Origin of the sequence: Allobosea sp. AAP35, from assembly GCF_001295925.1 — a bacterium.
Classification (GTDB): Bacteria; Pseudomonadota; Alphaproteobacteria; order Rhizobiales; family Beijerinckiaceae; genus Allobosea.
Window position 1 is genome coordinate 1 of the sequence record NZ_LJHQ01000017.1, and the last position, 57,671, is coordinate 57,671.

The 57,671-nt window shown below is 64.9% G+C and carries 44 protein-coding genes and 2 pseudogenes (1 of these 46 running past the window's edge); 17 read left to right on the forward strand and 29 right to left on the reverse strand.

Annotated features, from left to right (window positions below):
- Positions 1-144: 144 nt before the first annotated feature.
- From IP69_RS06375 to IP69_RS21340, 8 genes and pseudogenes are all read left to right on the forward strand, one after another.
- Positions 145-1,275, forward strand: a complete 1,131-nt coding sequence (locus IP69_RS06375; protein ID WP_156323322.1) for a hypothetical protein — start codon at positions 145-147, stop codon at positions 1,273-1,275.
- A gap of 158 nt (positions 1,276-1,433) precedes the next feature.
- A complete protein-coding gene (locus tag IP69_RS06380; protein WP_054141986.1) occupies positions 1,434-2,744 on the forward strand; it encodes an HlyD family type I secretion periplasmic adaptor subunit in 1,311 nt (436 codons plus the stop codon).
- Positions 2,745-2,784: 40 nt separating this feature from the next.
- Entirely contained in the window at positions 2,785-3,399 is a 615-nt protein-coding gene (locus IP69_RS06385) for a FecR family protein (RefSeq protein WP_054141987.1), read from the forward strand.
- A 17-nt stretch (positions 3,400-3,416) separates the two neighbouring features.
- Positions 3,417-4,100 (forward strand): Crp/Fnr family transcriptional regulator, encoded by a 684-nt coding sequence (locus IP69_RS06390; protein WP_248306735.1) that lies wholly within the window; start codon positions 3,417-3,419, stop codon positions 4,098-4,100.
- The gene (locus IP69_RS06395; RefSeq protein ID WP_054141989.1) at positions 4,093-6,063 is read left to right on the forward strand and encodes an adenylate/guanylate cyclase domain-containing protein; all 1,971 of its coding nucleotides are present in this window, start codon (positions 4,093-4,095) and stop codon (positions 6,061-6,063) included. Before IP69_RS06390 ends, IP69_RS06395 begins: the two co-directional genes overlap by 8 nt.
- 141 nt (positions 6,064-6,204) lie before the next feature.
- Positions 6,205-6,893, forward strand: a pseudogene (locus IP69_RS21750) (transposase); the annotation flags it as partial.
- Positions 6,851-7,315 (forward strand): annotated as a pseudogene (locus IP69_RS06405) (transposase); the annotation flags it as partial. The pseudogenes IP69_RS21750 and IP69_RS06405, both read left to right, overlap by 43 nt.
- A 471-nt stretch (positions 7,316-7,786) precedes the next feature.
- Positions 7,787-8,110, forward strand: coding sequence for a DUF1858 domain-containing protein (locus tag IP69_RS21340; RefSeq protein WP_248306736.1), 324 nt, complete (start codon positions 7,787-7,789; stop codon positions 8,108-8,110).
- A gap of 3 nt (positions 8,111-8,113) precedes the next feature.
- Here IP69_RS21340 and IP69_RS06415 read toward each other — a convergent pair whose 3' ends face one another.
- From IP69_RS06415 to IP69_RS22095, 5 genes are all read right to left on the reverse strand, one after another.
- On the reverse strand, positions 8,114-8,812 hold the full coding sequence (locus IP69_RS06415) for a Crp/Fnr family transcriptional regulator (RefSeq protein ID WP_054142065.1): 699 nt from the start codon (positions 8,810-8,812) through the stop codon (positions 8,114-8,116).
- Between the two features lie 238 nt (positions 8,813-9,050).
- Entirely contained in the window at positions 9,051-9,776 is a 726-nt protein-coding gene (locus tag IP69_RS06420) for an ABC transporter ATP-binding protein (protein ID WP_054142066.1), read from the reverse strand.
- A gap of 4 nt (positions 9,777-9,780) precedes the next feature.
- Positions 9,781-10,917 carry an ABC transporter permease gene (locus tag IP69_RS06425; RefSeq protein WP_054141991.1) on the reverse strand — a complete coding sequence of 379 codons (1,137 nt, stop codon included), beginning with the start codon at positions 10,915-10,917 and terminating at the stop codon, positions 9,781-9,783.
- Positions 10,914-12,086 carry an HlyD family efflux transporter periplasmic adaptor subunit gene (locus tag IP69_RS06430; protein ID WP_054141992.1) on the reverse strand — a complete coding sequence of 391 codons (1,173 nt, stop codon included), beginning with the start codon at positions 12,084-12,086 and terminating at the stop codon, positions 10,914-10,916. The genes IP69_RS06425 and IP69_RS06430 overlap by 4 nt, the downstream gene beginning before the upstream one ends.
- 228 nt (positions 12,087-12,314) lie before the next feature.
- Entirely contained in the window at positions 12,315-12,551 is a 237-nt protein-coding gene (locus IP69_RS22095; RefSeq protein WP_054141993.1) for a hypothetical protein, read from the reverse strand.
- Here IP69_RS22095 and IP69_RS06440 point away from each other — a divergent pair.
- Positions 12,507-14,876: a heavy metal translocating P-type ATPase gene (locus IP69_RS06440; protein ID WP_082359034.1), complete on the forward strand. Its 2,370-nt coding sequence runs from the start codon at positions 12,507-12,509 to the stop codon at positions 14,874-14,876. The genes IP69_RS22095 and IP69_RS06440 overlap by 45 nt on opposite strands.
- Before the next feature lie 22 nt (positions 14,877-14,898).
- Here the strand turns inward: IP69_RS06440 and IP69_RS06445 are convergent, their stop codons facing one another.
- The 14 genes from IP69_RS06445 to IP69_RS06510 form a co-directional block, all read right to left on the reverse strand.
- Positions 14,899-19,584, reverse strand: coding sequence for a chemotaxis protein CheB (locus IP69_RS06445; RefSeq protein WP_349236288.1), 4,686 nt, complete (start codon positions 19,582-19,584; stop codon positions 14,899-14,901).
- On the reverse strand, positions 19,559-19,927 hold the full coding sequence (locus tag IP69_RS06450; RefSeq protein ID WP_248306737.1) for a cytochrome c family protein: 369 nt from the start codon (positions 19,925-19,927) through the stop codon (positions 19,559-19,561). Before IP69_RS06450 ends, IP69_RS06445 begins: the two co-directional genes overlap by 26 nt.
- Positions 19,928-20,137: 210 nt before the next feature.
- Positions 20,138-21,010: an FAD:protein FMN transferase gene (locus tag IP69_RS06455; protein ID WP_248306738.1), complete on the reverse strand. Its 873-nt coding sequence runs from the start codon at positions 21,008-21,010 to the stop codon at positions 20,138-20,140.
- 137 nt (positions 21,011-21,147) lie between these two features.
- Positions 21,148-21,747, reverse strand: coding sequence for a nitrous oxide reductase accessory protein NosL (locus IP69_RS06460; RefSeq protein ID WP_054141997.1), 600 nt, complete (start codon positions 21,745-21,747; stop codon positions 21,148-21,150).
- Between the two features lie 11 nt (positions 21,748-21,758).
- Positions 21,759-22,586, reverse strand: a complete 828-nt coding sequence (locus IP69_RS06465; protein ID WP_054141998.1) for an ABC transporter permease subunit — start codon at positions 22,584-22,586, stop codon at positions 21,759-21,761.
- Entirely contained in the window at positions 22,586-23,503 is a 918-nt protein-coding gene (locus IP69_RS06470; protein WP_054141999.1) for an ABC transporter ATP-binding protein, read from the reverse strand. Before IP69_RS06470 ends, IP69_RS06465 begins: the two co-directional genes overlap by 1 nt.
- Positions 23,500-24,870 carry a nitrous oxide reductase family maturation protein NosD gene (locus tag IP69_RS06475; protein ID WP_054142000.1) on the reverse strand — a complete coding sequence of 457 codons (1,371 nt, stop codon included), beginning with the start codon at positions 24,868-24,870 and terminating at the stop codon, positions 23,500-23,502. Before IP69_RS06475 ends, IP69_RS06470 begins: the two co-directional genes overlap by 4 nt.
- Positions 24,871-24,894: 24 nt before the next feature.
- On the reverse strand, positions 24,895-26,838 hold the full coding sequence (nosZ, locus tag IP69_RS06480; RefSeq protein ID WP_054142001.1) for a TAT-dependent nitrous-oxide reductase: 1,944 nt from the start codon (positions 26,836-26,838) through the stop codon (positions 24,895-24,897).
- Between the two features lie 16 nt (positions 26,839-26,854).
- Positions 26,855-29,140, reverse strand: a complete 2,286-nt coding sequence (locus IP69_RS06485) for a NosR/NirI family protein (RefSeq protein ID WP_054142002.1) — start codon at positions 29,138-29,140, stop codon at positions 26,855-26,857.
- A 457-nt stretch (positions 29,141-29,597) separates the two neighbouring features.
- Positions 29,598-30,221, reverse strand: a complete 624-nt coding sequence (locus IP69_RS21755; RefSeq protein WP_156323323.1) for a hypothetical protein — start codon at positions 30,219-30,221, stop codon at positions 29,598-29,600.
- 105 nt (positions 30,222-30,326) lie between these two features.
- Positions 30,327-31,088: a helix-turn-helix domain-containing protein gene (locus IP69_RS06495; RefSeq protein WP_248306739.1), complete on the reverse strand. Its 762-nt coding sequence runs from the start codon at positions 31,086-31,088 to the stop codon at positions 30,327-30,329.
- A gap of 13 nt (positions 31,089-31,101) precedes the next feature.
- Positions 31,102-32,247: a hypothetical protein gene (locus IP69_RS06500; protein WP_248306740.1), complete on the reverse strand. Its 1,146-nt coding sequence runs from the start codon at positions 32,245-32,247 to the stop codon at positions 31,102-31,104.
- A 112-nt stretch (positions 32,248-32,359) separates the two neighbouring features.
- Complete coding sequence (locus IP69_RS06505; protein ID WP_054142005.1) at positions 32,360-32,608, reverse strand: hypothetical protein; 249 nt, start codon at positions 32,606-32,608, stop codon at positions 32,360-32,362.
- Positions 32,609-32,791: 183 nt separating this feature from the next.
- Positions 32,792-33,973 (reverse strand): NnrS family protein, encoded by a 1,182-nt coding sequence (locus IP69_RS06510; protein ID WP_054142006.1) that lies wholly within the window; start codon positions 33,971-33,973, stop codon positions 32,792-32,794.
- A 353-nt stretch (positions 33,974-34,326) separates the two neighbouring features.
- On the opposite strand from IP69_RS06510, the gene nirK reads away from it, so the two are divergent.
- Both nirK and IP69_RS06520 read left to right on the forward strand, forming a co-directional pair.
- Positions 34,327-35,466, forward strand: a complete 1,140-nt coding sequence (nirK, locus tag IP69_RS06515) for a copper-containing nitrite reductase (protein ID WP_054142007.1) — start codon at positions 34,327-34,329, stop codon at positions 35,464-35,466.
- A gap of 12 nt (positions 35,467-35,478) precedes the next feature.
- Positions 35,479-35,847: a hypothetical protein gene (locus IP69_RS06520; RefSeq protein ID WP_082359036.1), complete on the forward strand. Its 369-nt coding sequence runs from the start codon at positions 35,479-35,481 to the stop codon at positions 35,845-35,847.
- Between the two features lie 170 nt (positions 35,848-36,017).
- Here IP69_RS06520 and IP69_RS06525 read toward each other — a convergent pair whose 3' ends face one another.
- On the reverse strand, positions 36,018-36,905 hold the full coding sequence (locus tag IP69_RS06525) for a universal stress protein (RefSeq protein ID WP_054142009.1): 888 nt from the start codon (positions 36,903-36,905) through the stop codon (positions 36,018-36,020).
- Between the two features lie 326 nt (positions 36,906-37,231).
- On the opposite strand from IP69_RS06525, the gene pstB reads away from it, so the two are divergent.
- The 3 genes from pstB to IP69_RS06540 all read left to right on the forward strand — a co-directional run bounded on the left by pstB (position 37,232) and on the right by IP69_RS06540 (position 41,688).
- Complete coding sequence (pstB, locus tag IP69_RS06530) at positions 37,232-38,110, forward strand: phosphate ABC transporter ATP-binding protein PstB (protein ID WP_082359038.1); 879 nt, start codon at positions 37,232-37,234, stop codon at positions 38,108-38,110.
- An 88-nt stretch (positions 38,111-38,198) separates the two neighbouring features.
- Positions 38,199-40,094: a DUF47 family protein gene (locus tag IP69_RS06535; RefSeq protein WP_054142010.1), complete on the forward strand. Its 1,896-nt coding sequence runs from the start codon at positions 38,199-38,201 to the stop codon at positions 40,092-40,094.
- Positions 40,087-41,688 (forward strand): PEP/pyruvate-binding domain-containing protein, encoded by a 1,602-nt coding sequence (locus tag IP69_RS06540; protein ID WP_054142011.1) that lies wholly within the window; start codon positions 40,087-40,089, stop codon positions 41,686-41,688. Before IP69_RS06535 ends, IP69_RS06540 begins: the two co-directional genes overlap by 8 nt.
- Before the next feature lie 36 nt (positions 41,689-41,724).
- Here IP69_RS06540 and IP69_RS06545 read toward each other — a convergent pair whose 3' ends face one another.
- From IP69_RS06545 to IP69_RS06565, 5 genes are all read right to left on the reverse strand, one after another.
- Entirely contained in the window at positions 41,725-42,717 is a 993-nt protein-coding gene (locus IP69_RS06545) for a dihydroorotate dehydrogenase-like protein (protein ID WP_054142012.1), read from the reverse strand.
- Positions 42,717-46,388, reverse strand: coding sequence for a pyruvate:ferredoxin (flavodoxin) oxidoreductase (gene nifJ, locus IP69_RS06550; protein ID WP_248306741.1), 3,672 nt, complete (start codon positions 46,386-46,388; stop codon positions 42,717-42,719). The genes IP69_RS06545 and nifJ overlap by 1 nt, the downstream gene beginning before the upstream one ends.
- Entirely contained in the window at positions 46,385-48,028 is a 1,644-nt protein-coding gene (locus IP69_RS06555) for an NAD(P)-binding protein (RefSeq protein WP_054142013.1), read from the reverse strand. The genes nifJ and IP69_RS06555 overlap by 4 nt, the downstream gene beginning before the upstream one ends.
- Positions 48,025-48,702, reverse strand: coding sequence for an MFS transporter (locus tag IP69_RS22305; protein ID WP_248306742.1), 678 nt, complete (start codon positions 48,700-48,702; stop codon positions 48,025-48,027). Before IP69_RS22305 ends, IP69_RS06555 begins: the two co-directional genes overlap by 4 nt.
- 817 nt (positions 48,703-49,519) lie before the next feature.
- On the reverse strand, positions 49,520-50,497 hold the full coding sequence (locus IP69_RS06565) for a nitroreductase family protein (RefSeq protein WP_248306743.1): 978 nt from the start codon (positions 50,495-50,497) through the stop codon (positions 49,520-49,522).
- Positions 50,498-50,946: 449 nt separating this feature from the next.
- Here IP69_RS06565 and IP69_RS06570 point away from each other — a divergent pair, with 449 nt between their 5' ends.
- On the forward strand, positions 50,947-51,984 hold the full coding sequence (locus tag IP69_RS06570) for a zinc-dependent alcohol dehydrogenase (RefSeq protein ID WP_054142014.1): 1,038 nt from the start codon (positions 50,947-50,949) through the stop codon (positions 51,982-51,984).
- A 147-nt stretch (positions 51,985-52,131) separates the two neighbouring features.
- On the opposite strand, the gene IP69_RS06575 is transcribed toward IP69_RS06570, so the two are convergent.
- The 4 genes from IP69_RS06575 to IP69_RS06590 all read right to left on the reverse strand — a co-directional run bounded on the left by IP69_RS06575 (position 52,132) and on the right by IP69_RS06590 (position 56,007).
- Positions 52,132-52,854, reverse strand: a complete 723-nt coding sequence (locus IP69_RS06575; RefSeq protein ID WP_054142015.1) for an ABC transporter ATP-binding protein — start codon at positions 52,852-52,854, stop codon at positions 52,132-52,134.
- Entirely contained in the window at positions 52,847-54,076 is a 1,230-nt protein-coding gene (locus tag IP69_RS06580) for an FtsX-like permease family protein (RefSeq protein ID WP_054142016.1), read from the reverse strand. The genes IP69_RS06575 and IP69_RS06580 overlap by 8 nt, the downstream gene beginning before the upstream one ends.
- Positions 54,073-55,296 carry an efflux RND transporter periplasmic adaptor subunit gene (locus tag IP69_RS06585; protein WP_054142017.1) on the reverse strand — a complete coding sequence of 408 codons (1,224 nt, stop codon included), beginning with the start codon at positions 55,294-55,296 and terminating at the stop codon, positions 54,073-54,075. The genes IP69_RS06580 and IP69_RS06585 overlap by 4 nt, the downstream gene beginning before the upstream one ends.
- A gap of 174 nt (positions 55,297-55,470) precedes the next feature.
- Positions 55,471-56,007, reverse strand: coding sequence for a DUF992 domain-containing protein (locus IP69_RS06590; protein ID WP_054142018.1), 537 nt, complete (start codon positions 56,005-56,007; stop codon positions 55,471-55,473).
- A 367-nt stretch (positions 56,008-56,374) separates the two neighbouring features.
- Here IP69_RS06590 and IP69_RS21760 point away from each other — a divergent pair, with 367 nt between their 5' ends.
- Together IP69_RS21760 and IP69_RS06600 are read left to right on the forward strand one after the other, a co-directional pair.
- Positions 56,375-56,722 (forward strand): hypothetical protein, encoded by a 348-nt coding sequence (locus tag IP69_RS21760; protein ID WP_156323325.1) that lies wholly within the window; start codon positions 56,375-56,377, stop codon positions 56,720-56,722.
- Positions 56,723-56,811: 89 nt separating this feature from the next.
- Positions 56,812-57,671: the 5' portion of a cation-translocating P-type ATPase gene (locus IP69_RS06600; RefSeq protein WP_054142072.1), read on the forward strand. It continues 1,993 nt past the right edge of the window; only the first 860 of its 2,853 coding nucleotides appear in the window; it begins with the start codon at positions 56,812-56,814; its stop codon lies off the right edge, out of view.

A 57,671-nucleotide genomic window follows, 5' to 3' on the forward strand; every position in this document is an offset into this window, starting at 1 on the left:
GAGACCGCTGGCGATGTCGCCGAGGCTGGCCGCGACTTCTTGGGCGACCGTGCCAAGGACGCCGCCAGGCTCGCCGGAACTGTCGTCGAGACGGTCGAGGCAAGCGTCGAGACTGGCAAGGGCATCGTTGATGGCGCCGGTCGCATGATCGGCACCATCGGCGAGAAGGCCAGCGAAGTGGTCGAGGCGAGCACCGACTTCGTCGGCGATCGCGCCAAGGACGGCACGGAGTTTGTGAGCGACCGTGCCAAGGATGTGGCTGATGCGATCGACTACGCCGATGATCTTCGCGGCAGGATCGCCGACGAAGGCGCCGAAGTTGTCGAGGCTGTCGTCGATACCGGCAAGGGGATCGTCGAGGGCATCGGAGACACCGCCCAGAACGTCGCGGACCTCGTCGGCGACCGTGCCAAGGACGTCAGCGAAGGTACTGCAAGCGCCATCTCGGCAATCGGCGATGCCTTTAAGGAAGGCTATGAAGAGGCTCGCGGAGACGATGAACCCGTCAACTCGGCCAACGATGCGGTGTCAGGCTTGGCCGAAGCGATCGCTGCTGCGGCAGGAGCGGTGGCTGGGTCGAGCGGCAGTTCCTCGGAAACGCGAACGAACTCGTCGAACAGCAGCGGCACCAGCATCTTCGACAGCATAAACGACGCTGTCGAACAGTCTGCCGCCGCGGTCAAAGACGCGGCCGAACAGGCTTCGTCCGCCGCAAAGGACGCCGTCGACTTCGTCTCGCAGAACAGCACCTCTTCGAACTTCTTCGACGAGGCGCAGGCTGCGGTTGCCATCAAGCTCGCCAAGGAAGAAGATTTGAGCAAGGGGCTCAAGCTGTCGGATGAGAGCCAGGCGCGTGTGGATGCCATGGTCGGTTCGAGCAAGCCCAAAAAGCCCGAATTCGAGCCCGAAGAAAAGTTCGATCTCGACTTCTCGCTTCAGGGCGGCATCGCTCCCAAGCCAAAGGGCGCAGCCAAGGACGACTTCCCCCTCGAAATCGACGGCGTCAGGAGCGGCACAGCCGCCAGGAAGCCCAAGGGCGAGCAGGACTTCAACCTGGATTTCGGCGATATCTCGGCCTTTGTGAAGGACGACGGCAAGGGCGGGAGCTTCGGCAAGAACCAGCGCGCGGGGCTGGACGACGACTTCGCACCCAGGCCTGCCATCAAGGGCGGCAAGGGGTCCTCGTTCCAGGACATCGCGGTGCAGAAGCCCGATCTCGGCGTCGATTTCGACAACGACCTGCCCTCGGGGTCCAACCAGAACCTCTTCGGCTGAACCACCCCATCCGGCAATCGGAACCGCCGCGCTCACGCGCGGCGGTTCCAGTTTTGCGATCCGGCTGTCCCCGGCGTGACAGCGAAGCGTCTCACGATGCGGCAAGAACGCAACAGCCCCGGCGACGACCCTCGTCTTCCAGTCACGGACCTGATTGCATGACAACCATATCCACACCGGCCGAAGCCAGCAGCGACCACAGCCTGTTCACGCGTCTGGGCTTCGGCGCAATCATCCTCGTCTTCGGCGGATTCGGCGTCTGGTCGGCGCTCGCGCCGCTCGACAGCGCCGCCGTCGCCCCCGGCCGTGTGGCCGTGGAAGGCGAGCGCAAGCCGGTCCAGCATCTCGAAGGCGGCATCGTGCGCGAAATCCTCGTCAAGGACGCACAGCAGGTCTCGGAAGGCGACGTGCTGTTCCGGCTCGATTCCACGGCACCGCGCGCCAATTCCGACCTTCTCGGCAAGCAGATGGACGCCGCGCTGGCGCTGGAGGCGCGGCTGATGTCAGAGCGTGAGGGTCACGCTACAGTGGTATTCCCGCCGGCACTGCTGGCGCGGGCGGGGACCCCGGAACTGGCGACGATCATGGCGGAACAACAGCGTTTCCTGGCCGAGCGGCGACGCTCGCTGGACAATCAGATCGAGATCTTCCAGACTCGCATCGAGCAGAACGGCAACGACGCCGATGGCCGCAGCCGCCGTCTGGGCTCGCTGAAGACCCAACTGCAGAGCTTCGTCGCCGAAATGGACTCGGTCAGCCCGCTCGTCGAAAAGGGATATTTCGCGCGCAACAAATTTCGCGCCCTCGAGCGCGAACGCGCCAGGCTGGAGGGAGAAATCGGTGCCCTCGAGGGCGACATCGCCCGCCTCAGCCAGGTCGCGGAAGAGGCGCGCGTGCAGATGCGCCAACTCCGTCAGCGCGCACAGGAGGAGCAGACGCAGGCGCTGACAGAGGTGCGCGCACGCCTTTCGGATCTGCGCGAGAAGCGCGCCGTCGCCGAAGACGTGCTGCAGCGCCTGCAGGTGCGCGCGCCGCGCTCGGGCGTTGTCCTCAATGTCAAAGTGACGTCTCTGGGGGCGGTGATCGCGCCAGGCGCGACGCTCGCGGAGGTCGTGCCACCGATGCAAGGGCTGATCCTGATCGCTCGCGTCTCGCCGCTGAACGTCCAGAACATTACGCCGGGCCAGAAGGCGGAGATCCGCCTGACCTCCTTCTCCAGCAAGACGGACCCGATCTTCGGCATCGTCGAGACCGTCTCGGCTGATGCCGTGGTCGACGAGCGCACCCGCGAGACCTTTTATCAGACCCGCATCGTCGTGGACCCGGCCAATCTGCCGCAAGAGATCGCGGGGAAGGTTGTGCCTGGCATGCCGGCCGATATCCTGATTATCACCGGCGAACGCACGCTGCTGACTTATCTTCTTGCGCCCTTGCGCAACAGTGTCGCCAAAGCGATGCGTGATCATTGAGAGGGCCCGCGATCTCGGCCCGTTCGAAGAGGTGAGGACGATGGCAATCGAATGGGATATCGGCAGACGGGAGTTCCTCGCGATCGCGACAACGATGGGCGTTGCCTTGGCCCCCGATCATGCCATGGCCGAAGCGCAGGCCGGTCAGGTGACGGCACTCAGCGGCGAGGCCGTCGCACAGCTCAACGAGGCCAGACGCGCGCTGGCGATGAAAGCGCCCGTTTTCGTCGGTGACCGTGTTGCCACCGGTATCGGCGCACGCGCAAATCTGCTCCTGGGTGAGGCGACGCAGCTCCTCCTCGGCGAAAGGGCACGCCTGACCATCGACCGCTTCATCATGGCGGCCGGCGGGACCGTGACGCTCGGCTCGGGAGCGCTGGTACTCGACAAAACACCAGGTGCCGGTGGCGCCCTGCGCGTGCGCTCGCCCTATGGCCTGATCGCCGTTCGCGGCACGCGCTTCTTCGCGGGACCCAGCAACGGCGTTTTCGGTGTCTTCGTCGTGCGCGGCAGCGTCGCCGTCAGCGCGGCCGGTCGGCGGGTGCTGCTCGGCACAGGCGAAGGCACCGACATCGCGCGCCCCGGCGCAGCGCCGTCTCTAGCGCGGATATGGTCCGATGAACGGGTGCGTGCCGCACTCGCACAGGTCGCATGATGAGCGATCCTGCGGCTTTGGCCGCGCTGCTTGGCCAGACGACCTTCTTCGGGCAGCTCGCGCCGGCTGACCTGTTGACTTGCGCCGAGCAGTTTCGCGAACAGCGCTTCGAGCAGGGGCAAATGCTGTTTGCGCGTGGCGATGTGGGTGACCGGCTTCTGATTGTCGCGAAGGGGCGCATCCGGCTCGCCGTCATGGCGGAGGATGGCCGCGAACTGAGCGTCCGCCATGCCGTGCGCGGCGAATTGCTGGGAGAAATTGCGCTACTGGATGGCGGCGCCCGCTCGGCAGACGCCGTCGCGCTGACGCCTTGCGTCGTCCATGGCCTGCTGCGCGCGCCATTCGATCGTCTGCTGATGCGGTTCCCCAGCATCGCGCCCGGCGTTATCGGACTGTTGTGCCAGCGCCTGCGTCAGACGACGGAGCAACTCGAAGGCATCGCGCTGCACTCCATCGAAGTGCGGCTTGCGCGCTTCCTGCTCGTCCAGCTGGCAGGCCGGAAGGCAGAGCCAGGCAAACGCGTGCCGCTCGACATCACCTTCTCCCAGAGTGAACTCGCGCAGCTGATCGGCGCGAGCCGTCCAAAGGTCAATGCAGCGCTCGGAGCGCTGGAAACGATGGGCGCGCTGCGCCGCACCTCGGATCGACTGTTCTGTGATCCGGAGATTCTAGCAGATTTCGCAGGCGTGCCCCATGGCTGACGCACGCGACTGGCGGCGCTGGCCCGCTCCGCGCTCCCTTGCGCCGGCGGTGATCGCCGGACTGTGTGCGGGCGCCTTCGTCATCGCTGCATTCTGGGCCGCACCGGATGCCTGGCGCGAGCCGCTGCGCGAACGCGTTTTCGACCTGATGCTGGAAGGAGCTGTTCAGGCGCGCCCCGCGCGATCCATGCTCAATCTCGCCATCGTTGATATCGACACGACGAGCCTCGAGACGATCGGTCCCTGGCCCTGGCGCCGCGAGACGATCGCCCGGCTGATCCAGGCCACGACCGCGTCCCGACCCGCTGCCGTCGCCGTCGATATTCTGCTGGCAGGAAACGACACGCGCTCACCGGCGGCAATCGCGCGGCAGCTCGCGGCAGAGACCAGCCGCAGCGACCTTGCCGATCTCGCATCGACCCTGGTGGATGGAGATGGCGTTTTGCGTGAGGCCATGGCGTCGGGACCCGTCGTTCTGGGATGGGTGCTCGATCCGCGCGGCGATTTCGAGACTGACGGCATCCCGATCCTGACGCGCAACGGCGCGCGGTTTCACCGACTCTGGTCGCAGGAGGGCGCGACCGGCCCGCCGCCCGCTCTTGCAGGCGATGCGGCCGGGGCCGGCGCGCTTTCGCTGCCGGGCGACACCGACGGGGTGGTGCGCCGCGTGCCGCTCTTTGTCTCGATCGCCGGTGCGGCCCGGCCCGGCCTGATGCTGGAGGCGCTGCGCGTCTCCGCCGGCGCGTCGGGGTATCTGCTGGCAGGCGACCCGCCAGATCTGTCCGTGGGTGAACTGAGCCGCAGGGTCTCCGACGATGGCCTGCTGCGTCTGGTTCCCGGCCATGACCCCGTGAGGACGCTGCGGGCGTCGGCCGTCCTCGAGGGCAGCGCGGATCTTACAGGCCTCGAAGGCGCGCTCGTCTTCATCGGCGGTTCGGCTGCGGAGCTGGGCGGCCTTCGAACGGGCCTCGATGGCCCGCTGACGCCGTCCACGCTTTTGCACGCCCAGGCGGCGCGACAATTTGCAGCCGGCATCGTGCCGATAAGGCCCGCCTACGCCACATCTTATGAGTCGGCAGCAGCCCTGGTGCTCGTGCTGGCAGGAATCATCGCGGCGCAGAGGCTGCGCCCGCTGCCATCGGTTTTTCTCATGGCGTCGGGGGTTGGAATCTTCACACTCGCAGCGCTGTGGCTGGCACGCAGCGACCGGCTGCTCGACCCGTTGATGCCGCTCGCAGCCGGCCTCGCGGCTTTCCTGACGACCTCCGTCGCAGCCTTCTCCGAATCGCGGTTGCGGGAGCTGCGTCTGCGGCGGCGTTTCGAGCAGCATCTGGCACCCGATGTCGTGGCCCGAATCGTCGCCAACCCATCCAGCATCCGACTGTCGGGCGAGCGTCGCGAGATCACGGCGCTGTTCACGGATATCGAAGGATTCACGCTGACCACGCGCGAGGCCGGACCCGAGCAGTTGGTGGCGGTGCTGGACGGCTATTTCGATGGCGTCACCCGGATCGTGGGCGCGCATGGCGGCATGGTCGACAAGCTGGTGGGCGACGCCGTCCATGCCATCTTCAACGCGCCGCTTGATTTGCCGAACCACCCGTCGCGCGCCATCGCGTGTGCCGGCGCGATTCTGGCGTGGACGGAAGCCTATCGTCGGACGGGGCTGGCCGCCCAGATCGGCCTGGGTCGGACGCGTCAGGGCATCGAAACGGGCCTTGCCATCGTCGGCGATGTCGGTGTCGGCGCCAAGCTCGATTACACCGCCCATGGCGACGCGGTGAACACGGCAGCCCGCCTGGAAGCGCTTAATAAGGAGTTGGGATCGTCGATCTGCATCGGCCCGGTTGCAGCAGCGCGCTGTAAAGAACGCCGGCTGCGCCCTTTCGCCGCGGTCGCCTTACGTGGACTCGGCACCCTCGAGATCTTCACGCTGGATGAGGGGCCGATTTCAGTTCCTTGAGCCGCCGCTAAACCAATCGACCACTAACCGTCACAAGTCGCCGTGGGGGACGAGCTCGCTTTTGAAAACTGGATGGTTGACGTTGCCCCTCTGTGATAATCCAGTTTGAAATTCGTTCTGGCCAATTGAGAGGACCAGGACATGAGGCGCAGCCGCTTCACGGAAGAGCAGATCATCGGGATCCTGAAGGAGCACGAGGCCGGAATCTCGGTCTCGGACCTGTGCCGCAAGCACGGGGTGAGCGACGCTGGCATCTACAGGTGGAAGGCCCGCTTCGGCGGGATGGACGTATCTGAGGCCAAGCGGCTGAAGGCGCTCGAGGACGAGAATGCCAAGCTGAAGCGCATGTTGGCCGACGCGATGCTGGACAACGTCGCGCTGAAGGATCTCTTGGGAAAGAAGTGGTGACGCCCGCTGCCGAGCGGAGAGCTGTCGCCCACCTCATGGGCACCAATGGGATGAGCGAACGGCGGGCGTGTAAAGCCACGGGCTTTTGCCGCATGACTATGAGATACAAAACCACACGCGAGGATGACGCCTCGCTGCGCGACCGCATGAAGGCCATCGCCCGGGAACGGCGACGGTTTGGTTACCTCGCACTGGTAGCGGACACGTTGCTGTCGGGTGTGAGGGTTGCGCGCGAACTCGACAGGCTGCTGGCAGAGCGCGGCAGGCCCAAGATGATCGTGAGCGACAGTGGCAGCGAGCTGACCTCCAACGCCATCCTGGCCTGGGCTGACGCGGCAAGGATCGAGTGGCACTACATCGCGCCCGGCAAGCCGATGCAGAATGGCTTCATCGAAAGCTTCAACGGCCGCCTGCGGGACGAGCGGGACTGTCAGGATTTCCGTGTGCTGGCGGCCCTAAAGGCATCTATCGCGCCATCGATGCCGCCGCCGGCGAAGCTGCGCTCAGTGCCTTCGAGGAGGGGCATTGGGGCCGGCAATATCCGGCGATTGCCCCGAGCTGGCGGCGTGCCTGGAGCGAGGTCGTGCCGTTCTACGCCTTCCCGGCCGACGTCCGCCGCATCCTCTACACCACCAACGCGATCGAGGCGCTGAACGCCAAGCTGCGCCGGGCTGTGCGCGCCAGAGGCCACTTCCCGACCGACGAGACTGCGATGAAGCTCCTCTTCCTCGTCTTGAACCGCTTGGAAAAGGAGTGGAAGATGGCGCCTCGTGAATGGGCGATGGCCAAGGCTCAGTTCGCCGTTATCTTCGGCGAGCGCTTCACCAGGGCCATGGCGGCCTGATGTTCAACCCGCCGCCCGCACACGGAAATCCTAACAGTCCCTCTTAGCGTCGGGCGGCCTTGCGAACCGGCTTGGCTACCCGGGCGAGGCCACCCACACTTCCACCGTTGGATTTAATGCGTGATCATGCTACCAGATTCATCCGATGGGGATTAGCACTTCCCTTTGACACCCACCCCTCGCGGACACCAAAAAACCGTTTAATATCAATGCTTAACAGCCTATTGTGGAGGTTCGAGCCCTCTCCTGGGCACCACTCTTTTTCCTCAGCAGGACAAAGAGATCCGCATTGACAATGGGTTGGATGGTATCCGCTGATACTGCGGTTAGACATCATCACCCCTGCAATGCCTCGACCCTACGCTACCAAGCAGGGTTCCTACGACGTGAACAGGAAGGCGCCGGTGGCCCTTCGACGGCTCGCCAAATGGCCGGCGGGTGATGGTGCCCGTGGCGGGCGAGGGTTATGCCGTGGTCGACAGCACCAAGGTCGTGCTGTCGCTGCGGACCAGGGAGGCGAAGGTCGCCAAGGAGCGCTTTCCCCTCGCGCTGAACGCCCTCGATGCTTTCTTCGAGACGCTTGGCCCAAAACCGCCCCAGTCGCTGAGCCGGGTGGAGCTTTGGTGGCCCGAGACGATCCGGGTGTTCCTGGATCACCAATTTCTCTGCGTCGGATGCCCGATCGGCTGTTTTCATTCCATCAGCGAAGCCTGCCGCGCCCACCAGTTCGAACTGGAGCCGTTCCTGCGCTCGCTCAGGACAGTCGGCGCCGGGGTACCTGTCGGGCCCGGCTGACCGTCACTCCTTGGTGCCTTCCGCGAGTTTGAAGAGGCCGTGAGCGTCGCGCACGACGATTTTCTTCCGTCCGCCTTCGACAAGCCCCCGCGCCTCCCAGCCGCTCAGGGTTCGGCTCACGGTGTGAAGCGTCGTCCCGGTCATCTGCGCGACGTCCTCGCGCGTGATCGGGAACGAGATCTGAATGCCGTCCTCGACCTTGCGACCGGCCTGCTTGATGAGGCGCAAGAGCGCATGGGCGATCCGGCGCTCGACTTCTTCCGTCGACATTTCGACCACGCGCACATGGGCGTCGTCCAGCCGCGCGCCGACGATGCGCAGCGCGCTGTCGGCCAAGGCAGGGCAGCGTGAGAGAATCGACGGCCAACTCGAGGACGGCCAGACGAGGGCGACGCTGTCCATGACGGCGATGGCCGTGGCCGGATAGTGCGGCCGCCCCATCTGGACGGCAATGCCGAACAGTTCGCCCGGCACGACATAGCGGATGACGACCTGCTGGCCCGCAGGCGTGAGCTTCACGACCTGAAGGTTCCCGTCGAGCAGCACGAAGAAGCTGTCTGCCTGCCCCCCCTGCTCGAAGACGGCGTCACCCTTCGGGTAACGCACCGACCTGGCGTAGGCGAGGACGGCGTCCATCTCTTCGCCGGTCAAACGCGCGAAGGCGGGCGCGGCGGCTAGCAGGGATCGATCAAGGGAGCTCATCGGCTGCTTCATCTCATACAGGACGGGCCATAGCGGGGCCATTCCAACCATCGCGCGGCACAGTCATGCCACCTGTACAGGGTCTCCATGCCCTGTCGCAGCGATTTAGCGGGTTGGCAGCCGATCAGCGTCGGCAGAGAGGCCAAAAGCCGACGGTGCTGCCGACAGGGCCGAGGATTTCGGCGACGCGACGCGACGGACTCCGAGGAGGTCACCTTGCCTCACGCCTATCGGCTGGTCATAAACTCGCATTCACCACCTCGACGATCCGCCCATCGCGGAGATGGACCATACGGTCGAGGCGCGAGAAGATTTTCTCGTCATGGGTCACGACGATGACCGCAGCGTCACGCTCGATCGCGACCTGCTTCATCAGATCGATGACGATGGCGGCTCGTTCCGAATCGAGCGCAGCGGTCGGCTCGTCTGCGAGGATGATGCGGGGCTCGTTGGCGAGCGCGCGCGCGATTGCGACGCGCTGGGCTTCGCCGCCAGAGAGCTTGGAGGGCAGCGCATCGGCGCGGTGATCGACCTGCAGATAGCCGAGCAGTTCCATGGCGCGTGCCTTCGCCCGTCCGGGGCTCTCGCCCATCAGCGTGCGAACGATCGCCACGTTCTCCCAGGCTGAGAGGAACGGCAGCAGGTTGTGGAACTGGAAGATGAACCCGATCGTCTCGAGCCTCAGCCGCCTGAGATCGCCGATCAGCCATTTGCCGTCGAAGATCGCGCGACCATCGAGACGGATGGCGCCGGAATCGGGCTCCGTGATGCAGCCGATGCAGTTGAGCAGCGTGCTCTTGCCCGAGCCGGAGGGGCCTATCAGGCCGACCACCTCACCGGTCCCGACCGTCAGATCGATGTCGATCAGGGCGGGCACCCGCGTTGCGCCGGCGCCGAAGGTCTTCGACAGGCGGGCGATCTCGACGACGGGTCTTGGCGCGGCGATGGGTCCGGATGCAGCCATCATATCAGCCTCCGAGCGCCGAGGCCGGATCGATCTTCAGCGCCGAGCGCACGCCGAAGATGCTGGCGATGAGGCAGACCAGGATGATGATGCCGAGCAGGATCGCCGTGTCGGAGGTCTCCAGCACCACGCGCCGCGGGAAGTAATCCTGAGCCAGGCGGATCAAGGCCGCCCCGATGGCGAAGCCCACCAGGCCCATCGCCAGCGCCTGCTGCAGGATCAGCGAGACGATGACGCGGTCGGGCGCGCCGATGAGCTTGAGCGTCGCGATCGCCTTCTTCTTGTCCATGGTCATCGTGTAGACGATCAGGCCGATCACCACCGTCGAGACGACCAGCAGGATCACCGCGAACAGGCCCAGTTGCCGACGGGCGCGCTCGATCACCGAGCGCGTCAGGATCTCCTCCTGCTGCGCCGCCGTCATAGCGGTCAGATGTTTCCAGCGCGCGATCGAGCCGATGACGCCCTCGGGCGACGCATCGGGTCGCATCCGCACGATGATGGCGCTGACCAGGTCGCTCGACCCGCCCGCCGGCGTGTCGCGGGCCGCCTCCCGCCTCACCGCCGAGGGATCGAATTGCCACTGGACGATCTGGGCGTCGCGCAAGGTCATCATCAGCACCGGATCGCCTCCCGAGCTGGTGGCGTTCGCGGTCAGGCCGACGACGGTGAAGTCGTCGCGACCGATGCGGATGCGCTCGCCCAGCACCAGCCCCGTCTTGCGATCGGCCACCACTTCGGAGCGGGACTTCACGATGGCACGGCCCTCAACGATCGCGACCTCGCTGCCGGGCCGCCCGATCTGAGCCCCGACGATGAAGACGCGCAGGTTGGTGCCGCGATAGGGGATCTCGACGGTCTGGTAGACGACCGCGCCAGCAGCCGCCACGCCGGCATGCACGGCGACGGCGTCGCGCGTGTCGCGCGGCAGGCGGGAGCTCTCGGCGAAAGGGCCCCGCTTGCCCGCTTCGACCGCCCAGGCATCGGCCCCGGCACTCCGGACCAGCCCGAGCGCCTCGTGGACCAGCCCGCGATAGATGCCGACCATGCCCATCACGACGCCCAGCAACAGGCTGAGACCGACGCAGGTCAGGATGAACCGTCCGAGTCCGTGCTGGACATCGCGCCAGGCGAGGTTCATCGGGAGCCGCTCGCGGCGACCACCGCTTTGCGCCCGATCGTGAAGCCGTCATCGGGCACGGAGACAACCGCGCGCGCATTGGCGGGCAGACCTCCGACGATCAGCACGCGACCGTCGAGCAGCCGGTCTCCGAGCGCGACGAGACGCCGATCGAGCTTGCCGTCCTCGACCGTCCAGATCATGCCCGCACGACCATCGAAGCCGCTCACCGCACGCAGCGGCACGAACAGGCCATCCGGGACGACCCGCTTGATGATCTCGATTTCGGCCTGCTCGCCGAGATAGCGTCCCTGATGTTCTGGCTCACAGGTCAAGCAGCGCACATAGACCCTGCGCTCCTCGGTGACGCGGTCATTCTCCTGATCAATCCTAACGATCTGCGCCTCGACGACGGTGTTCATCTCGGAGCGCAGCCGCACCAGCGCCTTTTGCCCGATCGCGAGTCCGCCGGATACGGCCTCGTCGATGAAGGCGCGCACCCAGACCGAATTGGGTTCGATGATCGTGAAGACGACCTCCCCGACACCGGCGACAGCGCCGGCCTCCTTCAGACGCGACAGGATGCGGGCGCGATAAGGCGCAATGAGCCGGTGCTGGTCGAGCAGCACCTGTTCGATCGTCAGCGCGGCGGCGACGTCGTCGCGGGCCGCTTCGGCCACCCGGACATCAGCCTTGGCGACGGCGAGATCGGCCTGGGCGAGCGTCTCGTTGGTCTGAGCTTCATCGGCCTGCTCGCGCGAGACGCTGCCGCGATCGACGAGCGACTGGCGACGCTGGTTCACCAGCGCCCGTTGCAGGAGGTTGGCCTCCGATCGCTGCAACAGCGCCTGTGCCTTGGCGAGAGCCGCCTGGGCCTGCAGCGTCGCCACCTGCGCCTTGGCGACGCGGGCGCGCTGCGAACTGTCCTCGAGCGTGGCCAGCACCGTGCCCGCCGGGACGATCTCGCCCTGATCGGCCGAGAGCTGCACGATCCGGCCCGCGACCTGGAAGCCGATCCGCGACAGCACCTGCGCCTCGACGCTGCCCAGCCCGAAAACGCGGATCGCGACGTCCCGCTCTACCTCGGCGGCTTCGACCGTGACGGGCCTCAGCTTGCGGACATAGGTGAAACCAGCCGCCGCCAGCGCGACGAGGATCAGAAGGGCAGCCAGAGCGGTGCGCTTGGACATGAGCGGTCGTGATCCCAGAACGGCGAATTAGCCGAAGGCCTCTACGGTCAGGCTCCACCATTGCGGCCTCACCTGCATTGCGCAGCGACAAATGCCAGACAGACAGACGCGCCTTGCGTCGAGATTGTCAGTGGCGCGTCGAGATCGCCAGAGGTGCTGAGCGGTGGGGGGATTGCCCTCTCCCAAGTGGCCGACGTCGAGGCTGTCGAAGACGGCACTCGAGGCATGTCAGCGACGAGTGAAGGAGGAGCGTTCTGACGCCTCGATGAAGGGCGGGAGCGCGCCGTAGTGACTGGATATCTGTCGCTGGCGGACCTTTTGGACGGCCGGCGCGTATTCTAGATGCCACTTCTGGAGAAGAGCCGGGTCGATCGGCCCGGCACTCTCAGGCCGCTCGCTGAACGAGCAGAAAGCTGGCCGATGACCCATCACGAGCAACATCCCCATCATGGCGGGCACGAACATGGCCCTGTCCCTCCATCGATTTCCTCGGGTGTGAAGGACCCGGTCTGCGGAATGACCGTCGACCCAGCGAGTGCCGAGCACAGCGCGGTCCATCAAGGCCAGACGTACTACTTCTGCTCGCAGCGCTGCGAGATCAAATTCAAGGCCAATCCCGCGACCTATATGTTGAAGGCAGACGCCACCAACACTGCCGCCAAGGCCGAGCCGGCTGGCACGATCTACACCTGCCCGATGCACCCGCAGATCAGGCGGCCCGCGCCGGGAAACTGTCCGCTCTGCGGGATGGCGCTGGAGCCTGAGATCGCGACGGGCGAGGCCGGCCCAAGCGCCGAACTGCGCGACATGACGCGACGCTTCTGGATCGGCCTCGTGCTGGCTGTGCCCGTCTTCGTCCTGGAGATGGGCGGTCATCTTATCGATCTGCACAGGTGGCTTGATCCGCAGAGCTCGAACTGGATCCAGCTCGTTCTGGCGACGCCCGTCGTGCTCTGGGCCGGCTTTCCCTTCTTCGAGCGCGGCTGGCAGTCTCTGGTCAACCGCAGCCTCAATATGTTCACACTGATCGCGATGGGCATCGGCGTGGCCTGGATCTACAGCCTCGTGGGGACCGTGGCCCCGGGGGTCTTTCCGACCACGTTCCGGTCCCCAGAGGGATCGGTGGCGGTCTATTTCGAGGCGGCAGCGGTGATCACCGTGCTGGTCCTGCTCGGCCAGGTTCTCGAACTGAGGGCGCGCGAGCAGACGAGCGGCGCGATCCGGGCCTTGCTCGACCTCGTGCCCAAGACGGCACGGCGCGTACGTGAGGACGGCAGCGACGAAGACATCGGTCTCGATGCGGTCGTCGTCGGCGAGCGCCTGCGAGTTCGCCCCGGCGAGACCGTGCCGGTTGATGGCGAACTGATCGAGGGCCGAAGCTCGATCGACGAATCCATGGTGACGGGTGAATCCATGCCGGTCACGAAGGAGGTCGGTTCGCCCCTGATCGGCGGCACGCTCAACCGCAGCGGCGGCTTCATCATGCGCGCCGGCAAGATCGGTAGCGACACCATGCTCTCGCGCATCGTGGCCATGGTCGCGCAGGCGCAACGCTCGCGCGCGCCGATCCAACGCCTCGCCGACCAGGTCTCAGGCTGGTTCGTGCCGATCGTCATCGGGGTCGCGGTGATGGCCTTTGGGGCCTGGATGCTGTTTGGCCCCGAGCCGCGTTTCGCGCATGGGCTCGTTGCCGCCGTCGCCGTGCTGATCATCGCCTGTCCCTGCGCGCTTGGGCTCGCCACGCCGATGTCGATCATGGTCGGCGTCGGCCGGGGCGCGAGCCTTGGCGTCCTGATCAAGAACGCCGAGGCTCTGGAGCTTTTCGAGAAGATCGACACGCTGGTCGTCGACAAGACCGGAACGCTGACCGAGGGCAGACCGAAACTGACCACCCTCAAAGCCCAAAGGGGCTTTGACGAGAACGACGTGCTTCGCCTCGCCGCGACGCTGGAACGCGCCAGCGAGCATCCGCTTGCCGAGGCCATCGTCGAGGCTGCGAAGCAGCGCGGGCTCGCACTGGGCGAGGCGCAGGATTTCGACAGCCCCGTGGGCAAAGGAGTCACCGGAACCGTAGAAGGGCATTCACTCGTCATCGGCAGCCATCGCATCATGGACGAGGCCGGCATCGACATCGCGGCTTTGGCGACTGAGGCGGAGGCACTTCGCGGCGATGGCGCGACCGTCATCGTGGTTGCGATAGACGGCCGCGCGGCCGGTCTGCTGGCGATAGCCGACCCCGTCAAGGAAACCACGCCGGCCGCGATCAAGGCGCTTAAATCGGCCGGGATCCGGATCGTCATGTTAACCGGCGACAACCGGACGACGGCTGAAGCCGTGGCGCACCGGCTGGGCATCGACGACGTCGAGGCGGAGGTGCTGCCGGAGGAGAAAAGCAGCGTCGTCGCCAGGCTGCGCTCGCAGGGTCGCGTCGTGGCGATGGCTGGCGATGGCGTCAACGATGCGCCAGCGCTCGCGGCTGCGGATATCGGCATCGCAATGGGGACTGGCACCGATGTCGCGATCGAGAGTGCCGGTGTCACCCTGCTCAAGGGCGACCTGCAGGGCATCGTCACGGCGCTCCAGCTCAGCCGCGCAACGATGGGCAACATCCGGCAGAACCTGTTCTTTGCCTTCATCTACAATGCCGCAGGCGTGCCGGTAGCCGCAGGGTTGCTCTATCCGTTCTTCGGTCTCCTGCTATCCCCGATCATTGCGGCTGCCGCGATGGCGCTTTCGTCGGTTAGTGTCATCGGAAACGCACTGAGGCTGCGCAGCGTCTCTTTGCGCTGAACGGTATTATCTTAAAGGCCGGTCATTGCTCGCCCGCGGGCAGCTCGGGATCAGCCCTAGTGGCGGCCAGCGCCAGTCGTGCCAGCGCTGGCAACGACTTCGTACCGGTTCGCCTCATGATGGCGGCGCGGTGGTTTTCCACGGTCCTTTGGCTGATGCCGAGATCGGCTGCGATGTTCTTGCTGGGGTGGCCAGCCAGGACCATGTCCATGATCTGGTGCTGCCGAGATGTCAGGCCCGCGACGCTCCGGGCCGCATCGGCTTTCCAGGCAAGGCGTGCGCTGGCGTCGCGCGACAGATCGACAGCCCTTCCGACGCTGGCAAGGAGTTCGTCCACGCCGACCGGCTTCTCGATGAAATCGAAGGCGCCCGCCTTCATCGCTTCGACGGCCATCGGCACGTCGCTGTGGCCGGTGATCATGATGGCCGGCAGGTGCGGATCGGCCTCGCGCATATACCGGAGCAGTTCCATGCCTGACATGCCCGGCAGATAGGCGTCGACAAGAAGGCATGTGCCATCTCCCGCATGGTAGGCCGAAAGGAAGCTCTCGCAGCTCCCATAGGACGCGACCCGGTAGCCGCCGTTCTCCAGAACCTGATGGAGCTCGCCACGAACATGCTCGTCGTCATCGATGATGAAGAGGCTTGAATGATCCAAGCCAGGCCCGGCTGCGATCACGGCCGGGGCAGGATTGATCTGCGCGGGAGCCGGTATCGCAAGCAGCCTCTGGATCGCCCGCGTCACCTCCGCAACCTTGACCGGCTTGCTGAGGTGGAGGCAGTTCCGAGCCTTGATCACCCGCAGCGTCTCCGTCGAGATGTCACCGGTAAGGATGATCACCGGTGTCTCCCGATGACCCTGCGCGCGGATCGCCGCGGCCGCCTGAAGCCCGTCCATGCCGCTGGGGAGATTGTAATCCGACAGGATGACGTCGGGCCGGGGGCCGTCTCCCGCGATCAACGCCAGAGCGCCGGGCCCATCGGCTGCGGCGATCGTCCTGTGGCCTTCGCCCTTGAGCAGGATGTCCAGAAGTTCGCGAAGCTCGGGATCGTCCTCGATGATCAGGATCGTCCCGATGCGGTGGCCCCCGACCTTCTGTCGTTTCTCGCTCGTCGCTTCCAGGCCCGACGGTTGCGCGCCGCCCGCCTCGGTTTCCAGTGCTCCCAGTTCGATCGTGAAGACCGATCCCTTTCCAGGGGTCGAGCGAACCTGCACGCCGTGCCCGAGCAGATGGCCGAGGCGCTGCACGATCGAGAGCCCCAGACCGAGGCCGAGGCTGCGCTGGCGCGCGGCGTTGTCGATCTGGTGGTATTCGTCGAAGATCGCCTGCAGTTCGTGGCCCGGAATCCCGACACCCGTATCCCAGACCTCGACCGTGAGTTTGCCGGCGCGGCGCCTGCACCCGATCAGGACCCGGCCGGTCTTGGTATATTTGAGGGCATTTGCGATCAGATTGCGGAGCATCTGCTGGAGCAGTTGCGGATCACTCCGGACGATCGCGCTGCATCCCACGATGACGAGAGCGAGCCCCTGCGCCTGTGCCTGAAACGCAAACGAATCCCGCATGCTGGCCAGCAGATCGCCGATCGGAAAAACGACGACGTCCGGCTGCACCGTGCCGGCCTCGATCTGGTTGATGTCGAGGAGGGTGTTCAGCATCCCCGACATCGCATCGATGGTATGGCCAAGCCGCGCCACAAGCGTCTGAGCCTTCTCGCCTTCGACGACCTTGCCGAGCAGCCCCTGGATCAAGGCGAGGCCCTGGAGGGGCTGGCGAAGGTCATGGCTGGCTGCGGCGAGGAAGCGCGATTTGGCGATATTGGCCTGTTCGGACTGGCTCGTCGCGTCGCTCAGCGTCCGAGCCGTCCGCCTTTGCTCCGTGATGTCGGAGAAGGTGATGACGACGCCCTCCACCCGGTTGTCATGGGCACGGTAGGGCATGATCCGGCGCAGGAACCAGACGCCGTTTTCGGCCTCGATGCGACGTTCCAGCGGTGTCAGCGTCTGCAGGACGGTCCGCGCCTCGAAGGGAAGAGAGCCGTCGGCCGCCAGTGAGGCAAGGTCGGCCAGGGGGCGCCCGACATCGCCGGGGATGACGTTGAAGAGCGCCTTGGTGGCGGGCGTGAAGAAGCGGATCTTGAGGTCGCGATCGAGAAAGATCGTGGCGACGTCCGTGCTGTAGAGCACGTTTTGCAAATCGTCGGAGGTCGTGCGTTGGCGCTCCAGCGTCTCCTGAAGCTGGCCATTGAGGGCGGTCAACTCCTCGTTGAGAGATTGAAGCTCCTCCTTGGAGGTCAGGAGTTCCTCGTTGGTCGACTGGAATTCCTCGTTGACCGAAAGCGCCTCCTCGTTGATGGCACGCTGTTCCTCACCCGACATTTCGAGATTGCGGACGGCATCGCGCAACTCGGCCCTCGTCGCATCGAGTTCCTTTTCGAGCTCTCCGATCCGGGCGGTGTCCGCGCTGGAACTTCCACCAGCCGAGCGCTTGTCGGGCAGGGACTTGCCGGGGATGGGCTCATCGATGAAGGCCACGACGAACAAGCGTTCCCCGTCCTGCATGACCGGTTGGACGGCAACGCTGAACGGGCGCTCTTGACCGCTGTGCCGGCTGCGCCCGGCCTCGATCCGAACGCTGGTCTGGCCCTCCTTGGCCTGAAGGATCGCGGCCCGAAGTCGGGTCCGCAGCCCCTCGGGCGCCATGGCCAGAATGTCGTGGGTGGAATAGCCAGGGGCGATCTGGAGATAGCGACTGGTCGGGCCGAGGCTGTAGAGGCATTCATGCGCGGCGTTGATCATCACGGCGGCGGGCGCATAGGCCTCGATCACGACCCGCTTGCACAACTCGCCCAACGCGCTCTGGCGCGACGCGGCCTGGCCCTGTCCAGGCCGTGGCGGAACCCGAACGGCATCGCCTGGCGCACCTGAGAAGCCGATCTCGCCGGGGCGGCTGCGACCGATATGGCGGTAGATGCGCTCCGCCTTGGCGACGACCTCGAAGCGCCCCTCTGAATGGCTGACCGTCTCGGAGCTGCCGAGCAGCAGAATACCGCCTTCGCGCAGGGCGAAATGAAACAGCGACAGAATCCGAGCCTGAGCTTCCGGCTGGAGATAGATCAAGAGATTGCGGCAGGAGACCATGTCCAGGCGCGAGAAGGGCGGGTCGGCCAGCACGTCCTGGATCGTGAAGACGACGAGACCACGCAGTTCGGGCAGCACACGATAGTTTTGGCCCTCCCTGGAGAAGAAACGGGCCAGGCGGGCTGGCGATACTTCAGCTTCGATCGTGTCGGGATAGACCCCGTCGCGCGCGCTCGCGACCGCTTCCGCGTCCACATCCGAGGCGAAGAGCTGAAGCGAGATGGTGCTGTTGACGGCCGTGATCTGCTCGCGGAACAGCATGGCGAGCGAATAGGTCTCTTCGCCGGTGCTGCAGCCCGCGACCCAGATCCTCAAGGACCGGCCTGGCGGGTGCCGGGCGACCATGTCGGGGATGATCGTCTCGGCCAGCAGCGCGAAGGTTTTTGGGTCACGGAAGAAGCTGGTGACGTTGATCAGGAGGTCCGTCGCGAGCTGTTGGAGTTCGGCCTCGTCGTTGCGCAGCACCGCGAGGTAGGCGGCCATGTCGCCGGTCGCGGTCGCGGCCATGCCCCGTCGGCGCTCGATCCGCCGCTGCAGCGTGCCGGGCTTGTAGAGCGTGAAATCATGAGACGTGCGCTCGCGCAGAAGGGTGATGATGTCGGCCAGCCAGACCTCCTCGCCGTCATGGCCGGGGGGATCGGCGCGGCTGGCGCTGCGGCCTGCCGCTGTCGCCAACGCCGCCGGGATCGATGCGACTGGAAGCACCTGAGCCACCGCACCGGTCGCGATCGCACTGCGCGGCATGCCGTCAAAGCCCGCTTCAGCGGGGTCCTGGGCGATGACGAAACCGCCTCGCTCTTTCACCGACAGGATGCCGAGGCTGCCATCGGCACCGGTGCCCGACAGGACGACCGCCATGGCGCGGGGGCCGCAGTCTTGCGCCAGGGAATGCAGCAGAAAATCGAATGGCAGGCGAGCGCCGTGGCGCGCATCGGGCGCCGACAGGCGGATATGACCGTTGGCCACCGAAAGATAGCTTCCCGGGGGAATGGCATACAGATGATCGCCCTGGAGTTGCATGCCATCCACGGCTTGCAGAACGCTCATCGACGTGTGGCCGGCGAGCAGATCGACCATCATGCTCTTATGCGTCGGGTCGAGGTGCTGGACCAGAATGAAGGCCATGCCGTGCCCCGGCGGCAAGGCGTTCAGCAAGTTGCGGCTGGCCTCGAGCCCGCCAGCCGAAGCGCCAACCGCGACGACGGTCAGGTCGGTAGACGAAACCGCGGCGCGGCGCGCATGGGGTCCTCGGTGGACTGGGGAGGCTGCTCCCCCGGAAGCCTGCGAAGAATTCCCTGGCATGCGGGCTTCGCTTTCTGGCATCGGCGGCAGGATGATTCCCTGCCGCTCACTTATCACGGCCGCAGATGATTTCGGCCGTAATTGTGCAAAGGGTCCGCGCCAGCAGCGCGTCCTCCGCCTGCACGGTTCCTTATCCGAACGTGCCCCATGCGAAGCGGTTCCCCAAGCGCGGCGTTTGCTCCTTGGGTTGCATGGCGATGATCGAGATCGATAGCCTACCGGAGGTGCGGCATCGGCCCTACAGCTTCTTGCCGTCCTTGTCATACTGCTTGATGAACGCCGTCAGATCCTTGATCTCCTGCTCATTCTTGATGCCGGCAAAGATCATTTTCGTGCCCGGAACTTTCGCTCTCGGGTCCTTGATGTACTCCGCGAAGACGGCCTCGTCCCAGGTGATGCCGGAGGCCTTGTTGGCCGCCGAATAGGTGTAGCCCTCGACCTTTCCGGCTTCGCGACCGAAAAGGCCGTTGAGGACGGGTCCGACGGTGTTCTTGGCGGTCTCCCCGACCTGGTGACAGGCACGGCACTTGTTGAACGATCGGGCGCCGGCCGTCAGGTCCTGGGCAGAGAGTGGGGTGGATGCAGCCGCACACAAGGCGAGGATCATCAAAACGCGCTTCATAAGGGTTTCACTTTCGTTGGGATCAAGGGCCGATCTAGGGCAACGCGGTGCACCAGTGCCCGAGGAGGCGGACGCGACCGTTTCATCGACACATGCTACGAGGCGGGAATTCGGCCGGGATAGGCTCGGAAACTACTCATCGCGTCGTGGTCCGCTCCTCGGCGGCGCTGCGCGACCTTGAGCACATTGGCGGCTCTATCCCGAGCCGATGACCGACGACCGGCCTTCCGCCAGGATGAGATGGGCCCGGCCCGCACCTTCGGATCGAAGTGCCATCCCGATGGCCTCTTCCGACATGAGCGAAAAAGCCGTCGACAGAGCATCCGCAGCCGTTGCCGTCTCCATCACCGTGGTGACGCTCAGATAGCGCTTCGGGCTTTGCCCCGTGACGGGATCGAAGAGATGGTTGAAGGCGCCGGCGGCGTCGAAGCGGAAGCCATAGCCCCCTGATGTCGCGGCCGCCTGATTGATCATTTCGAGCTGATCGGCAACGCGTGAGGGTTGGCGGGGATCGACGATACCCACGCGCCAGGCCGACCCGTCGGGCTTTGGACCAATCGCCCGGCTCTCGCCCATGTCGACGATGCTTCGGTCGATCCCTTCCGACCGCAGAAGGTCGACGATCCGGTCGGTCACGTAGCCCTGTGCGATCCCGTTCAGGGTCAGCGACATGCCTCGTGGGAATGCGATGCGATCCCGGCCGATTGAGACGCGGTCGAACCCGATCTTTCCTCGTGCCTCACCGAGGGCGCGCTGTGATGGCCCTTCGGCTGCGGCATCGGCCTGGGAGAAATGACGTCGGTGGAGTGTCCAGAGCGCCTGTACCGTCGGATCGAAGGCCCCCCCGGTCAGATCGAAGTGACGACGACATTCGCCGAGAAGATCGACCAGATCCTGGGGCGGCGCGACGAGGACGCCATGACGGTTCAGCGAGACGAGGGCGGAATCTTCCCGGTAGAGGCTGAAGACCCGCTCGAGCCGTTGGGTTTCCGCGACGGCGCGCTCAATGAGGCGTCTGGCGACGCTGCGATCGTGGTGGTGGATCTGGAGGCTGGCGACGGCGCCCATGGCCTGGCCTCGCCAGCTCACCACGCCTGAATCCGCGCGCGCGATCCCGCCGAACGGGACGAGGGCCAGCCCCGTCGCGGCTGCGCTGATGCCAACGAAGCGCCGGCGTGAGAGCATCGGTTCCATCGAAGGTCTCCTCAGTGCATGTGGCCCTTCTGGGCCGCCGGGTGCGGAGCCGGGGTCGCGTTCGTTTGAGTGGCTCCTTGCTCGTTCTTGATGATGCCCGAGGCTTCCGCGCCGGTGCCGAGCACATAGTCCTTGGGTACCTCGGCGAAGGATACAACGCGTCCGCCGTTCTCTTTCGCGAACGTCTCGGCAGAGGCCTTTTGCAGGAACGGTACCGCCTCGTCGGCTCCCATTCCGCCCTTCATCCGGCTGCCCAGAACGTAGGATGCCGCTTTCGCATCGATCCAGTTCGTGCGTCCCGGCTTGTCCCAACTAGGAGCCTTGCCCATGTCGGACACGTAGATGGCCCTAATGTCCTTGGGCTCTTCGGGCAGCATCGTGAACGAAAACGCGTCCCTGGCCGAAGAGAACCAGACAGGATCCTTGCGACTGGCCAGAATGATCTGCGCCTTCGGTCCGGAATGCTCGAGAACGTTCATGCCGCAGTAATGGCCGATCGCCGCGTTCGTCAGTTCGACCGCAGGTGGTGCAGCCGTTGCGGTCTGCTTCTCATTGCAGCCGGCGGCAGCGAGTGCGCCGGCGAAGGCTGCGATCAATGCAATCCGTCTCATGGTGTGACTCCTCAGAGTTCTTTTTTGGCAAAGGCGAGCGCGGCCAGCGCGAGCGGAACCAGGGTCCAGGCGGCCAGCGCGGCAAGCAGGGCGGACGGGCTCAGATTGGCTGTCTGCGAGACGCCGCCCATCCCCGACAGCGCGCTGACGTTGCCGCCGGTCAGGTTCAGGAGGCGGTAGGCGTCGGTCGGGTTGAGCAGGAGAAGGGCGTCCAGCAGCCCTCCTGAAACGGTCTGGCCCTGATCGACGACCAGCAAGGCCAGAAGGGCCATGTCGTAGATCAAGACGAGCACGAGCCAGACGGCGATGGCGATGCCGGCGGCGGTGCCGCGCTCGCGGACCGAGGCGCTGATCAGGTAGCCAAGGGCGATGAAGCCGGCACCGAGCAGCACCGACGAGCCCACCATCTTCGCAAAGGCGGTGAGGCTCTCCGCGTCGATCGCCGACCCGGTCGCGGCCAGCGCGACGGCGGCAGCCCCGTACCCCAGCAGGGTCGCGAAGGCGAGGATCGAGACGTGCCCGACGAACTTGCCCAGCAGCACCTGCCACCGCGCGATGGGGTAGCTCAGGAGCAGGACCATCGTGCCGCGCTCGGCTTCGCCGACGATGGCGTCATGCGAGATCAGCAGCGCGATCAGCGGCAGAAGGAAGACGGTGAGACTGGAGAGGCTGACGATGACGACGTCCAGGGCGCGGGCGCCGACATTGCCTGTCGGTGCGCTCCCGAGGAAGGTCAACGTCAAGGCGAGCGCGGCCAGCAGGAGCGTCGTGGTCAGGACCCAGCGATTGCGCAGCCCCTCCTGGATCTCCTTGCGCGCGATGATCAGGATGTTTTGCATCACGCCGCATCCTGCGATCGGAGGAAATGGGCGTAGAGGTCGTCGAGCGTCGGCGGCACGACGTCGATATCGGCGATCGGCGCCCCCTCTTCGGACGCGCGGCGCAGCAATTCGATCTTCTGATCGGGCGCGGCATCGATCTCGATCATGTGGCCGTTGACGCGCCGCCACGTCGCAAGCGGGCCAAACCAGGTCCGCGCGCGCTCCGCGTCGCCAGGAGCGCTTGTGATGCGAATGCGCGTGGGCAGGAGCGCGATGCGACGCAATTCCGTCAACGTCCCATCCGCGACCTTGACGCCCCGGTTCATGATGATGACGCGCCCGGCGCGATCCTCAAGTTCGGTCAGCGCATGCGACGAGAGCAGGACCGTGGCGCCGCGGTCGCTCAGTTCCTGCACGATCTCGTAGAAGCTCTGGCGCAAGGCGGGGTCGAGTCCAGTGGTCGGCTCGTCGAGGAGGAGGACAAGGGGTTCACCCAGCAGGGCCTGGGCAAGCCCGAGACGCTGGCGCATGCCCTTGGAATAGGTTCCGATCCGCCGATCCGCCGCATCGGCGAGGCCGACGCGCTCGAGCAGGGGTTCGATCGTGCTGAGGTCCTCCCGTTTCAAACGGGCATAGAATGACATGATCTCGCGCCCGCTCAGCGCTGCATTGAACGAGACGTTTTCGGGCAGGTAGCCAACGCTCCGGCGGGCTGCGAAATCGCCTGCAGCAGGATCGTCGCCGAGCATCTCGATGGTTCCCAGACTGGCCTGGATCAGCCCCAGCATGAGCTTCATCAAGGTCGTCTTGCCGGCGCCATTATGGCCGACCAGCGCCACGACTTCGCCTGCATGGAGCCTGAAGGAGACCTCGCGCACGGCCTCGATCCTGCCGAAGCGTTTGGTGACGGACTGCAGATCAATGGTTTTGGTCATGGCTGCGCGGCCCAGCCGGATTGCGGGCGCGAAGGCGCGCTCATCAGGGGGCTCTTGTCGATCACACCGCCTGGGAGGAGCGCGGGAAACTGGGCCTGCGCCCAGCGGATGACCTGCACAGCGGGACTGTTCACGAGCACCTTGGCCTGGGGAACCGTCCAGAGGACGGTGTCCATCAGGTCGTTGGGCCGGTAGGCGTTGTCGCCGATGCCATCCCCGTCGAGATCGAAGGCGGGATTGTCGCTCCAGTAATTGCCGCGCCCGCCCTTCGACCAGTCGAGATACCGGGTCCCGACATATTTGACCTGGTTCTGGTTGCGTACGAAGGCGTTGCCGACGATCTCGTTACCCTCGGATCCGGCCGTGAAGTGGATGCCGATTTCGCAGCCCTCGAACCAGTTGTCGCGGAACTTGTTCTGGTTGGCGTTGTAGATGAACACGCATTTGCCTGGCGCGCTTCGCGCCCCTGCATTCAGGCTCGGCGGCTTTTCGTCAGGCGCAGGAAGCCCATGCGCGCGTTCCTCGCCTGCCAGCATGCCCGATGTGGTCCAGCGCTCGGCAGGCTGGAGACGGCCCAACACGCTGTTGCCGGTGATCTGCGAGCCATTGGCATAGTTGAACAGGAAGCCGTGGTCGCGGTCCCCGTCGGAGACGTTGCCCCGGACGACGAGCCGGTGCGAGTACATGATCGCGAAGCCGACGGTGTTGCCGATCGAGACGTTGTCGCTGATCTCGCTGTCGTTGGTGTACATGTAGTGGACCGCGAAGCGGACATCGCGGAAGCGGTTTCCGATAAACTGGTTCTGCTTGCTGGCGATGGTGAAGATGCCGTCCCGGCCGTAGCGGATATCGTTGTCGAGGACCTTGGCTCCGGGCGCGTTCCAGACCGACACGCCGTTGCCGGCCTCGTTCGTGCGGCCTTCCTGGATGCCGATGATCACATTGGCGCGCGCGACCGCGTTCACGGCACCGTGCAGATAGATACCGTAAAGGTTGCCTTCGATCCGGTTGTTCTCGACGACCGCCCCCGTTGCGGTGCGCTCCACGAAAACGCCGGCGTTCATCTGGTCTAGGTCTAGCCCCGATCCCCGGATGGTCAGCCCGCGCACCTTGGCTCCTGGAGCCGCGACTGTGACCACGTTTCCAGTCCCCGAACCGATGAGGATCGCGCCGGGCTCACCCTCGAGAACGAGTTTTCGCGATAGCCGCAGGGGCGCGCGGTGCTCCCCGGCCGAGAGCGCGATGACGTCGCCGTCCTTCGCGCCGTCTAGGATGGTCTGAAGATTGGCCTCGCCCGGGCGAACGAGAACGCGTTCGGCCCAGGCGGGGGTGATCAGGCAGGCGCCGGCCAGGGCCGACGCCAACATCAGAATGCGGTATGGACGCACAGGTCAGGCGTTCTTCGGCTCGACCAGCATCCGGCCCTTCATCTCCATGTGCATCGCATGGCAGAACCAGGTGCAATAGTACCAGTAGAGGCCGGCCTTCTCGGCCTTGAACGTCACCGACGCCGTCGCCTGAGGTGCGACCTCCATGCTGATGCCGTAGTTCACGATGGCGAAGCCATGCGTCAGGTCGTCGATCTCGTCGACATTGGTCACGTAGACCGTGACGTCGTCACCCTGCTTGATATCAAAGTGATCGAGGCCGAAGGCCGGCGCCGAGGAGGTCATGTAGACCCGCACCGTGGTGCCATCGCGGATCACTTTGGAGTCCGACATCAGATCGACACCGTCGGCCTTTGCCTGACGCACGGCATCGGCGAAGAAGACGTCGTCACGCTTCCAACTGTTGATGGGGTTGATCTTGGACCGGTGGACGATGGTCGCGTCGTGGGGTTCGGCGAAGCTCGGCCCATCGTGGACGATGACCATGCGGTCTCCCGAGATATCGACCAGCTGGTCGTTTTCGGGCTTCAGCGGGCCGACGTTGAGGAACCTGTCCTTGGAGAACTTATTGAGCGAGATCAGCCATTTGCCGTCGGCTTCCTTGGTCTGGCCCATCGATGTGTGATTGTGGCCAGGCTGGTAGTGGACGTCGAGCTTCTGGATGACGGGGTTCACCTTCTCGCCCTTGTAGGCGCGCTTGGCGACGTCGATGTTCCACTTCACCACCTGGCTGTCGAGGAACAGCGTGGTGTAGGCGTTGCCCCTGCCGTCATAGGCGGTGTGGAGCGGGCCCAGGCCGATCTCGGGCTCGGCCACGACGGTATCGCGCGGCTTGATCTTGTCGGCGAACAGATCGTCGAACTTGCGGACGTCGAACACCGTCGCGGTCGGCGACAGCTTGCCGGCGACGACGACGTGGATGCCATCGGGCGCGGTGTTGATGCCATGAGGGCTGTTGGCGACGGGGACGTAGCGCGTGAACGCCGACCCGGCCCGGCCATTGAGGACCGGCACGCCGCCGATCGTCTCGAACTGCCCCTTCTTGACCGCCTCTTCGATGCGCTTGAGGTCGAAGATGACGATCCAGTCCTGCTCCTTGGCCATCATCTCGGCCAGCGTCACACCTTCTTCGGAGTTGTAGCTGGTCGCGAAGGCGTATTTGCCCTGATAGTCGGCATCGACGTTGTCCAGGTTGCCATCGACCATGATCTGCCAGGCGACCTTCATGGTGTCGCCATCGATCGCCGAGAAGATCGAACGGTAGGTCTTCGGGTCGTTCATGGTCCGCCCGTCATTGGGAATCGGGACGCCGTCCTCGCCATTGGCGAAGACGTAGCCAGTCCTCGGATATTTCTGCACGCGCAGACCGTGGACCGTGTGCTGGTTGGGAAGCTGGACGATCTTGTCGCACTTCATCACGTCCAGCCGGATGCGGCAGACGCGCGTGTTCAGCTTGTCGTTGGCGAACAGGTAGCGCCCGTCATAGGTGCCGTCGGTGAAGGAGAGATGGGGGTGGTGCAGGTCGCCGTTGAGGTAGACGCCGCCCTTGTCCTTCAGGTACTCGACGTTCTCCGGCTGCAGTCCCTCGGTGAGGACTTTCCGGCTCTCGTTAGTCTGGCCCCAGCCCGTCGCGCTGCAGCGATTGAACACGGGAATGCGCATCAGCTCGCGCATCGAAGGACAGCCGACGACGCGGATTTCGCCGCACTGGCCGCTCGAGAAGAAGGCGTAATACTCGTCGAGCTCGCCCGGCTTGATCTCATATTTCGATGCGGTCGATCGCGCGGCGGGAGCCGAGGCCCTTGTCTGTGCTTCGGCCGGCGTGGCGGCGCCCATTTGCGTCAGCCCGATACCGCCGGCAAGCCCGGTCGCGCCCGCGGCGGCGACCGCTGCGGTCGTGCCGAGCATGTCGCGCCGGCTCAGGTCTGATTTCACGTTCTTGGTCATGATTTATTCCTCGTGCTCAGAGAGCAGCGGTCGGGGCAGCCTCAGCCGTCGCATCGCGAACGGGTTTGCCCTGGTGGGTAATGAGAGGCTTAGCAGGTCCGCCCGCGCCTTCTTTGTTCTGGAGCATAGACGGGGACGAAAGGGCCTCGCGCTTCTCGCGCTTCAACCGAACCTGGATCATGTGGGGGCAGCGATGATCGTCGTGGTACAGTTCCTGGCAGTGCATGCAGTAGATGCACTCGTTGACGTTGATGTGCCCCTCGGGATGGATCGACTGGACCGGGCATTCCTTGGCGCAGCGCTGGCACGGCGATCCGCATTCTTGCCAACGCTTCAGCCATTCGAACATGCGAATGCGCCCTGGGATCGCCAGCGCGGCACCCAGCGGGCAGAGGTAGCGGCAGAAGAAGCGTTCGATGAACAGCCCCGCCGTCAGCAGCGTGAGCACATAGATGACGAACGGCCAGTCCCGCGAGAATTTCAGGATGATCGAGGTTTTGAACGGCTCGACTTCGGCGAGGACCTCGGCCAGCGCCAGCGAATAGAGCGAGAGGCCGAACAGGCCGAGGAAGATGATGTATTTGATCGGCCAAAGCCGCTCATGGAGCCCCCACGGCACGGTGTATTGGGGCACCTTGAAATATTTGGCGACGTTGTTGAGGAGTTCCTGAAGGGCCCCGAACGGGCAAAGCCAGCCGCAGAATGGGCCGCGCCCCCAAAAAAGGAGGCCAGCGGCAATGGCCGCCCAAAGGATGAAGATCAAAGGCGCCGAGAGGAAAAACTCCCAGTTGAACTCGGTCAGCAGAGAATTCGTGAACGTCAGAACGTTGACGACCGAGAGCTGTGCGTTGGCGTACCACCCGAGCCAGACCAGCGTGAACGCGAGGTAGCCGCGTCGAACCCACGTATAAAGGACGGGCCGCCTCACCAGGGCCGTCTGAAAGAAGAAGATCACCGTCAGCACGATCAGGGCCACGATGGTGATCGCGATCGAGACCGTGTTGGCCTTCCAGATCTTGAGCCAAAGGGGCTCCTCGATCGCCGCCGCCGCTAGCGCCTGCGCGCCAGCGACCGGAGCGGGCGATGCAGCGGATGCTCCCGCCGGCGCCGTGGCCACCGTCCCGGCAGTCGATGGCGCCGGCTTGGGCGGCGCAGGCAAGGTCTTGAGGTACTGCTCGGGCAACGCGTATTCGAGGGCAAAGGCCATGACGGCCTTGTCGCGAACCCCGACCGTCCGCTGCGCCAGCAGCTGCAGCTGCCATGGCTGCGTCAGATCGAGCTTCAGCTCCTCAGGGACGATGAAGAGAGCGATCTCGGGCAAATCAGGCGCACCCTGTGCCTCAAAGGCACCAAGCCGCGTGTGATTGCGGTCGCGGAAGCGGGTGCTGGACCCATCTTGAAGCAGTTCGATCCTGTCGAAGATGCCGCCCCGGACATAGGCCGATCCCTTGAACGAATAGGCGCCTTCGCCCGCGACGACGATCGCCTGTTGGCCCGGCTTCAGGGCCGCCTTCAAGCGCTCGTAACCTGCCGGTCCGAGAAGGCTCCGCCCAATCGAGGGCACGCTGACCGGCGCAACATACAGGTCAGAGAACGTCTCGCCGGGCTCGGCTGATTCCGGGTTGTCGGCGGCGCCCTGGTTGCCAGCCTTAGCGAAGGCCTCGCTGACCTCCCCGATCGTGAGGTTGAGTCGCCGGACAGAGCCATCACCCAGCAGGGTCTGCCAATCGCGGATCTCCGTCTGATCCAGATCAACTGTCCTTGCGGCCGCAGCGGCTATGGCCGGATCCGGAGCCGTGGCCGAAGGGGTGTTTCCCAGTCGACCGCTTCTGATCAGCCGGACCGCCGAGCGGATCACGCTGTCGGCCATCACCAGCACGGTCACCGTGGCGCCGCTGACGATCTCGACCTGGGGCGGGGTGGCGGCGCCCGTCGAAACCGGCGCCATGTCCTTTCCGACAAGCGTGTTGATCGCATCGACGATGCGCTGTGCGGGGATGCCGATCAAAACGATCGGCTCCTTATGATCGACGAGCTTCAACCCCGATATGACGCCTTGAGGGTCGATGCCCACGAGAAGATGGATGGGCTTGCCCGAATATCCCGTCGCATTGGTCACGTCGGAGTTCAGGTAGACGTAGCCGAGCAGAGTTTCACCGCGGTAGGTCGGTATGATCTCGGGGCTGCCCTGCGCAGGACCGAACCGGTCGGCGCCGGCAAAGAACTCGCTCGGCTGGGCCTTGCTCAGAAATTCCTGCACGCGCCCCGCCGACATCGCCGGGACCGCCGTCAACAGGATCATTCCAACGAACGCGAGGAGACGAGCGAGGAAGCTCGCGCCGGCGCGAGGATGCGAAGGGGCTTCGAAACGTGCCTGAAGCAACCAATTTGTCCTGAAAGGAGCCGGCTCGCGTGGACATAATCCGGGCGGGTGCAGCCACGTTGGGGGCAACGGGCCGCCATCAGGCGGCCGGTCGGGTCCGGGCAGACATGCACCCTCCCCTCAGGCGGTTCGTTGCTCTGGAACAAGTCGCACGCCGATGGTTGGCCCTAGGATCGCGATTCGCCCGAGAGCGGTTGTCGAGAGCAATGCGATGTCACGCCTGAAAGCTGATCCAGACGCGATCGTTGGATCCCTCGCCGAGCTCTTTGCCCTCGCATCCGCGCTGGCGACGATGGCGGCCTCTCGTTATGCCGCTGTTGCGGCGCGGCTGGGAGAAGCCGAACGCGCCTCCGACGCGGACGTTTTCGAGAGCTTGTCAGCCGGTCAAACGTCCTATCGCGATGCCTTGTTGCAAAGGGCGCATCGGATCGGCTGCCGCCCGGACCAGACCATCATACTGCGGCCTCTTCCCGATATCTTCGACGACGAGGGTGCGATGACATCCGCACCCGCCTTGCTCACGCCCTATCGGACTTTCGCCATGGCCGTCCGCAATGACGAGCGCGCCTTTGCCTTCTGGAGCTATATCGCCGCTCACGCGAATGCGTCCGATGTGCAAAAAGAGGCGGAAGCGCTTGCCCATGAGGTTCTCTTGCAAGCGGCGATCTTGCGCGGCCAGCGCCGCAACGCCTTCCATGAGCAGCGCATCGCCCATCCTTTCAGCGGCGCCGAAAGCCAGCCCGTCGCTGAGTTGGCGGCGCTCGAACTTCGCCTGGCCGAACTGCTGGAGCGTCATGCGTCGCATGCTGATGTCGATGGACGGATCCAGCTCCTGGAGGAGGCCGTGCAGGGACGGCGACATGCCCGGTTGCTCGACAGCCTCCCGGCCTTTTCGAGCCCTCCGTCGCCTGTGGTTCGCGTGCCCGACGAGCCTGTTGCGCTCGCCGAACTCCTGGCGGAGCGCTACCTCGAAGCCGCCGACATGCTGCTTGACGAGCAAGCCATGGCAACCGCTCAGACCCTCGCCGGGGCTGCGATTTTGCGCCTCGCCCGTGTGAAGCTCCTTGCGCCCAACGCATCGGAATCCCGGCTGGGGCGACATCGCTCAAGCGTTGAGACGTTTCAGCGCGGCCCGGTTGCGGATCGCGATTGAGCGGCGGTGAGCCGGTATCGCGATGATCTCGTCGCGGACCAACAATGTCAGCGCGCGCGAAACGGTCGCGATCGTCATTCCGAGATGATCGGCGATGTCGATGCGCGACATGGGAAGGTCGATCTGATCGTCGTTGGGGAAACGCCCCGACAGGTCAAGCAGGAAGGTGGCGATCTTCTCGAGCGCGCTTTGTCTGCCGAGCAGCAGCATGTGATCCTGTGCCCGTCCCAGCGCGACGATCGACGCCCTCATGATCTGACGGGCGAGATGGTCGTCGACCATCGCCAGGGTGTCGAGGTTGCAATGGCGGTAGGTGCCAATCGTCGAATGGCCCAGCGATTCCGCGCAGAAGCGATGTTCAGGGTCCGACTCGAGGCCGAATATGTCGCCCGCGAGATGGAAAGCGGTGATCTGGCGGCGTCCGTCACTGAGGAGTCTGGTCGTCCGGGCTGCGCCGGTCACGATCCTGTAAATGCATCCGGCCCGGTCGCCCTCGGCAAAAACCTCTTCGTCTTTCGCGAAAACGCGGAGCGACAGCCTCGGCACGAGAAGCGCGCCACGTTCCACCGGAGGAAGGCGAAGGGGCGCGGTCTGAGAGGCATGATCGGCCGCGACGGCTTGTCTTGAGATGTGCATGGATCTTCCCCTGATCGGTAGAGCCTCAGTTTCCATCTCGCGCGATGTCTTCATGTCCGATGCGGTCTGCGTTGGCATGGTGCCCGGCCTTCTAAGGCCGGGGCCGGTCGGGCGGCGCACCGATGCCCCCGGGCGCCTGCGGACCATGAGGATGTTCGGGGCTATGGGAATGGGTCGACATGTCGGTGGTCGGATCGCCGACGATCCCGTCCGCGCCGTAGAACCCGGCGTGGAGCCCCCAATACCCGGTCACAAAGACGATGATCGCTGCCGATAAGCCGATCGGCACGCCTGCCAGGGCCCGCTTGAGAGCGGGCAGGAAATGGACCTCACGCTCATGATCGACCGCGATGAGCACGAGGACGGCCATGATGAGGGCGTGGCCGATCATGTCGATGCGCCCGAACGGGTAGACGGCGATGTTGAAGATAATCAGCAGCGAGATGGCCGACAGGCGACGCACGAGCGGCGTCCAGAGCAAGCCGAAGCCCAGCGTGAATTCCGCGACGCCGGCCATTGGGATGAAGGCGTCGCGCGCCATCCCGAGCGTCAGATAAGGCTTTTCCACAACGAGAGGATGGAACCAGGCGGGATATGCGAATTTTTCGAGCGATGACCACATCAACGCGATCGCGACCGCCCAGCGGAGGACTTCGAAGCGATGGCGGCGCCATTCCGGCCGGCTGGATGCTTCCATCACCAGATAGGCTGCGACACCAATCCCGAGCGCGAGATAATCGAGCAGATGGAAGACATCGTAGTCGCGCAAGGCCAGTACCCAGAGGCCGATGATACCGGCAGCCGATAGCGGCATCGTCTTGCGCGAGAAGATGCCGGCCGCGATCAACAGCTGGGCCCATGAGACCCATTCCGATGGCGTCTTGAGATCCGGCGTCAGATAGACCCCGCCGACTGCAAAGATCGCCACGAAGAAGGCGGCCGTGGTGACGCGCATGAAATCGTCGGCGCGCATCCAGAGCGGGTTTGTGAAGCGGTCCATGCCAGCAAGGATCGCCTCGCCGTTCGTGCTGCGTTCGACGACCCTTGTCGCCAGGAAGAAGCCGAGCACGAGGACTATCGCGCACCAGAACCAGAGATTGCTCAGAGTTGCGCCGACAGGTTGGGGTGCCGCTCCCACGATATATGGAGCAAACCATTTTACATGGGCATGGGCCGGCCCGAGCCAGAACAGGCCACCGACAAGCGCAAGGAAGCCTGGGGCGAAGCGCCGTGTCATGTCCGATGTCTCGGCACGGAAATGAGCAGGGGGAGGCAGAGACGTCACGAGCGGTACGATCTTCCAGTTCTGCGCCGAGCCCCCGCCTCCGCGATTTCAAGTTGTGGTGGTTTCAGAATGCCCGTTCAGCATTCTGGAGATGCCCGTCATCGACGTCACGGACACGCAAGGCCTGCAGTCCCCGGTCAGTGACGCGCCAGTGCTGACGCCGCGGCTCGACCAGGCCCTTGTCTCGCAACAACTGAAGTACCGAGTCGCCGAATATGAAATGGCGGGTCAGTTCCTCCAGGCTTTCAAGTGCGATCCATTCAGGATCGCTCATCACGAGCTTCGTGCTGTCTGGAAGGGATTGCGTTTCCATGGGCCCCTCGGTTGGCCTTTCGCCCGAAAGGCAACGCGATCGATCTTGGCCCCCGCGACAGGAGCCGATCACCGACGCATCGCCTACTGCCTGACGAACCGAGGATAGCCGACTCCGTGCCCGCTCAAGGAGGCTCGGAAACTACTCAGAGGTGAGGTTTCGGGGTGGTCAGCCGGGCGTGGATCAGGATTTCATCCGTGGCTGCGTGAACACGCGCCAATAGCTCGCGCCAAAGCCGACGAATGCTCCGACCCAGGCGAAGGCGGCGACATGAAGCAATGGCGTGCTCCACTGCGGCTCCAGCGCGGCGCAAATGCGCGCCAGGGTCGAGATGATGACCAGGCCGTAGAGCACTTGCGTCAACGCGGTCGCGATCAGGGCTCGCCCAGTATGCCCGAGGCTTGCGCGCGACATCACGGCAAGCGTCATGAGACCGATCGCTCCGCCGGTCCAGGCATGCACGCCTGCGCTCTGGGGAACGAGGTCCATGGCAGCCAGACCAAGCAGGCCGAACCCCAGCGGCACAAAGGCGTAGGCGATGTGCAGCACCAGCACCAGCCGGTCCCGCCAGGTGCGATCTCCGGCCCAGCGTGCGAGACGCGTCGCTTGCAGGACGCCGGCGACGAACAGCATGAACGCCGTCGGCAGCCCTTGCGGCGCGGCGATCCAAAAGATGATCGCCACAACCGCAACCCCGAGGGAGATGCTGTCGAAGCGCGCATAGGGAGCAGGCAGGCGGCCGGGGTTCTCTCGGACAAGCCAGTTGCGTGTGAAGCTCGGCACCATCCGGCCGCCCATCAGCATGATCAGGACGATTCCAGCGGCGATACCGAGCCGCACGCCGTAATCGGCTGTGCCCTCCCCATGGGCCTCCAGGTGGAAGATCACATTGCCGGCGAAAAGACTGCCGAGCAGGATCAGCACCGGGAGATTGTGCCATTTCCGACCTGCGATGATTTCGCGCGCCGCCACGCCGACGATCGCCAGCAGGAATGAGGCATCGATCACGGCCGCCGGCAACCAGCCGATCCAGGCCGACGACGATATGGCGAGGCGACCTGCAACCCAGATGCAGACGAGGATCGCCAGTGGCCAGCCCTGGATCGGCATCCGCCCGGTCCAGTTCGGGATCGCGGTCAGCAGAAAGCCCGTGATGACCGCCGAAAGGTAGCCGTAGAGCATCTCGTGGATATGCCAGTCGCGTGGGTGAAACGCGGTCGAGAGTTCAAGCTCTCCAAAATACATCGGCAGCCATGTCAGAATGGCCAATCCCGCATAGAGCGAGCCGATGAGGAAGAACGGCCGAAATCCATAGGAGAAGAGCGCAGGACCCTTATGGTCCCGCAAACGAGGTATCGGCGTCATCGGTGACCTTTGCGCTCATCTGCAATCGAGCAAGGCGCCGTTACCACAGACCGCCTCTCGACAACTCGCATCGCTTTGCCGGCACCAACCTAACCGCCTGCGGACGCCGATGGTTTGTTCCCGCGCAAGGATAGGGACGCCGCGTGGTGCCGCTCACCACTGACCGATCTCGCTGGCCGCATGTCCCGGAACCCTTCATTTTTGAGTATTTCCCGACCCTGAGAGCTCGGAGTCACAAACGATAACGTGGTCGCAGTCCGACCGGCTGGGTGAACCGAGGGGCTTCGCGTTCCGATGATCAGCTCTCGGCCCGACAATTTGCGCGCGCTTGCGTGCGCCATGGAAATCCGACGATGAACGACCTGAATTTGCTGACGCGGCGCGTCCTGTTGGCCGGAGCGGCCCTATCGAGCGTCGCGGCCACCGTGGCCACATCTGACAGCGCAATGGCGCAGGAAGCGGCGCCCAAAATCGGGCCGGCCCCCAATCTCGAGACGTTGGCCCGCCACAAGGTCGACCTCGTCGCCCCGCCCTTCGTGCATGCCCATGACCAGGTGGCCAAGGGCCCTCCCCGGGTCGTCGCGTTCAAACTGGTGATCGAAGAGAAGCGCCTCGTCATCGACGAGGCCGGCACGACCGTTCAGGCGATGACGTTCAACGGGTCGGTGCCGGGGCCCATGCTGGTGGTGCATCAGGACGATTTCGTCGAGCTGACGCTCGTCAACCCTGACACGAATACGATGGCGCACAACATCGATTTCCATGCCGCGACCGGCGCTCTGGGCGGGGCCTCACTGACCTTCATCAGCCCGGGAGAGCAGGTCGTCCTGCGCTTCAAGGCCACCCGTTCGGGCGTCTTCGTCTATCATTGCGCGCCCGGTGGGGCCATGACGCCCTGGCACGTGGTTTCCGGCATGAACGGCGCGATCATGGTGCTGCCGCGCGCGGGCCTCGACGACGGACACGGCAAGGCTCTGGCTTATGATCGCGTCTATTACGTCGGCGAGCAGGAGTTCGACATCCCCCGCGACGAGAAGGGCGCGTTCATCCACTACGACTCCCCAGGGGAAGGCTACTCGGACATGCTCAAGGTGATGCGCGGGCTGATCCCCACGCATGTGGTGTTCAACGGGGCTGTGGGCGCCCTGACGGGCCCCAATGCCATGAAGGCCTCCGTCGGAGAAACCGTTCTCATCATCCATTCGCAGGCGAACCGCGACACCCGCCCGCATCTGATCGGCGGACACGCCGATTATGCCTGGGAGACCGGCAAGTTCCGAAACCCGCCAGAGGTCGACCTGGAAACCTGGTTTATCCGGGGTGGCTCGGCGGGTGCCGCGCTCTACACATTTCTGCAGCCGGGGCACTACGACTACGTCAACCACAATCTGATCGAGGCGGTGGAACTCGGCGCCGCCGCTCATTTCGAGGTCGACGGCGTCTGGCGCGACGACCTGATGACGCTCGTCAGCCCGCCCGGCGCAATCTCGTAAACGAGCCGCATCATGCGCCAAGAGACGACTGATCCCACGATCCTTAATCAGCAGCGTCACAGCTCTTTATCGCGCTGGGATAGCGAGGGTGGCGCTGGTCCTGCAGGACCTCAATCCGGTTTCCCCATGAGCGACAGCAAATCCGATGTCCCGTCGCTGACGGACGCCGAGCTGATCCACCTCCGGATCCGCGTGATTGCGTTGGAGAATCTGGTCATCGCTCTGCTTGCGGACGGGCCGGAGCGACAATCGATACTCGCTCATGAAATGGCGGCCCATATCTCGCCGCGGCCTGGTTACACGCCGCACGCGCTGACGATCCAGGCTGCGTCCCTGATGATCGATCTCGCTAAACGCGCCCAATCATTTCGCGCAGCCTGAAACGATGCCGCCGTGACAAGGATATCGAAACGTGGCCCATGGTGGCACTGGATGCTGCTGAATTGATGAGCCCAGCGCCGATCGCCTTGGCGGCGTTCGTGGTCGGCGCCGATGACGCGCCAGCCGGCGTGTTTCCGGACGCCGTCGCGACGTTCTCGCATTCACGATCCTCAATGCGACATCAGACAGGGGATGGTCGTGCTCGTGAGGAAGTCCCTGGTGACGCCACCGAAGATGCGTTCCTGCATTCGGCCATGACCATAGGCGCCGGCAACGATCAGTCCGGCGTCGCCCGCCTCGGCGATGGCGAGCAACTGTCCTGACACCTGGCTTTGCGCCTCGAGGCGGGGATGAGCCCGACTGGCGACACCGTGGCGGCACAGATGCCGGCTGACATCGATCGCGCCTTGATGTTCGCGATCGCCGCCGACCGCCACGACGGTCACGCTTTGCGCTTGTTTCAACAATGGCATCGCATCCCAAATGGCGCCGCGCGCTTCACGCGAATCCTTCCATGCGACAATGATGCGATCCGAGGACAGACACAGTGACTTGGGAGGGATGACGAGAAGCGGGCGGCCGATTTCCATCATCAGCCCACCGAGCGAAATCGCCATTCGCCCTTGGCTTGCATCATTGGCGCCTTGCCGAGCGATGACGACGATATCGGCTGCCCTTGCCTGTTCCATCAGAAACGCACGGGGATTCCCGACGCCCGAACGCCATTCGATCCGTAAGCCGGTTCCCGCCGCTCGACGAAATGTCTGCTCGGCCCGCATGAGATTATCGGAGAGTTGCCTTTCGGCCTCGTCACCGACGGCCGCTTCCATGGCCAAACCCATCTCACCGCCGAACTCGGACACGGCATAGTCCTCGGCTGCGACGCCGATCAGCAGCGCCTGGAATCGTTTCGCCAAGGCGGCAGCGAACGATATGCAACATGCGCAATCGACGCCGAGATTGACCGGCGTCATGATCGCCGCATAGCCGGTGTCGCGAGCAGAACTGTCAAACACGCTCAGCTGCAAGCCTCCGGTCTCAACGTCTTCCGCCATCATTTTTCTATTTTAGAGAACAATATAAATATTAGCCGACTTATAAACTATTAATCTGACGCGCGTCCAGCGATGTAAAGATGATGCTTATCGTATTCGATTGACTGAGAAATGGATCGGAAATCACTTACATCCGAACTCATACCACCCGCCAATGACGGTCCGCCTTAGGCTCTTAACGAGAAAAGACAATTCAACGACATTGCCGGCGACAGAGTAGTTTCCGATCCTGCCCTTCGACCATCCCCGTCGGATAGCGTCGTGACGCGGGCTTGGGCTTCGACGTTGGCTGCGCGCATCCGCATCTGCGACATTGAAATGGAGCGGCCATGGACGGGGCAATCATCGAGCGGCCGAGGCCGGCCGACGTCGGTAGCGGCGGCAAAGCTGCGGCTCAGACAGTTTCACGCCAGAGCGAAACGCTGGGCAAACCAGCCGACGTTCCAACCCGGGCCAAGACCAAGATCGCCATCCGCAATCTTGATTTCTTCTACGGAGCGGATCAGGCGCTGAAAGGCGTGGCGCTGGATATCCCCGAGAAGCAGGTCTCGGGTCTCATTGGCCCGTCCGGTTGTGGAAAATCGACGCTGCTGCGAGTGCTGAACCGTCTGTACGACCTCTATCCAGGCCAGCGCGCGACCGGAGAGGTTCGTCTCGATGGCGAAGACATTCTCGACCCCAAGATCAATTTATGTTGGCTGCGGGGCCGGATCGGCATGGTGTTCCAGGTGCCCACGCCTTTGCCGATGTCGATCTACGACAACATCGCCTTCGGCATGCGGTTACACGGGAGGCTGCCGCGGGCGGAGATCGACGCGCGGGTGGAAGCAGCCCTTGCGCGCGCGGCGTTTTGGGACGAGGCCAAGGACAGGCTGCGCGCCCCGGCTGCGAGCCTGTCGGGCGGACAGCAGCAACGTCTTTGTATCGCGCGCGCGCTGGCGATGGCGCCCGACGTCCTCCTGCTCGACGAGCCAACGAGCGCGCTCGACCCGGTCAGCATGGAGAAGATCGAGGCTCTGATCATTGATCTGAAGCGCGATGTGACGATCATCCTGGTCACCCACAACCTGCAGCAAGCCGCGCGCTGCGCCGACCACGTCGCGTTCGTGTATCTCGGCGAGATCATCGAGACCGGATCAACGGAGCAGATATTCCACGCTCCCCGTCGGCCGAAGACCCAAGCTTATGTGTCGGGGCAATTCGGCTGATGCGGCCGGTTTGATACCGGTCAACGCATGACGAACGCTGGATATTAAGAATTCCAGCCATCCGGAACCTGAGACGATCGGAACCCCCATGAAATCCGAAATCCTCGCCGCCATCGGCGAGAGAGAGCTTCAGCCGGCGGCGCAACTCAATGCCGCGCTGGCAGCCAATGACCGGGTCAAATACATCTTCTCCCTGCTGCAACTGGCCAGCGCCCACGCCAGGGATCCGGACCAGCCTTTTTCGACGTTGAGGCGCGAGCGGACCGCCTGCGGCATCGACGATCCCGATCTCGATCTCGTCATCGGCCAAGCCCGCACGAAGGGGAAATCCTGTCATGTGGCGGGGGCCGCGAAGATCGTGGCCCGGATCGCCGACGAGATGCGCCTGATGGCGGCGCCCGTGCTCGCCGGCAAGCCGGACGGCTTGGCCACGCGGCTCGACGCACTGCTGAAAGCGCTGCCATCGGGCCGGGACGACCTGCTCGATCCCGAGGCGATTTCGGCCATGACCCAGGCCGGCCACAAGCACGCCGACAGCCTGCACAGCCTGGTGATGGATCTGCACAAGCAGCTCAACGCCATGCAGGAGACGCTGGCCGAAGAGACGATCGACGGGGCGGCCGCCTATAACCTCTCCGAGACGGACCGGCCGCTGGTGCAGGCCTTCATGGCGGGGCTCAACCGCACGGCCAAGCTGAAATTCGACCATCCCGGTCTCGCCACCACCGCGACCCGCTCCGGCGAGCGGCTGCTGATCCAGAACGATATCGGCACGACCGATGCCCATGTCATCGTGATCCATGTCGAGGGCCACACCGTCAGCGTGACCTATACCGACGTGCATCCCGAACGCCTGGCCTTCTTCCAGACGATGCTGAAACCTCATGCCGTGACCTGGGAGGGCGAGCGGACGGCGACCCTGGCCGCCGGCGCGCCATTCTATCTGGCGACCGGGCGCTTCGCGGCGAAGGACGCCAAGGGTTGCCGCGCCGATCTCGAATTCCTCGGCTCGCGCCTGGTCTTCCTGATCGACTGGAACCGGGCGCGCAAACAGCTGCGCGGGTTCTTGCGCGGGAGCGACCGGCTTGCCCTGCTGCAAGGCGCTGCGGACACCGAGATCGGCCATCGCGCCTTTCTCGAACTCGGCGGCGCCCGGCTGGTCAATCAGGCGATCGAGGAGACAGCCGGCTCTTCGATGCGTTTCGGCGACAGGCTCTACGACGTGCTGGGCGACGCCGAGACGCTGGACTTCATGACGTTCGTGCTTCGTACCTCAGCCGAGGGGATGTTGGCGGGCCAGTCGCAAGCGCTGATCCGGGATCGGGTCCGTGTGACGCTGGCGACGCATTTCAGCAATGAGGAACAGCGGCTGCTCGGGCTCGCCGGCGATCATGCCGGGCTGATCTTCGAACTCGCGACCCTGGTGCGGGAAGGCTTGCAGTCCGACCAGAATGGGGCTGGCAAACGGGCCCGGCGCGCCGGACATTTCGAGCATGACGCCGACCTGCTGGTGATCGAGATGCGCGAGGCCGTCCGCAGACGCCCCGATTATCTTGTGTTCAAGACCTTGCTCGAAGCGGCCGACGATGCCGCCGACGAACTCGAGGACGCTGCCTTCCTGCTCGATCTCGACGCACTCGAAGGCAAGCCGCTGCCGCTGCTGCAAGGCTTGGCCGATCTGCTGGTCGAGGCCTCACAGGAATGGATCAAGGCGCTCGGCCACGCCACACAGATCGGGCGGTCGGCAAGCCAGGCCGAGACCGAGGATTTCCTCACGGCGGTCGACCGCATCGCCGCGCTGGAGCATCAGGCCGACGATGCCCAGCGCGCACTCGCCGCGAGCGCCATCAAACACAGCAAGGATTTCCGCCAGTTGCATCTCTACAATGCCATCGGCGGACGGCTCGAGGCGACGGCGGATGCTCTGAAACACGCCAACCACATCCTGCGCGATCATGTGCTGACGGATTTGATCGATGGTTGATCATTATCTCATCGCACAGGGCGAAGCCCTGGCCCGTGGCGGCGCCAAGGACGTCGGCAACAAGGCCTGGAACCTGATGCGCATGGCCAAGGCGGGTCTGCCCGTGCCGGCCGCCTTCGTCTTGCCCACGGCCTGGTGCCATCGCGATCTCACGAAGCAGGACGCCAAGCTGCGCCAGGCGCTGGCGGAGGGCGTCGCTGCCCTCGAATCCGCGACCGGCCTGTCATTTGGTGCCGCGCGCAAGCCCTTGCTGGTGTCGGTTCGCTCGGGCGCGGCCGTCTCGATGCCGGGCATGATGGAGACGGTGCTCGACATCGGCCTCAATGCGCAGACGGTCGAGGGGCTCATCCGCCTGACCGGGAATCCGCGCCTGGCCTGGGACAGCTATCGCCGTCTGGTGCAAAGCTATGCCGAGGTCGTCGCGAATCTGCCGACCGAGCCCTTCGACGCGCTCGTCGCAGCCGCGCTCGCCCAGGCCGAAGCCGACAGCGAGCGGGAACTCGATCATCGCAGCCTGCGGACCCTGACGGCGGCGATGCTGGACTGCTATCGCGGTCTGGCGGGCAGCGCCTTCCCCGCCAACCCGGCAGAGCAACTGGCGCAGGCCACGAAAGCCGTCTTTCGCTCCTGGGATGCTCCCAAGGCCGTCAGCTACCGCCGGCTCAACAGTCTCGACGACAAGGCGGGGACGGCGGTGACCGTCCAGACCATGGTCTATGGCAATGCAGGTGGCGCTTCGGGGGCCGGCGTCGGCTTCACGCGAAACCCCGCCACGGGGACCCGCGAATTCTATTTCGATTTTCAGTTCAATGCGCAGGGCGAGGATGTGGTCGCCGGCCGCCAGAAGCTTCACGACAATGATCGCCTGCACCTCGCATTGCCGGCGGTCTGGACGCGATTGGAGCAAATCTGTCACGAGCTGGAAGCGCTGTTTTGCGACGCGCAGGATTTCGAGTTCACCGTTCAGTCGGGAGAGCTGTTCATTCTCCAGTCGAGGAATGCAAAGCGAACCGACTGGGCCGCGCTCGCGATCGCCGTCGATATGGTCGAGGACGGCATCATCGCGCCCGGCCAGGCGCTCGAGCATCTCGCAGGCATCGATCTCGCCGGCATCACGCGCAGCAACTTCGCCTTGCCGGTTCCGGCCACGCTGGCGATCGCCGAGGTCGCGGGAATGGGCGTCGCAAGCGGCGTGATCGCGCTCGATTCCGAGGCCGTGAAGCGCTTCTCCGCGGCGGGCGAGCCAGCCATCCTCGTCCGGCGCGACACGGTGACCTCCGACATCGAGGGCATGGCGCTGGCCGCCGGCATCCTCACCGCCTCGGGCGGGCGCACCTCCCATGCGGCGGTCGTCGCCCGCCAACTCGGCAAGGTCTGCCTCGTCGCCTGCCCCGACCTCGAGATCGATCTCGATCACCGCCGCTGCAGCATCGCCGGCACGCAATTGAGCGAGGGCGATGTGCTGTCGTTGGATGGCAATACGGGTGCGATCCATGCCGGCCGGCTGACGCCGCTGAACGAGCGTCCGGAGAAGGCTCTGGCCACCGTCGCGGCCTGGCGCAAGGATGCGGCCGCGCGGCTGGTCGAGGCTTGACCCAACGGCCGCCAACTTCAAGCGGCGGTCAGCCGCTCAATGGCCGTAGCCCTGGAGGATCTTGACGTAGTTGGCGCGTTCGAACGCCCTGGGCTCGTGAAGCCTGCTCTGGCTCATGATGCCCCGGGCCATGTCGATCGAGGCAAACTCCCGTGTGTCGAGCCAATGGGCGAGGCCTTCGAGCAGAACGCCGACATGGCCCGGCCCATGTCGCAGCAGAGCAGAGGTGGTCATCACCGCATCGGCGCCGGCCAGCAAATATTTCACGACCTCGTCCGAGGTCGTCACCCCGGTCGCGGCGGCAAGCGACAGCTTGACCCGGCCCGACAGCACGGCCAGCCAGAGCAGCGGCAGGCGGATCTCATGAGGTTCGCTCAGATGCAGATCGGTCAGCACCTTCAGCCCGACGATATCGAGATCGGGCTGGTAGAACCGGTTGAACAGCACGAGCGCGTCGGCGCCGTTGCGCTCCAGTTCCAGCGCGATATGGCCGACCGCGCTGAAATAGGGGCTGAGCTTGACCGCCACCGGGATCGCCACGGCGGCCCGCACGGCCCGCACGGCATCGAGATAGCGCTGCTCGACGGCCCGGCCATCGAGCGTGATGTCGGTCGGGATGAAATAGATGTTGAGTTCCAGCCCCTGCGCGCCGGCCTGCTCGATCGACCGCGCGTAATCGGTCCAGCCCTCGGCGGTGACGCCGTTGAGGCTCGCGATCACGGGAATCGCGGTCATCTCGCTGGCGCGCCTGACCAGATCGAGATAGCGGTGCGGTCCGCGCGCGGCGTCCGGAAGCGTGGGAAAATTCGTGCGCGCCTCGGGCCAACTCTCGTCATGGGCGCCGGTCAAATGGTCGTGGCGCGCCTCCTCGGCCTCGATCTCCTCCTGGAAGAGCGAGGGCAGTATGATCGCGGCAGCGCCCGCATCCTCGATCTGCCGAATGCCATCAAGCGTCCCCGTCAGCGGCGAGGAGGAGGCCACGATCGGGTTCTTGAGAGCCAAGCCCATATAGCGCGAAGACAGATCCATCATGCCGCTCCCGTCACGGGCGTTCCGACGCCCGGTTGAAACCGCCCGCCGTCCAGTGCGGCAAGCTCCTCATAGCGGCGATATTTGGCATCGACGCCGGCTTGGGCTTCGAGAAGCAGGGCCGCCGCATCGTCAGGCATCGTCCGCGCCAGGGACGAATAGCGGATCTCGTTATAGGCATAGTCCTTGAAGGGGATCGTCGGTCGCGGCGAGTCGAGCTGGAACGGGCTCAAGCCCACGCTCTGCATCGTCGGGTTGAAGCGCATCAGCGGCCAGTAGCCGCTGGCGACGGCGAGATCCTGCTGCTTCATGCCGAAGCGCATATCGATGCCGTGGGCGATGCACTGGCTATAGGCGATGATGAGCGAAGGACCGTCAAAAGCTTCCGCTTCGCGGAAGGCGTCGAGGGTCTGTTGGGCGTTGGCCCCCATCGCGACCTGCGCGACATAGACATTGCCATAGGCGATCGCCAGCAGCGCGAGATCCTTGCGCGGCACCCGCTTGCCGGCGGCGGCGAATTTCGCCACGGCGCCCAATGGCGTCGCTTTCGAGGCCTGCCCGCCGGTGTTGGAGTAGAGCTCGGTGTTGAGTACCAGGATATTGACGTTGCGACCGCTGGCCATGACATGGTCGAGACCGCCATAGCCGATATCGTAAGCCCAGCCGTCGCCACCGACGATCCAGATGCTGCGCCGGACGAGATGGTCGATCACGGACAACAGTTCCCGCGCCTCCTCCGTGTCGAGCGCGACGAGCCTGTCCTTCACATCGGCGACGCGCCGCCTTTGCGTGCGCAGTTCGTGCTCTGCGATCTGGGGCGCGTCGAGCATGGCCTGGACCAGATTGTCGCCGAGCGTCGGGGCGAGCGTCGTCAGCAGGGCGCGGGCCATGGCCAGATGCTTGTCGGCCGCGAGGCGGAAGCCCAGGCCGAATTCGGCATTGTCCTCGAACAGCGAGTTCGACCAGGCCGGGCCACGACCCTCATCGTTCTTCGTCCAGGGGGTCACCGGCAGGCTGCCGCCATAGATCGACGAACAGCCCGTTGCGTTGGCGATCTGGGCGCGGTCGCCGAACAGTTGCGACAGAAGCTTGAGATAGGGCGTCTCGCCGCAACCGGCGCAGGCGCCCGAGAATTCAAACAGCGGCTCGAGATACTGGACGCCGCGGACATTGGCGAAGTCGATGCGCGAGCGGTCATTGACCGGCAGCGTCTCGAAGAAGGCCATGCTCGTCCGCTCGGCCTCCAGCAGCGGGGCTTTTTCGGCGAGGTTGATCGCTTTCTTGCCCGGCTCGCGCGGGCTGGTGGCAGGGCAGGCCTCGATGCAGAGCCCACAGCCGGTGCAATCCTCGACATAAAACTGCAGCGTGAAGCGCGCCTCCGGATAGCCGCGCGCATTCACCGGCGCCGATTTGAAGCTTGCCGGAGCGTCGACCAGCACGGCCTCGTCATAGGTACGCGAGCGGATGACGCTATGGGGGCAGACGAAGCTGCACTGGCCGCACTGGATGCAGAGATCGGTCTCCCAGACCGGCACGAACTCGGCGATGTTGCGCTTCTCATATGCGCTGGTGCCGGAGGGAAACGTGCCATCCGCCGGCATCAGGCTGACGGGAATCTCCTCGCCGCGGCCGACCAGCATAAGGGCAGTGACCTCGCGAACGAAAGCAGGTGCGTTCGATGGGACGATGGCGGGCCGATCATGCGCACTCGTCGCAGCGTTCGGCACCGCGATCTCGAACAACACGGCCAGCGTGTCGTCCACCGCCGCGAAGTTCTTGGCGACGACCGCCTCGCCCTTGTGGCCATAGGTTTTTTTGATCGACGCCTTGATCTGCGCGATGGCCTCGTCGCGGGGCAGGACGCCCGAGATGGCGAAAAAGCAGGTCTGCAACACGGTGTTGGTGCGGACGCCGAGCCCGACATCGCGCGCCACTTTCGAGGCGTCGATGACGAACAGTCGCAATTTTTTGTCGATGATCTCCTGCTGGACTGAGCGGGGCAGCTCGTCCCAGGTTTCGTCCTTGCCATAAGGGCTGTTGAGCAGGAACACGGCGCCGGGCGCGGCGACGCGCAGGACATCCTGGCGTTCGAGAAAGCCGAACTGGTGGCAGGCAACGAAGCTCGCCTGCGAGATCAGATAAGGCGCGCGGATCGGCTGGGGCCCGAAGCGCAGATGAGACACGGTCTGCGCGCCGGATTTGTGCGAATCATAGACGAAATAGCCCTGCGCATAGCGGCCGGCATCTTCGGCGATGATCTTGACGCTGTTCTTGTTGGCGCCGACCGTGCCGTCGGCTCCAAGCCCGTAGAAGACCGCGCTCGTCCGGTCCCCGGGCTCGATCGAGAACAGCGGATCGACCGCAAGGCTGCTGTGGGAGACATCGTCATTGATGCCCAGCGTGAAGCCGTTGCGACCCGAGAAGCGTCCGTTCGCATCGACGAGACCGAGTTCGTCCAGGGCCGCCTTGGCCATGGCCGGCGTGAAATCCTTCGAGGACAGGCCATAGCGGCCACCGATGACGCGCGGCATCGCCGCGCGCGTTCCGGCCGAAAACCCCTGCGCCAGCGTCGCGATCACATCGAGATAGAGCGGCTCGCCGGCCCCGCCGGCTTCCTTGGCCTGTTCAAGCACGGCGATGCTCTGGACGCAGGCCGGGATCGCCGCCAGGAAATGGGCAGCCGAGAACGGCCGGTACAGCCGCACCTGGAGCACGCCGACCTTCTCGCCTTTGGCCACAAGGGCCTTGACGGTCTCGCGCGCCGTCTCGGCACCCGAGCCCATCAGGATCAGAATGCGGGTGGCGTCAGGAGCGCCTTCATATTCGAACAGCTCATAGGCGCGTCCCGTCAGCGCGGCGAAGCGGGCCAACGCCTCGTCCAGGATGCCGGGAACGGCGGCATAAAAGGGGCTCACCGCCTCACGCGACTGGAAGAAGGTGTCGGGGTTCTGCGCGGTCCCGCGAATGAAGGGGTTTTCGGGGTTGAGGCCCCTGCCGCGATGGGCCCGCACGAGATCGTTCGAGATCATTGCGCGCATGGTGTCGTCGTCGATCAAGTCGAGCGTGTTGAGCTCATGGGAGGTGCGAAACCCGTCGAAGAAATGGATGAAGGGCACGCGCGAAGCCAGCGTCGCGGCCTCGCAGACGAGCGCCATGTCATGCGCTTCCTGCACATTGGCCGAGGAGAGCAGCGCAAAGCCGGTGGTGCGGCAGGCCATCACGTCGGAATGATCGCCGAAGATCGACAAAGCCGACGTCGCCAGCGAACGGGCCGCGACATGGAAGACGGTCGCGTTGAGTTCGCCGGCAATCTTGAACAGGTTGGGCAGCATCAGCATCAGGCCCTGCGACGAGGTGAAGGTCGTCGTCATCGCGCCCGATTGCAGCGCGCCATGAACCGCGCCGGCCGCGCCGCCCTCGCTCTGCATCTCCTGCACGACCGGGACATTGCCCCAGATATTGGGCAGCTGGTCGGCGGACCATTGGTCCGCGAGCTCCGCCATCGTCGAGGACGGCGTGATCGGATAGATCGCGCAGACCTCGTTGACCCGGTAGGCGACATGGGCGACCGCCGCATTGCCGTCCATCGTCATGCGCAGGGCGGCCCGGGCGAGCGGGTCTGCCACCGGCACTGCAGCAGCAGACGACATGATCTTGATATCCGCGTTCATGCCTGCACCATCATCTGTTCGGGGACCATTTCCATGGCGTGGCAGGGGCATTGCTCGACGCAGACCGAGCAGCCCGTGCAGGTCTCGAGATTGATCTCGTAGCCTTTGGTCGGACCAAGCTTGATGATCGCGTCCTCCGGGCAGGCGGCGAAGCAATTGTCGCATTCGAAGCAGTTGCCGCAGGACAGGCAGCGTTTGGCTTCATGAAGCGCCTCGGCTTCGCTGAGGCCGGCGAGGACCTCGTCGAAGCCGGTCTTGCGCGCGCTCGGGGAAAGCTCGGACTGACGCGAAGGAGCGGCATCGGCATAGATCGGCAGGTTGAGGCCGGCATAGGTGATACCCGGATGCTTCTCGACCTGGGCGGGCTTCACATCGCGCAACCAGGCATCGATGTGACGCGCCGCCTTTTTCCCGTGGCCGGTCGCGATCGTGACCGAGCGCTGGCTCGGCACCATGTCGCCGCCGGCGAAGATGCCCGGCCGCCCCGTCATCATGCTGGCATCGACGACCACGATGCCGCCGGGGAGATAGGTGATCTCGGGGATGTTTCCGAGAAAGCCGCTCTCGGCTTCCTGGCCCAGCGCGAGCACCACCGAATCCGCCTTCAGCGTCTCGAACTCGCCCGTAGGCTGGGGATGGCCGGCCTCGTCCATCCGCATCCGCTCAACGACCATCGTATCCGCGCCGATATCCTTGATCGCGCTCAGCCATTTGAACGTCACGCCTTCATCGACCGCCTCCTGGGCCTCGAAGGCGCGCGCTTCCATACGCGACTTGTCCATGATGAAGACGACGAGCGCTTCCTCGGCGCCGAGCCGCTTGGCTGTCCGCGCAGCATCCATCGCAGAGTTTCCGGCGCCATAGACGACGACGCGGCGGCCGAGCTGCGGGGCCGTCCCGGCCTCGACCTGATGCAGCAATCCGACAGCGCTGTAGACGCGCGCCGCGTCACGGGCAGGGATCTCGACGTGGTGGGCTTTCTGGGCGCCGATGGCGATGAACGCGGCGTCGAAGCCACCTGAAGCCTGTTCGGCGAGCAGATCCTCGACCTTGTGGTTGAGCACGATCTTGACGCCGAATGCCTCGATCCGGGCGATCTCGCGCATCAGATCCGCGCGCGGCAGGCGGTAGGCCGGGATGCCGAAATGCAGCATCCCGCCCGGCAGCGGTCCAGCCTCGCGGATCTCGACCTGATGGCCCAGCCGGGTCAGGTGATAGGCCGCCGACAGCCCGCTCGGGCCCGCGCCCACGACCAGAATCCGCTTGCCCGATGATGCAGCCGCTTTGGGGATGCTCCAGCCCTGCAAAGAGGCCTGGTCGCCCAGAAAGCGCTCGACGGCGTGGATGCTGACCTCGCTGTCGAGATCCTTGCGGTTGCAGCTCGTCTCGCAGGGGTGATAGCAGACGCGCCCGTGAATGGCTGGCATCGGATTGTCGGCGATCAACGCCTCCCAGGCGGCCTTGAACTTGCCCGCCTGCGCCAGGCCGAGCCATCCTTGAATGTCCTCGCCCGCCGGACAGGCCGCGTTGCAGGGCGGCAGAAGATCGACATAGATCGGGCGCTGGCTGCGGACAGGGCCTGTGCCATGGGGCAGGGTCAGATCAACTCGCGGCGTCATATCGCGTGCAAAGACGGTCATCGGACGGCTCCCAAAGCGGGGTGCAGCGGGGGCGGCGGCGCCAGCTTCAGCGTCGTCCCGGCGGCCGAACCGGTCTCGCGGATGAAGACCGACAAAATAATCGCCAGCACGATCCCGGCGACACCGATCACGCCGGCTTTCTGAAAGATCTCGATGCCGAGCACGCCACCGGCCGATAACTCAAGCAGGACCCAGCCATAGACCGGCGCCATCAGGGCGCTCAGTGTGAAGACGAGGAAGTTGATGGCTCCGGTCGCGCTGCCCTTCACCTCATCGGCATTGACTTCCTTGATGATCGTGTAGGGGATCATCGCCGCGCCCGAACCGACGCCGAGCAGGAAGCCGGCCAGATAGGGCGGAACAACGCTGTGGGGCGCATAGAGGATGACCAGCGAGGTCAGCAGCATGACCACGGCGCCGCCGATGAGGACCGGTTTGCGGCGGCCGAAATGATCGGCGACATAGCCGAGCAGCGGGCTGCCGACGACCCAGCCGAGAGGCACCATGGCGGCCCGGTTGACGGCTTCGGCATGGTCGATCTGCCACCCGGCGCGCAGGAACGAAACGCCCCAGATCATGTCGCCGATCGTCGTCGGCAGGAACAACAGCCCCGCCGCGAAACCGCAGAGATAGGACTGCGGATTGGTCAGGACGGATTTGTACGGCGCAAACATCGACCAGATCGATCTCTGCGCCGGGGTCTGAACCGGATGCCCTCCGGGCGTCACCGCCACGACGACAATGGCGAGCGCCGCCGATCAGCCAGAATTGCTGCCAGCCGAAGACGCCGTGGATCAGTGGTGCGACGGCGAATTGTCCCGAGGCGCCGCCGAGCATGCCGAAGCACTGGGTGAAGCCGATCGCCGTGGCGAGATACTTCGCCGGAAATCCGCGGGTGGCGAGATAAACCGCGCCGGTAAACGCGAAGGCCGAACCGGCTCCCTGCAGGAGCCGCCCCGTCTGCGCCGCCGCATTGGACCCGACACCGAAGAGCACCGCGCCGCCGGCCAGCAGCACCAGCCCGACCGGGATGACATAACGCGCCCCATAGCGATCGAAGCAGGCGCCCGAGACGATCGCGAAGGCGGAATAGGTATAGTAATAGAGGCCGATCAGCGCGCTGATGCCAAGGGCCGAGAGCCCGAAAGCCGTGGTGAGCTCGGGCACCATGACGCCGGGCGCGGATCTCAGCGCATATTGCAGGAAGTAAAACAGAACACAGCAGGCCCAGGCGATGATGTAGGGCGTCTTCGACGCCGCATCAGAGGGAGGGGAGGATGTCGTGATGGCCACACGCGTTCTCCTGCAGATGTCGCCATCAGCGATCGGCTGGATGCCGTTGCCATGGTCTAGCAGCCGGCCTCGCGGCCCATCAGCGTCGGAATCTACGCAGTTGGATTGATCGAGGAGCGCCACCCGAACGTCCAAATGGCTGTGAGAGCCGACATGAGGGCGCCAGGCAGCCAGCGTGATTGTCCAGCGGTCATGACGTCACGCCACGATGACGGCCGAAACGGGCCGTCGCGGCGCGTAGGGAAGCGCGGGTCCATAGCCGAACCGCATCACGATATCGGGGCGCCTGCCGGTGAGGCCGATCAACGCGGCGAGATCCGGCCGCAGGGCTGGAACCTCGACCGGCTGGTTGATGAAGGCGTGCTTCAACCCCAATGCCGTCGCCTGCAGGGCGAAGCGTTGGCAGGCCTGCCCCACGGCGACCCAATGCGCCGGGGTTTCCCCGGCCCCGGCAAACACCGCGATTCCGGACGAAGACCGGATCTGGCGGGCATAGGCGTCATTTTGCGCTTGCGCCGTCGAGAACCAGTCGAACGCATGGGGCCCAAGCCAGTCGGGCAGCGCAGGGTTGCCGCTCGCCACACTGTAGAGGCCATCGCCGGTTCGCAGGGCCTGTCGAGGATTGAACCGGAGCCAGGATTTCAGCTCGCAGACGAAGGCCGCATCGGCCATCTGCGCGCTGTTGCCGGTCAGGACGAGATCGCGCAGGCGATCGATGCGGCTGCGATCTGTCAGCAAGACGAGATCGACGCCGGGCATGGCCGCCGCCCGGCCGAGCATGTCGAGATCGGCCGGGAGGACGGTGCGGCCGTCAAATTCGGCGCGGGTCGACTGCCTTTGGGTTATGGCCTCGAACAGGAAGGACGAGATCGCTCGCGCCGGCTCGAAGTCGAAGATGACAGAGCCTCCGTTGCCCTGCTCGAATCGGACGGCACCGGGTGCGCCGCGCGCGGCGGACGCCAGAGACACATTCTCGGCGGCGGCACCGAGGCTGACAAACAGATGATGGTCGTCGGGATCGACGACCGGCGTCCGTCGCGCAAAATCGGGCAAGATCTCGATCCTCTTGTCGCCGATGCGGAAAAGCCAGGGCTGGGCGTTGTGGCCATTGGGCGCGAGCGTCGCATAGCCGATAAGATCCCGCGCCGAGGGCGTATCCGCCAGCGGTCTACGCAAAGGGGCGATCCCGCGGGCATAGTCCGCTGAAGACCCCATGCTGGATGCAGACAAGTAGGCGGCCGCGCCGCCAAGCACGGTGACCGTGCCCGCACCAATAAGCAGATGGCGACGGTTCACGGGGAGCCCATCGCCAGAGATCGTTTTGTCTGCTTCGCCATCAGAGCACACTGGACGCTCCTGGCGGCCATGATGAGGATCGGAATCTACCCCCGTCGCGTCAGCAGTGGCAGATGTCACCGCCGCGCGAGGGCCAGGCGGCTCGATGCCGCCATCTGCTGGACCGACCGCTGCCTGCGTAGTTTCCGAGCCTGCCGGTGAAATCCTCGCGCCTTATCGTCGGTAACGACAACGCTATTGAGACGGGCTCGGCGCCAGCGGGGCGCAAGGCTTGATCCGACACTTCCGATGCCCACAGCGCGCACCGCGGCAACTGCTAAGGATATCCCATGACACGCATGATGCAGGCCGCGACCGTCGAGCATTTCGGCAAGCCGCTGGTCTTGCGGGAATGGGCGGTGCCGACGCCCGGCCCTGGCCAGATCCTCGTCAAGACGGAAGCCTGCGGCGTCTGTCATACCGATCTTCACGCCGCCAGTGGCGATTGGCCGGTCAAGCCGTCGCTGCCTTTCATTCCCGGCCATGAGGGCATCGGGCTCGTCGTCGAGGTCGGTGCTGGCGTGACGGCGGTGAAGCAAGGCGAACGCGTCGGTGTCCCCTGGCTATTCTCGGCCTGCGGCCATTGCGAGCATTGCCTTGCCGCATGGGAGCCGGTCTGCGCCGAGGCCGAATTCGGTGGCTACACCCGCAATGGCGGCTTCGCCGAATACATCCTGGCCGATCCCGACTATGTCGCGCATATCCCGGTCGGTCTCGCGGCGCGCGATGCGGCGCCGATCATCTGCGCCGGCATCACGACTTACAAGGGCATCAAGGAGACAGGCGCCCGGCCCGGCGAATGGATCGCGATCTCCGGCGCCGGCGGCCTCGGGCATCTCGCCATCCAATATGCCAAGGCGATGGGCCTGCAGGTCTGCGCGGTCGATATCGACGACGGCAAGCTCGACCACGCGACGCGGCTGGGCGCCGACGTCGTCGTCAATGCCAGGACGAGCAACGATCCCGCGGCGGAGGTGAAAGCGGCGACTGGAGGTGGCGCCCATGGCGTCCTGATCACCGCGCCGTCGCTTCCGGCCTTCAAGCAGGGCGTCGCCATGACGCGCAAGCGCGGGACCTGCGTGCTGGTCGGCCTGCCGCCCGGCGAATTTCCGGTACCGCTGTTTGGCGTCGTCGCCGACTGCATCACCATCCGCGGTTCCTTCGTGGGCAGCCGGCACGACATGGCCGAGGCTCTCGCCTTCGCCGCCGCCGGAAAGGTTCGCGCCGACATCGAATTGCAGCCGCTTTCGGCGATCAACGACGTCTTCGGGCGCCTTCAGCGCGGCGAGGTGCCGGCCCGCGTCGTGATCGATTTCGCCCCGGCGTGACGCTGTTGGTGGCGGCGCTCGCCAGCGCATGCGCGCGCCTTCAGACCGAAGGCGACTGCGAGACCGCCACGCTGGAGATTTGGGATGGCAGGTTGACCAGCGCATGGCCGTCTGGTGAGCCTGCCCCTGCTGCATCTCGATGCCTGATCAGGCTTTTGCATTGGCCTGGGCTTCGGCTGAACTTTGCACGATCCGCCCATCGATCATGTCGATGATACGGTCGGTGCGGGCCGCGAGATCGAGATTATGCGTCACGATCAGGAATGTCGTTTTTTCCGATTGGTTGACCTCCCGCATCAACGCGAAGACGTCATCGGCCGATTTGGAGTCGAGGTTTCCGGTCGGCTCGTCGGCAAGGATGAGCCCTGGTTTCATCGCCAGGCTTCGCGCGATGGCGACGCGCTGTTGCTGTCCGCCCGACATGTTGTTGGCGAGGTTGTCCTGCCATTTCGTCAGACCGACTTTCGCCAGCAGTTCGTGTGCCCGCACCCGCATCGCCTCGCTGGGAAAGGCCTTGTCGACGAGCATCGGCATCATCACGTTTTCCAGCGCGGTGAATGCCGAGATCAAGCAGTGATGTTGGAAGATGAAACCGATCCTGTGACCGCGCAGGCTGGTGACGTCGGTGTCGTCCAGCGCGCTCGTGTCGCGACCTTCGATGATGAGCCGACCGGCCGTCGGACGGTCGAGGAGACCGATGATGTTGAGCATCGTGCTCTTGCCGGAGCCGGATGCGCCGGTCAGTGCGATGAACTCGCCCGCTTGCAGCGTGAGATCGATGTCATGGAGAACCTCGACGGGGACCGGCGTCCCGATGCCATAGGATTTGCAGACACCCTCCAGCCGCAGCAGGGGCTCCGGGTCAGCCACGGATAGCCACCACGGGGTCGAGCCTGGCCGCACCTAGCGCCGGTATTGCGGCCGCAGCGATACCGGTCAGACCTGCCAGGACTACCGCGCCGATGAAGAGGCTCGGCTCGAATATCAGACTGAAAATCTCGCTGCCATCAGCCTGGCGCATATAGGAGTGCCAGAACACAAGTCCGGCGCCGCCCACGCCCGCGCCGAGGATGGCTCCGAATATCCCCAACAGACCGCCTTGCAGCAGAAACAGGCGCAGGATCTGCCCGCGCGACGACCCCATGGCACGCAGAATGCCGATATCCTTCGAGCGCTGGATGACGGAAACGACCAGCACGCTGGCGATGCCGAAGGCCACCGACAATCCCACGAACAGCCGGATCAGGGTGTTCGAGGATTGCTGCGCTTTGACCGCCGTGAAGAACTGGGCGTTGGTCTTGATCCAGCTATCGGCTTCGACGCCGGTTGCCGCCTGCACCGCCCGTGCGATGGTCTCGGCGGCGTAGATATCGGTCACGGTGAGATCCAGCGTCGTGACGCCGCCGACCAAGTCGGACAGCGCCTGCGCCGTCCGCAGGGCAACGAAGGTCGAGCGGAGATTGGCGCCCTTGTTGCCGAGATCGAAAATGCCGGTGATCGTGAGCGTGCGGGTCGCGCCCGAAGCCGCGCGGATGATGATCTTGTCGCGCAGCGTGACCCCCAGTTCGCGGGCCAGATCCGTGCCGACAAGGATGTCGTCGGTCAGAACCTGTGCGGTCCCCGACACGATATAGTCGGGGATCCGAACGATTCTGAAATAGAGATCCTGTTCGATGCCCGTCAGCGTCACGGAGCGGCTGGCGGCGCCCCGGATCGCGAGGGCCGACGCACTCGTGGTCGGCGATACGGTCACGATGCCGGGCCAGCTCGCGAGCATCGTGACGAAAGTCTGCCATTGGTCGATCGAGCGGGTGCGCTGCGTCGGCCGCTGGATCGTCGCCGCCACCATGCTGCCGGCCGTTGACAGACGCTGAGGACGGGCGACCTCGTCGGGCGGAACCAGCTGGATATGAGCTTGCGACGTCAACACGCGCTTGAGAAAGTTGGCCTGCAGGCTCGAGAGCATGGCCGACATGAACACGATGACCGCCACGCCGATCGCGACCGCTGTCAGGATGAAGATCGTCTGCATCCGGCCCTCCCGCAGGAAGCGTAGCGCCGCGATCCACTCGAAAGGCAACCATGAGGTCATGGCGTGGACTTCGGATTGAGTTTGGGACGGATGCGTGCGCCTTCGGCGATCGCTGCCGTGGCCGGCACGATCAGCGCGCCCTCATCGACGCCGGAGAGGATTTCGGCGCGACCGGCGCCCATCAACCCGACCGTGACGGCTTGCCTGCGCGCGCGCCCATCGACCGCGACGAGAAGCCAGGGCTTGCCGGTCGCGAACTCGCGAAGCGCTGCCATCGGCACGACGAGCGTGGCATCGCGTCGGCCGACCTCGATATCGACCGATATCGTCATGTCCTGCCGGAGATAGGCCGGAGCGTCCGGCATATTGAGTTTGACCTCGACGGAGGCGCGCTGGATGTCGATGGCCGGATTGATGAATGAGACTTCGGCTCGAAAGGTCTGGCGCGGATAGGCGTCGGCCGATGCGATCGCCGGCTGGCCGAGTGCGACCAGCCCGATATTCTTCTCGTCGATCTGCAGGACGATCTGGCTTGCTCCGATCGGCGACAGGGTCATCAGCACCGTCGAAGGCCCGACCACATTCCCGGTTTCGACATTCCGCGAGATCAGGATACCGTCCGTGGGCGTGGTGATGACGGTGTAGGCCAGTCGCGACCTCGCCGACCCGAGCGCGGCGTTCGCCTGATCGAGCTGGGTCTGCTGCATCACGACATCGCTGCCGCCTGGACTATTGGTGAACACCTGGAGATCGGCGTTGCGAACCTGGGCCCTGGCGATGTCGAGCCCGCGGATCGCATCATCGAGCGTGGTTCGCGCTCCATAGCCATCTTCAACGAGCTTGAGGGCCCTGGCATGGATCTGCTGCGCATTCACCAGCGTCGCCTTGGCCTGCGTCAAGGTCTCGCGCGCCGAGGGCAGGGTCAGCTCCCGTAACTGGCGGATGCGCGCAACAGCCTGATCGCGAACGCCCTCGGCTTGCACCACGGCGGCTTTCGCCTCGCGATCGTCCAGCATGATCAAGGTATCCCCGGCCTTGACAGTCTGGCCTTCAATGACCGGGATCTGCGTCACCGTGCCGGTGATCTGCGCGCCGATGCTGATGCGGAATGGCGCCTCGACATGGCCGCTGGCGACGATGCTGCGAACGAAATCGGTCCGCACGACGGCATCGACCGGAACAGTGCTTCCGACAATGAGGGGCATGCCGACATAGCCTGCGATCGCGGCGACAGCGATGGCTCCGCCGACGAAAAGGGCGATGCGTCGGGAGACCTTCATGGGTTCTGCAAATGGCCGTCTGCGTTGGGTCGCTTCTACCTAATCCTAGCGAAGGATCGGCATCTCGCGGCAGGCTCGGAATCTACGCAACGCGTCCGTGACGACGCGCGCGTGATGGCGGCGAGCTGGAATGCGGGCCAGGCCGCTGCCAGCTCGTCTCGTCAGATGTCCGGCTTAGCTGCGGTCACGCTGCATCCGGGCGCGGTGATTGCGCTGGCGCTTCTGAGAGCGCCGCGAGGGAGGCGCCGAAATCTCCGTCAATGTCAGGGCGGCAACGCCAACCGCGAGGTTGACGCCGGTCTGTCCCTGGACCGAAAGCGGCTGCAGCGTCACGGCGCCATCGTTCCCACCGACCAGAACACTGGCGCCCCCGCCGACGCCGACAGTCGCCTCGGCGCTGACCCCGGCATAGGTGCCGTTGAGGCCACCGGGCCGCAGAGCGGGCTCGACCACAGCCCAGACCATGCCGCCCTTGGTCGTCGTGCCGATATCGAGCCCGAACTTCCGGATCGTGCCGGTGTAGAACTCGACGCGCCCGCCCAGCGCGTCATAACGACAGGTCATGGCCTTTTCCGATGTCAGGATCATGCCCGTGCCGCCTGCAACGTTGCAGATGAGTTCGCCTGCGCGAACGACTGGCGCTGCAGACGCTGCGGACGGCGCGACGGCGACGATCGCGGCCAATCCGAGGAGGCGGATCGTGTTCGTCATGGTGCTGCTAGCCCTTCGCAATGGTCATGGCGGCTCTTCACCGCTTGCGTCAGATCGCGAGCACCGTCGGAAATCACTCAGTTCGCGATTTCGACCGGGTCCAAGCCCCCGCAGCCCATGCTGGCGCCCCGCTGTCACTGCGCCCGCGTCAGCCGCTCGTCATCGATCTCCGCAAAGGGCGGCGGAGATCGTCGCGCGGGCCGATCGAGGACAGCCTAACGGGCGGCGCCTGCTAGTCCGTCGCCATCGCGGCGCGGCGTTGCCGGATCAGGCGACGCGAGCGACGTCGATCTGCAAGCCCATTGATCGAAACGAGGCCACTCTGAGTATTTTCCGAACCTGTTCGATCGAAAAGACGCTTCGCATCATGAGCGAAGCGACGTTTGCGCGGATGGGCCACGTCAATTTCGCGTGGATGAGAACCATGCCGCTTCAACGACATCCTGCTGCAATTCAACAGCGACCCGAATGCGGCACCGGCATTTGGCGCGAGATGCCCGATGCAACGCTGCTGGCGAGGATCGCAGAGCGCATGAACGACCCCTCCGACGCTATGACGGCCGATGCAAGTGCCGCCGTTTCGCGCGAGCCGTTGAAGCAAGACGCCGCAAAGATCGGCGGGCGACGTATCGATTGCCGCGGCGCGAGAACTGAAACCCGCGCTCTCGTCCTGGCGGGACTGCGCCGTTTCGATCCGGCGATGACGACGTGGTGACTGCGCCGCTCGCCAGCCCGCACCGTCAGACGCGATCGACCACGACCCTGTCGGAGCGGGCCGGCTCCCGCGAGCGCCAGATGGATCAGATGAGCATCGTGCATAATTCCGATGGCGAGATCGACGCCTACCGCCGATCGGCAGACTACGTCGTCGGGCAGCTCGAAACGCATTCGCAGCTTGGGTTGACGGAAGAAGAGGCGTCGATACGCCTCGCCCGTGACGGCCCGAACACGCTCGAGGCCGAACCTGTCGTTCCGGCCTGGCAGCGATTTCTTGCCCAGTTCAGCGATGTCCTGGTCATCCTGCTTTTGGTCGCGGCTCTGATCTCGGCCGGGCTGTGGTTTGTCGAGCGCGCAACGGCGCTGCCCTATGAAGGGCTGGCCATTCTCGCTATCGTCCTGCTCAACGCGGTGATGGGGTTCGCCCAGCAATCACGGGCCGAGCAAGCCGTCCTGGCCTTACGCCGGATGTCGGCTGCGACAGCCACCGTCATCCGGGACGGGGCGCGCAACAGCATCGCCGCCGCCGGCCTCGTCGCGGGCGATGTCATCCTCATCGAAGAGGGCGATCTCGTTTCTGCCGATGCGCGCCTGATCGAATCCGTGTCGCTGCGCATGGCCGAAGCGCCCTTGACGGGTGAGAGCCTGCCCGTTGCAAAAAACACCGCTGTGATCGCGCAGGACGTGGCGCTGGGCGATCGCGGCAACATGGTCTTCAGCGGCACGTCTGCGAGCTATGGCCGTGGTCGGGCGGTGGTGACCGCGACGGGTAAGCACACGGAACTCGGTCGCATCTCCGAGATGCTGAAGGCCACATCCAAGGAGGCGACACCGCTTCAGCGCGAGCTCGATCGCCTCGGCAAGCAGCTCGGCCTGATCGTTGTCGCGATCGCCGTGGCGATGATCGCCACGATTCTGGTCACCCAGGACGTTCGCGACGCAAAAGC

Coding starts and splice junctions, on each gene's coding strand:
- IP69_RS22305 (WP_248306742.1), bottom strand. CDS start 48,702: ATGTTTGCGCCGTACAAATCCGTCCTGACCAATCCGCAGTCCTATCTC.
- IP69_RS06570 (WP_054142014.1), top strand. CDS start 50,947: ATGACACGCATGATGCAGGCCGCGACCGTCGAGCATTTCGGCAAGCCG.
- IP69_RS06460 (WP_054141997.1), bottom strand. CDS start 21,747: ATGAGACGGATTGCATTGATCGCAGCCTTCGCCGGCGCACTCGCTGCC.
- IP69_RS06465 (WP_054141998.1), bottom strand. CDS start 22,586: ATGCAAAACATCCTGATCATCGCGCGCAAGGAGATCCAGGAGGGGCTG.
- IP69_RS06590 (WP_054142018.1), bottom strand. CDS start 56,007: ATGACGAACACGATCCGCCTCCTCGGATTGGCCGCGATCGTCGCCGTC.
- IP69_RS06540 (WP_054142011.1), top strand. CDS start 40,087: ATGGTTGATCATTATCTCATCGCACAGGGCGAAGCCCTGGCCCGTGGC.
- IP69_RS06585 (WP_054142017.1), bottom strand. CDS start 55,296: ATGAAGGTCTCCCGACGCATCGCCCTTTTCGTCGGCGGAGCCATCGCT.
- IP69_RS06500 (WP_248306740.1), bottom strand. CDS start 32,247: ATGACACGGCGCTTCGCCCCAGGCTTCCTTGCGCTTGTCGGTGGCCTG.
- IP69_RS06430 (WP_054141992.1), bottom strand. CDS start 12,086: ATGTCCAAGCGCACCGCTCTGGCTGCCCTTCTGATCCTCGTCGCGCTG.
- IP69_RS06580 (WP_054142016.1), bottom strand. CDS start 54,076: ATGACCTCATGGTTGCCTTTCGAGTGGATCGCGGCGCTACGCTTCCTG.
- nosZ (WP_054142001.1), bottom strand. CDS start 26,838: ATGACCAAGAACGTGAAATCAGACCTGAGCCGGCGCGACATGCTCGGC.
- IP69_RS06495 (WP_248306739.1), bottom strand. CDS start 31,088: ATGCCAACGCAGACCGCATCGGACATGAAGACATCGCGCGAGATGGAA.
- IP69_RS06555 (WP_054142013.1), bottom strand. CDS start 48,028: ATGACCGTCTTTGCACGCGATATGACGCCGCGAGTTGATCTGACCCTG.
- IP69_RS06470 (WP_054141999.1), bottom strand. CDS start 23,503: ATGACCAAAACCATTGATCTGCAGTCCGTCACCAAACGCTTCGGCAGG.
- IP69_RS06425 (WP_054141991.1), bottom strand. CDS start 10,917: ATGAACCTCGCCTGGCGCGATGTCCAGCACGGACTCGGACGGTTCATC.
- IP69_RS06445 (WP_349236288.1), bottom strand. CDS start 19,584: ATGACAAGGACGGCAAGAAGCTGTAGGGCCGATGCCGCACCTCCGGTA.
- IP69_RS06525 (WP_054142009.1), bottom strand. CDS start 36,905: ATGATGGCGGAAGACGTTGAGACCGGAGGCTTGCAGCTGAGCGTGTTT.
- IP69_RS06520 (WP_082359036.1), top strand. CDS start 35,479: ATGCGCCAAGAGACGACTGATCCCACGATCCTTAATCAGCAGCGTCAC.
- pstB (WP_082359038.1), top strand. CDS start 37,232: ATGGACGGGGCAATCATCGAGCGGCCGAGGCCGGCCGACGTCGGTAGC.
- IP69_RS06380 (WP_054141986.1), top strand. CDS start 1,434: ATGACAACCATATCCACACCGGCCGAAGCCAGCAGCGACCACAGCCTG.
- IP69_RS06440 (WP_082359034.1), top strand. CDS start 12,507: ATGACCCATCACGAGCAACATCCCCATCATGGCGGGCACGAACATGGC.
- IP69_RS06455 (WP_248306738.1), bottom strand. CDS start 21,010: ATGGGCGCCGTCGCCAGCCTCCAGATCCACCACCACGATCGCAGCGTC.
- IP69_RS06475 (WP_054142000.1), bottom strand. CDS start 24,870: ATGTTGGCGTCGGCCCTGGCCGGCGCCTGCCTGATCACCCCCGCCTGG.
- IP69_RS06395 (WP_054141989.1), top strand. CDS start 4,093: ATGGCTGACGCACGCGACTGGCGGCGCTGGCCCGCTCCGCGCTCCCTT.
- IP69_RS06505 (WP_054142005.1), bottom strand. CDS start 32,608: ATGGAAACGCAATCCCTTCCAGACAGCACGAAGCTCGTGATGAGCGAT.
- IP69_RS06535 (WP_054142010.1), top strand. CDS start 38,199: ATGAAATCCGAAATCCTCGCCGCCATCGGCGAGAGAGAGCTTCAGCCG.
- IP69_RS06415 (WP_054142065.1), bottom strand. CDS start 8,812: ATGAGCTCCCTTGATCGATCCCTGCTAGCCGCCGCGCCCGCCTTCGCG.
- IP69_RS06375 (WP_156323322.1), top strand. CDS start 145: ATGATCGGCACCATCGGCGAGAAGGCCAGCGAAGTGGTCGAGGCGAGC.
- IP69_RS06385 (WP_054141987.1), top strand. CDS start 2,785: ATGGCAATCGAATGGGATATCGGCAGACGGGAGTTCCTCGCGATCGCG.
- nifJ (WP_248306741.1), bottom strand. CDS start 46,388: ATGAACGCGGATATCAAGATCATGTCGTCTGCTGCTGCAGTGCCGGTG.
- IP69_RS06485 (WP_054142002.1), bottom strand. CDS start 29,140: ATGATCCTGTTGACGGCGGTCCCGGCGATGTCGGCGGGGCGCGTGCAG.
- IP69_RS22095 (WP_054141993.1), bottom strand. CDS start 12,551: ATGTTCGTGCCCGCCATGATGGGGATGTTGCTCGTGATGGGTCATCGG.
- IP69_RS21760 (WP_156323325.1), top strand. CDS start 56,375: ATGAGCGAAGCGACGTTTGCGCGGATGGGCCACGTCAATTTCGCGTGG.
- nirK (WP_054142007.1), top strand. CDS start 34,327: ATGAACGACCTGAATTTGCTGACGCGGCGCGTCCTGTTGGCCGGAGCG.
- IP69_RS06450 (WP_248306737.1), bottom strand. CDS start 19,927: ATGATCCTCGCCTTGTGTGCGGCTGCATCCACCCCACTCTCTGCCCAG.
- IP69_RS06510 (WP_054142006.1), bottom strand. CDS start 33,973: ATGACGCCGATACCTCGTTTGCGGGACCATAAGGGTCCTGCGCTCTTC.
- IP69_RS06545 (WP_054142012.1), bottom strand. CDS start 42,717: ATGGATCTGTCTTCGCGCTATATGGGCTTGGCTCTCAAGAACCCGATC.
- IP69_RS06420 (WP_054142066.1), bottom strand. CDS start 9,776: ATGGCTGCATCCGGACCCATCGCCGCGCCAAGACCCGTCGTCGAGATC.